Raw genomic sequence first — 56,006 nt, 5'->3', positions numbered from 1 at the left:
GAGTTGCGCTGCTTGTGTTAAGCGAGTACAGGATGCATTAAGTTCTCTGGAAGGTGTTGTATCTATATCAGTAAATCTTGCAACCGAAAGAGCAACAGTAGAATATGTTCCCTCTCAGATTGGTCTTAGAGAACTCAGGCAGGCTGTAAAAGATGCAGGCTACGACGTTTTGACAGTTGACAAGGGCGAGGATATTGTTGAAAAAGAAAAACATGAGAGAGAAGCCCATTATCAGAATCTGAAGATGAAGGTTCTAATAGGTGCAGTTCTTGCAATTCCTGTAATCATACTTGCATATTGGGACATGCTTGGCATTAAAATTTTTTCATTGCCTAAAAAGATTAATTTTATTATCCAGCTTATCCTTGAAACACCTGTTCAATTCTGGATTGGGTGGCAGTTTTATAAAGGCGCAATAAGCGCTGCAAAACATAGAACTACTAATATGAACACGCTTATTGCAGTGGGTACATCAGCTGCATATATATATAGTGTTTTTGCAGCTTTTTATCCTTCCTTATTCGAGATAAAAGGCTATTCCGCAGAAGTATATTTTGATACAGCCGCCGCGATAATCGTACTCATTCTTTTAGGCAGGATGTTCGAGGCAAGGGCAAAGGGAAGAACTTCAGAAGCTATTAAGAAATTAATGGGGCTTCAGGCAAAAACTGCAAGAGTACTAAAAAATGGTGTTGAGAAAGACATTCCTATAGAAGAAGTTGAAATAGGAGATATAATTATAGTCCGTCCGGGCGAGAGAATTCCTGTAGATGGAATAATAAAAGACGGATATTCGTCAGTCGATGAATCAATGTTAACAGGAGAATCTATTCCTGTTGAGAAAAAGACTGGAGATTCCGCTATAGGCGCAACGATAAACAAGACAGGCTCCTTTAGATTTGAGGCAACAAGAGTCGGGAGAGATACGGTGTTGAGTCGGATAATTAATATGGTTCAGGAAGCTCAAGGTTCAAAACCTCCTATTGCAAGAATGGCAGACAAAATTGCATCCGTATTTGTTCCTGTTGTAATGATAATTGCACTCATAACATTTCTTGTATGGTTTTTATTCGGTCCAGAACCTTCATTAACATATGCGCTTCTCAATCTAATTGCTGTTCTGATAATTGCGTGTCCTTGTGCGCTTGGTCTCGCAACTCCAACATCAATAATGGTCGGGACAGGGAAGGGCGCTGAAAATGGGATACTTATACGAGGAGGTGAATCTCTGGAGACTGCTCATAAAATCAATATGGTTGTATTCGATAAAACCGGAACACTTACAAAAGGCGAACCATCAGTAACCGATATAATCACGTCTGGTTCAGTTACAAAAAAAGATATTCTTTTTTATGCTGCGTCTGCTGAGAAAAATTCCGAGCATCCACTCGGCGAGGCAATAATCAAAAAAGCCCGTGAAATTGATGGTATTTCTCCAGAGACACCTTCCCAATTTCAGGCAGTGCCTGGTCAAGGCATAAAAGCAGATGTAAAAAGCAAAAGTGTTATTCTGGGGAATGCTGCAATGTTGGAAAATGAGAGAATTAAATTCAATGGCTTGAAGCAAAAAGCTGAAACTCTTGCCTCTGATGGCAAGACCATGGTGTTTGTTGTTGTAGACAAAATTGTTCATGGGATAATTGGAGTTGCAGATACAATTAAACCCGAATCCAAAGAAATTGTAAAATCATTGCACAAACTCGGAATAGAAGTTGCAATGCTTACAGGAGATAATAGGATAACAGCAGATGCTATTGCTCGTATTGCAGGAATCGACAGAGTGCTTGCGCAAGTGCTTCCTGAAGATAAGGCAGAGGAAATTAAGAAACTTCAAAATGAAGGGAAGGTTGTTGCAATGGTTGGAGACGGCATTAATGATGCGCCTGCTCTTGCACAAGCAGATGTAGGAATTGCGATTGGCACTGGGACTGACATTGCTATGGAAGCATCAGACATTACACTGATAAAAGGTAGTCTTAAGGGAGTTGTGACCGCAATTGCGCTTTCCAAGGCAACAATAAGAAATATAAAGCAAAATCTTTTCTGGGCTTTTGCTTATAACATAATTCTTATTCCTGTTGCAGCTGGCGTGCTTTTCCCATTCTTTGGAATTTTATTAAATCCAATGCTTGCAGCATTAGCAATGAGTTTCAGTTCAGTATCAGTAGTGACAAATGCCCTGAGATTGCGAAGAATAAGGCTTTAATGATATTTTATTAGTGTGAGGTAAAGGTGAAGAAGATTCTTATATTTATAGTCGTGTCATGTTTTTTTATGGTTTTTCTGCCGCATGTGTGTTGTGCTCAGAAAAATACCGGTACACAAAAGAATGAATCCCTTAGAAAAGGGGAAAAAAGAGCAACCCTTGATCCTAGTCAGTTCGCAAATCCCAGAGTAAAAGAAGCATACCGTGTGGCTAAAGAAATACCATGGGTTCTGGACAGTATATACTGCTATTGTTTTTGCGAGGAGTCAGCATCAAAACATATAAGTCTCTTGAGCTGTTATGTTGATCTTCATGCTTCTGTCTGAGACATCTGCCTTGGGGAAGCCCTGCGGGCTTTCGAATTGTATAAAAAAGGTTATTCTGTCAAAGAAATAAAAAAAATTGTTGAGAAGGAATACAAAAGATAATACTGGCTTATAAATATATTTTGTTCTGGTAATTAAAAATTAAATTTTTTTGTTTTTGCATTGACTTTTTTAAATAGTTCTTCATTTGTAATAATGCCTTTCTCGAGCAGAAGTGATACGATTGCGTTAAGAAGACCGCTTTCATCAGTCTCTTCTTTTTTTGTTATTCCTTCAGTCTGAGCTTCAGAATTTTTACTTCTTATTATATCCATAGTTTCAGGAAGCTTTTCAGCGCTTGATCTGAAACTTAGAGGTGAATTTATGGTTATTCCTTCGTAATGTTTAGAGATGGCATTTTTTATGTCAGATTCTATAGCAAGTATCGGTTTTATCCTGCAATTTAGTTTAAAAGAAAGTTCATCCTGCATCTTAATGTCCGTTGGATCTCCTGTTGCAATAACAAGTGTATTGTTTTCAAAGGAAACCGGCATTATGCAGTGCTTTTTAGCAATCTCAAATTTTACTGTCTTTAATGCCTGCGGAGAGATATCAACTTCATCAAGATAAATACATCTTTCACCAAGCTGCTGTTCAAGAAAAGATGCAAGTTTTTTTTCTTCAACAAATCCCATTTCTATAAGTGAGGATCCTAGTTTGCCGCCCCACTGTTTTTGATGGCCTAAAGCAGCGCTGAGCTGAAACTGATCTATTACGTTATTTTCAATAAGCAATTCTCCTAAAAGTTTGCCTTTTATTTTCACGCTGTCCTCCTAAAAATAACGGATTGTAAAAACATCAAATTCATTTTTAAAGTCTTCCCAGCGGATATCTATCGCATTAACCTTAGATGAAGGAGGTCCTTTATAGCAAGAACTTATTGCTTTTTCGATGTCTTCTTTCCCTCCTTCAAATAACACTTCCACATTTCCATCGCTGCAGTTTCTAACCCAGCCCTTCAGACTTAGAGAGTAAGCAGTCTCCTCTGTGAAGGATCTGTAAAACACTCCCTGTACCCTTCCTGAAATTATTAAATGTGCTCGCGCTTTTGGCATTTTATTGGATTAAATTTCATATTTTTCAAGCAGAAATGTCAAGAGATTTAAAGTGTAAAACTTGCTATAATTATAAAAGCTAAGACACGAATATATTCAGGAGGTTTTATATGAAAAAAATATTTTTGCTGCTGGTTGTTTTTTCTGTATTTATTGTAACGGGCTGCGTATCGACTTCAGAGTACAAAGCAAGGGTTAGCGACATCGATAAACTCAAAAAAGACAATTCCATGCTTGAAGAGAGACTTAAATCCAAGGAAGCGGAACTTGTAAAAAGCAAGGATGAAAGTGCTGATTTTAAAAAACTTCTTGATGCAAAAAAGGATGAATTGGTAAAAAATGTGACTCAATTAAAGGCAGAGATTGCAGCCCTTAAGGAAGAAAAAGAAAAAACAGTATCCAAGATGCAGGGAACTTATGACAGTATGATTGCAGAGTTGAATGAAGAAATTAAAAAAGGCGAGATTGCTGTTACACAGCTTAAGGATAAGCTCACTCTAAGCATGGTTGACAGGATACTCTTTGATTCTGGAAGCGAAGATGTTAAGGGAAATGGCAAAAAAGTGCTTGACAGGGTTGCAGAGATATTGAAAACAATTTCTGACAAACAGATAATGATCGAAGGACATACGGACAATGTGCCTATAGGATCAAAGATCGCAAAAAAATTTCTAACCAACTGGGAGCTGTCAGGTGCAAGGGCAACAAATGTGGTAAAGTATTTGCAGGAAAAGGGTGTTGATCCCAAACTTCTACATTCTTCAGCATATGCAGAATATAAACCGATAGAACCAAATGACACGGAGGAAGGAAGGGCAAAGAACAGAAGGATAGAGATTGTCCTTATACCTCTTGATATTGATAAAAAATAATCAGAAGGAACAGAAAAGTTGCTAAGTATAATAAGATCTTTTGTTAAAAGATTTTTGGGTTTTGGTATAGGGAAAAAACTTCTTTTGGGATATCTTATGCTCATTATCCTGATCCTGATAATCTCGGTTTATACCCTCTCAAATCTAGAAAGACTGAATTCTATAAATAATGAAGTTGTTAAGGTAGATGTTCCTTTGGTTGAGGCAACGGATGCTATGGTAGATAATCTTCTGAGTCAGGAGCTTTATGCCAAGCGTCATGTTATATTGAAAAGTCCGGAAATACTTGCTTTGTTCTGGGAAAAAAGCAGGGAGTTTGACGACCTTATAGACAAAATTGGCGCTTTGCAAAAATTAAAGGACGTATCTGTAGACCGGTTAACACAGCTTCATACCGAATATAAAAATCTATTTATAAAAGGAATTAAATATCAGAGCAAGCCTCCATATGCTTTTTCTGTGCAATACGACGAAGAAATAAAAGTGAAGCAGGAGCAGCTCATAAGTCTTATAACAAGCATTGGATTTAAGGCGAGGCAGGATCAGACCGAGAAAACAATGATCAGCACTGCAATTGGAGTTAAGACATTCAAGATGACGGCCATGATGTTTATTCTCAGCGTAGTTCTCGGAGTAACTTCCGCAATAGTAATCACAAAAAGCATAGCGAAGCCATTGTCTGCTTTAAAAGATGCAACAAGGCATATATCAGAAGGCAAATTCCAGACAATAACGGAAATAAAAAGCACGGATGAGCTTGGAGACCTTGCCAATGCCTTTAATAGAATGACAACGCGATTAAAAAAACTTGAAGAGATGTATCTTGATGCAAATCCTCTTACAAGACTTCCCGGAAATATTGCAATCGAGAATATTTTGAAGAAAAAAATAGAATCACATGCTATTTTGGCATTTTGCTTAATTGATCTCGATGATTTTAAGGCATTTAATGATAGATATGGCTATGCAAAAGGCAGTGAAATTATTAAGGCAACTGCAAAGATTATTGATGAGGCTGTATCTGAATTTGGATTAGCAGAAGATTTTACGGGACATATAGGCGGAGATGATTTTGTGCTTATATCAGAACCGCACAGATTCAGACCGATAGCCGAGAGCATAATCGAGAAATTTGATAAGATTGCGCCGACTTTTTACGACCCTGCAGATCTTGAACGCGGATACATAATAAGCAAGACACGACAAGGACAGCAGGCAAAATTTCCAATAATGTCTGTGTCAATTGCTGTTGTGACTAATCTGCAGAAAAATCTCATAAGCCCGATCCAAATAGGCGAGTTGGCAGCTGAATTAAAGGAATACGCCAAGAGCATCCCGGGAAGCGTATATGTGGTTGATAGGAGAAGAAAAGAGTCTGACAGGGAATCTGAGCAGGAACTTTCTGCTAATGTGGAAAACCTTGCAAAAAAACAATCTGAAAATGAAAAAACATGATTTTTTATTTTATAAAGGAAACAGGGCATGCTTTATTTTTTGTAATAATTATTTTTTTATTTTCCTGCACTGAATTTAACAAAAAGGATGATAGAGTTTTAACCACCACTGCGAAAACAGAAAATATACCTTCTGAAATTAAAAAGCTTGATGAAAACAAAAACGATTCTGATATGGATGTTCGTGCAAAGGTTCATCTCCGTCTGGCAGTGCTTTATTCGTCTTATAAAAATCCAAACCCGAATTATTATATGGCATTAAAAGAACTTGAGGCCTATATATTACTTGATCCTGATGGCGCAAAAAATGAAGAGATTCAAAACCTGCTTGGTCTTTTAAGGGAAATCGATAAAGCAAAACATAAGGCAGCGCAGATCATGAGAGAGAATAAAGAATTAAAAGACACTATGGAAAAATTAAAGGCTTTGGATATAAAAATGGAACAAAAAAGAAAAAAAGTGAAATAAATCTTTCAGCAGTAATTTATTCTGTTATCACATCGTTGGAGAGTTCGTTGGTATCACTTGAGACAGTTGGAAAATGTTTTTCAAACATATTTCCTACTTTTTTTATTGCATCACATAAGGCATCAGAAGCATGATTTTCAATAATCCCAACAGAAATGATATTTGCAAGACTGTTCAGCTTTTCCTGTTTAATCTTTTCATTTATACCTCTGTCGGCAAGCACCCAGACTTTTCTTTCGAACAAAGAAAGAAAAAACAATACGCCGGTATTCATTTTTGTTTTATACAGACCCTTTTCATAAAAAGCCCTGAGCGCTCGTTCTCTTACAGCATGATTTTTTCTTTTGCTTCCGATGAATGGAGCTTTCAGAAAAGGAAATTTTCTGCAGATAAACTTTAACGGGAAAAAGAAAATAAGATTTAAGGGGATATAAAACCATATGGATGATTCTAGTAAAACAGCCGTGACAATTAATGAACTTACACTGCTCAGGGCAGCAGCGGCAATTACTTCTGCATCTAAATAATTATCACTGCTGTCAACGACCATCACCGCAATTTCTCCGATTGTTCGCATTTCAGCTTTAGCAACAGCATCCTCTATTTTTTTGAGTTCTTCTTTAGAAAAAAATTTGACTGTTGTTGTTTTACGTTTCATTACCAATCGCCTGATGCTCCTCCTCCTCCAAAATCGCCTCCTCCTCCGTCAAATCCTCCGCCTCCTCCAATATCCACCCCGCCAAATCCTCCGCTTGACCATGGACCGCGGCTGCCATAATGTCTACTGCTGTTTGAAAACAGGATTGGAAGCAAACCTCCGATTACAACTCCGGCTAAGCCGAGTATAATCAGAGTGAAAACCCCTGACGAGCCTGCAATTGTAAGTTTTGCAAGCAAGGGAAGACTAATAGCTCCTGCTGCACTGCCTAAGATGCGGGAGATGCTTCCCATGATCAGCATAAAAATACCACTGAAGATAAGGAAAGTAAGAAAACGGGAAAGGTTCTCCTGTTTTTTAGGAGAAAATTTTTTTTCTGATTTGAATTCACCCTTAGCTGCAGCAATTAATGCCGCAACACCCGCAGTGAACCCTCCATCAAAATCACCTTTTTTAAAACTTGGACCTATAACACGGTCAATTATGCGCCCTGTTGCCAGATCCGTTAATGTTGACTCAAGTCCGCGTCCAACTTCAATGCGCATTTTCCTGTTGTTTTTCGCGGCAATGATTATGACTCCATTGTCTTTTCCCTTCTGCCCAATCTTCCATTTATCCGCAACTTTAATGCTGAAACTATCAATGACATCACCTTCAAGCGATGGAATTGTCAGGATAACTATCTGTGTTGAATCTGTTTGTTCGAATGTTTTTAGTTCTGCTTCAAGTTTTGTCTTTACAGAGGGTGATATCATTCCAGCGTAGTCATTAACATATCCCTGAAGTTTAGGGACGTCAAGGGCATGAGCAGAAAGAGTAAGCAAAAGGATAAAAGATAAAATAAAGGCAGGATATAGTATTTTAAGCGGTTTTTTTGCCTGCAACACGTATAGCAAAAATTTAAATATAAAAGCAGGCAAACCCTCGGAGGTCGTCTGCGACCGAGAATGTCGGTACGACTCTTCGAGAGCGAAAATACTATGTCCTGCCACACTCTTCAAATTAAAATTTAACCTGAGGAGCTTTTTCGGATCCTGTTTCAGCCTTAAACGGTTCTTTAAGTTTTAGCTGCAAGAGTACGGAGTTTGTGATGTTATTTGGGAATATCCTGATTGAAGTATTGAAAATCTCTACAGCCTTGTTATAGCGGGAACGTGCAACATTTATTCTGTTTTCTGTTCCTTCAAGCTGATGTTGTAGGTCTTTGAAATTCTGATTTGCTTTTAAATCGGGATATTTTTCTACAACAACCATAAGTCTTGAAAGTGCACTGCTCATTGCGCTCTGCGCTTCCTGAAACTGAGCGAATGCCTTTGGATCATTAACCATTTCTTTCGATATCTGGATGTTTCCGACCTTTGCCCTTGCTTCAGTTACAGCAATGAGTGTGTCCTTCTCATGTTTTGCGTATCCCTTTACAACCTCGACAAGATTTGGGATGAGATCGTTTCTCCTCTGGTAAGATGCTTCAACATCTCCCCATGCAGCTTTCACAGCTTCCTCATTTGCCTGCATTTTATTGTACCCGCAGCCTGAAATACTGAAAATCGACAGCAGTAATACAAATAAATATATTATTTTTTTCATTAAACCCTCCTGTTTTATTTTTTAGTTGAATTATTTTGACAAAAAACCCGGACAACCTTCAAATCCCTCACATCCCAATTTTCTCAAACGGCAGGATGGATTAATGCAAATAATGATCTTCTTCTTGTCTTTGTACGCTTCTGCGGATTTGACGGCCTTAACTTTATATTTTTTGTCAGATATTTTTTTTATTTGAATACCTTCTTGGCAGATGATATCTTTTCCAGTTTAGCTGTCTCTGCTTCAAGTTTCTTTATGCTTGAAATAACTGATTTGACCTTTGCATCATTGAGAGGATTTTTTATTTTGTTAATAGTGAGATCGTATATTTTCCCTCCGAGCTCCGTGAAATTTGAATGTATTTTCTGCTTGAGTTCGAATATTTTGTATCTTCTTTTCCCCTCCTCAGCCAATTCCCCTGCTTTTTCGACTGCCACTGCTGCGCCCTGCTTTACAGTAGAAACGCCTTCGTCAATTCCTTTTTTGATATCTTTCTTAATCTTGTCCCACAGAGTCATGATATCCTCCTTAAGGTAGTTTGTAATAGCTAAATTATAACAGAATTAAATAAAAATCCTTCTATTGAAAAGAGGATGAGGATATGTTAATCTTCATCGAAAATATACGGGAACTTATCAATGGTAAAAAATGACAGATGGATACGAGAGATGGCAGGGAAGGGCATGATAACTCCTTTTGATGCCGATCAGGTGAGAAAAGGAGTTATATCATACGGCGTGAGTTCTTACGGCTATGATATGAGGATAGCTGATGAATTCAAGATTTTTGAAATGAAAGAAAATGCTATCATTGATCCCAAAAATTTTGCCGAAACTCATTTTGTTGATTTCAAGGGAGATATCTGCGTAATTCCCGCAAATTCTTATATTCTTGCCCGTTCTTTTGAATATTTCAAAATTCCAAGGGATGTGCTTGTGATATGTCTTGGCAAATCAACATATGCACGCTCAGGGATTATTGTGAATGTAACTCCCCTTGAGCCTGAATGGGAAGGATATATAACTATCTCCATATCAAATACTGCGCCTGTTCCTGCAAAGCTTTATTCAAATGAAGGGCTCGCGCAGCTTATATTTCTTGGAGCGTCAGAGATGTGCGAAACTTCCTATGCTGATAAGGCAGGAAAATATCAGGCGCAAAAAGGGATAACAACTTCAAAAATATAAGGAGCAAATAATGCCCTGGAAAGAAAAGTTAATAGTTGCCCTTGATGTGTCAGATCCTGATTATGCAACCGAATTGGTTGATCAGTTCGGCACTCAGATAGAATTTTATAAAATAGGATTAGAGCTTTATACTGTTGCTGGGCCTAAAATAGTTGAAAAAATACAGAGGAAAAATAAAAAAATTTTTCTAGACCTCAAATTTCACGATATCCCCAATACAGTGATAAAGGCAGCTCTTGCAGCAACCAGACTCGGAGTTTATATGTTCAATATGCATACTTCAGGCGGGTTAGAGATGATGAAAAAATGCAGAGATGCTGTTGTTGAATTATGTCTTAAGGAAAATATGCCCAAGCCAAAGATGCTCGGCGTTACTGTGCTCACAAGCATATCCAATGAAGTTTTAAAAAGCGAACTTGGACTTCAGTACAGTCTGAGAACTCATGTCAGGCATCTTTCGGCTCTTGCGATGAAAGCAGGGCTTGATGGAGTTGTTGCATCTGGTCACGAAGTTGCTATGATACGAAATCACTGCCATAAGGATTTTGTGATCGTGACTCCTGGAATAAGGCCTTCTTGGGTTCCACCTGATGATCAGCAAAGAACAATGACACCGAGGCAGGCATTAAGAGAGGGAGCTGATTATCTTGTTATGGGGAGATCAATACTGAATTATCCTAATCCGCTCAAGGCGCTTGAATTAATATCTGTTGAAATGCTCACAGCATAAATTCGAGAGTCAAACATGATGAATATTGATGAGCTTTGCATAAACACTATCAGAACGCTTTCAATCGACATGGTGCAAAAAGCAAACTCAGGGCATCCTGGCATGCCTATGGGCGCAGCGCCGATGGCATATGCGCTATGGACAAGATTCCTGAAATTTAATCCGCAAAATCCTTCATGGTTTGACCGTGATCGTTTTATCCTCTCAGCAGGCCACGGTTCAGCGCTTCTTTATTCTCTGCTCTATCTTTCAGGCTATGATCTGTCACTTGATGAAATTAAGAACTTCAGACAATGGGGAAGCAAAACACCAGGACATCCTGAGTACGGGTTAACACCAGGAGTTGAAGCTACAACAGGGCCTCTGGGGCAGGGTTTTGGCAATGGGGTTGGAATGGCGATTGCAGAAAGATTTACTGGTTCAAAATTTAATCAATCTGACTGCGAACTTGTAAATCACTATACATATGCAATTGTCAGTGACGGAGATTTAATGGAAGGGATTTCATCTGAGGCAGCATCATTGGCAGGACATCTAAAACTCGACAAATTAATATATCTTTATGACAATAACAATATCTCTCTTGCAGGAGAAACTAGACTTACATTTACAGAGGATGTATGCAAAAGATTTGAATCATACGGCTGGCATGTCCAGAAAGTAGAAAACGGCAATGATATTGAAGCAATTTCTAATGCAATAGAAAATGCACGGAAAAATACAGATAAGCCTTCTTTTATATCAGTAAGAACTCATATTGGATTTGGCAGCCCTCATAAGCAGGATACGTTCGAAGCACACGGCTCTCCTCTTGGGAAAGAAGAAGTTTCTGCAACTAAAAAAAATCTCGGATGGGATTTTGAACAGGATTTTTATATCCCTGAAGAGACGCTGAAAATATTCAGAAAAGCAAAAGAACAAGGTTCAGGGTTAGAAAAAGAATGGAATATCAAACTGGAATATTACAGAAAAAAATATCCAGAGCTTGCTATGGAATTTGACGACACAATGAAATTAAAACTTCCTGATAATTGGGATAAAAACCTGCCTGAATTTTCTCCTGATCCAAAAGGCATTGCAACCCGCTCTGCCGGCAGTCAGACAATTAATGCTTTAGCGCTGAATATCCCATATCTTATTGGAGGCTCTGCTGATCTCAATCCTTCAACGAACACTGCTCTCAAAGGCAAAGGTAATTTTCAGCATCCATCTGATGAAAAAGAAAATATTCAGGGCGCAGTGTCTGGAGAGTGGGGTTATTCTGGATCGAATATTGCCTTTGGTGTCAGAGAACATGCAATGGCCAGCATATCCAGCGGCATAGCGCTTCATGGAGGCACAATACCCTTTGCAAGCACATTCCTTATCTTTTCCGATTATATGAGGCCTGCAATCAGACTTGCAGCTCTGATGAAACTTCATGTGATATATATTTTTACGCATGACTCGGTTGCTATTGGGGAAGACGGACCGACTCACCAGCCGATAGAACAGCTTTCGAGTTTGAGAGCAATCCCCGGGCTTATAGTAATGCGACCTGCTGATGCAAATGAGGTTTCTGAAGCATGGAAATTTGCGATTTCATACAAAAATGGACCTGTTGCAATCATACTCACAAGACAGAAGATACCTGTAATAGACAGAACAAAATATTATTCTGCTGAGGAATTTAAAAAAGGAGCTTATATACTGGCTGATTCTAAAAACATCAAGCCTGAACTTATTATTATTGCGACTGGTTCAGAAATCCATATTGCACTTAAAGCTTATGAAAAACTCACTGCTGAGGGAATAAATGTGCGCATTGTGAATATGGCTTCTGCCGAAATATTTGATGAACAACCTGAGGATTATAAAAACAAAGTTCTTCCTCAGAATATAAGCAGAAGAATTTCTATTGAGGCAGGTTCAACGCATGGCTGGCACAAATATGTTGGCTTAAATGGCGTTGTTATCGGAATAGATCATTTCGGAGCTTCTGCTCCCGGAGAAATACTTTTGGAAAAATTCGGATTCACTGTAGATAACATCATTCAAAAAGCAAAAGAACTTTTAAAGAGATAATAAATTTTAGGGAGGCAAAACAGTCCTTTCGCTCATTCTCGGTCGTATCGACCTCCGAGGTATTTTGCCTATCCGCAAAAGCGGATTATACGGCAAAATAAATCCGCTTAAGGACTGTTTCACCTCCCAAGTCAAATAATATGGAGGATTAATTGTCTCAGGAATTTAAAAACGCATTTTCATGCTGGAAAGAGATACTTTCTGATGTTGAAAAAAACAGAGAATTGCTTTCTGTAATAGAAAAGTTCGCAAGAGAAAACAAATCTCCGGCAAAAATTATTTTTGGAACCTCAGGATGGAGAGGCGAGACTGGCACAGACTTTACATTCAATAATCTTCGAATTGTAACATCGGCAATAATAGAGATGCTTAAAACTGATGATAAATCATTAAAGGATGCAATGGGCATCAAAAATTTTCAAGATGTGCAAAAGCGTGGGATTATTGTCGGGCATGACAACAGATTTCTGGGGCCTGAGTTTGCTTATGAAGTGATAGGCCTTCTGCAGAAACAGGGAATCAAAACCTGGTATGCAGGCGAAGCAGCAACACCTGAGTTTTCAGCAGGAATAGAAATGCTTAATGCCGCGTGCTCGATAAATCTTACACCCTCCCATAATCCTGCAAATTATTCAGGTTTTAAATTCAATCCATCTGACGGAGGGCCCGCAGGAACAGAGATTACATCAAAGATAGAAGAGATAAGCAATAGGATGATGAGAGATGCGAAAATAGTTCAGCCAGTCAACCCAAATAGTGTAGATAAGGTTGATCTCACCTCACTTTATATCAAATATATCGAACAAAGAAAAACTCTTGATTTAGAAAAAATCCGCAATTTTATAGATAAACAAGACTGCATAATCTGCATCGATAACGTGCACGGCGCTACAAGGGGGAAACTACAAAGAATACTTGGTAAAAGCAATAAGGTCATTTATCTAAGAACAGAGGATGATTTTTTATTCGGCGGAGTTGCTCCTGAGCCCTCATCAACTAATATGCTGGGAGTTGAAAAAGTTTTAAGAGAGAGCAAAGCAAAATTCAGGCTCGGAGTTGTTATGGATCCTGACGGTGACAGAATAAGACATACAGATCACAACATGCAGATACCAATGAATTATTTCGGTGCGATGGCATTTCATTTTTTGCATGTCCATAAAAAAATATCGGGAATCGGAGTAAAGTCAGCAGGCACAAGCAATCTCTTAAATGCAATAGCAGAAAAATGCGGAACTTATGTAGTAGAGACAAAGGTCGGCTTTAAGAATTTCCGGCCGTATCTTTTGCCAATATCAAATGAAAGGGCTGTTTGCGCATTTGAGGAATCAGACGGCATAACAGCCTACAATCACACACTTGAAAAAGATGCGATGTTCGGTTTGTTGCTTGCGATAGAGATGATGGCTGTAAGAGGAAAAAATCTGAACGAATATCTTCAAGACATAATGGATGAATTCGGCTATTATTATCCTGACCGTTCAGGGATTGCAGTTGCCCGTTCTCTTGCAGGAGAATCATTAATTAAAAAACTTTCTGTTATAAAAGAACATTACAAAATAGGCACAGAGATAAATATCGGAGAAACAAAAAAAATTATCAAAGATGTGATAACTATAGACGGAACAAAACTTGTCTTTGATGACGGCTCATGGCTGATGATAAGGCCCTCAGGCACAGAACCTAAGGTTCGTTTTTATATAGAGGCGCGCACAGAAGAGGGGAAGAATGCTGTATTTGAAGCAGCAGAGAGAATTACAAAAAAAGCATTGGAGATTATGTAATTTTTCCCCAATTAATTAAGAATGTCTATTAAGAATAAATTTTTGTGTGCTTGTAAAAAAACGGCTTTAGGATGTTTAGTCCTGCAACAGCAATTATCGGTTTAAAAAGCCACGAAGTAAATGTCCTGCTTCCCATGCAGCGTTTGCAGTAAGGATGAACGAATCTGAATTTTTTAAAGCCTTTCATGATCTCACCTAATCTAACAGATGAAAGGATTTCTTTTAAACTGGATTTGTGAAGATTGCCAATTGCTGTGCGGCCGTCAAAATCCATACAGCATAAAGTCACATCGCCATTATGAAGAATGGCAAAATGATCGCGCATACCAAAACAATAACCGCCCCATGCATCATGAATTTTTGTATCGCTGAATGCATGTCCCCAATCATCCAGAACATATGTTTCGAAAAACACATTTGGATAAATTTCAACAACATTCCATTTATAGGAGACAAGATTTTCAATGCGTTCAAGAAATTTTTCTTTTTTGTCACGCGCAATACCAAGCGAATCATAAATCTTGCCAGCCCAATAATTGAATGTATCCCTTAGCTCTCTTGTCGATGACATTACCTTTAATGAACCTGTTTTTTTCTCCATGTGTTTATTACGAAATCTTGTGTTAAGAAAACGGAATTTAAATATTGTCCCGGAATTTTTTTTGTGATATTCATTGAAAAAACTAAAAATACCGTTTAAATAATTCTCAAAAGTAATATTGCCGGCTTTTCTCAAGGCAAAAGACTGTTCATCTGGGGTCTGGAGAGAAATGTCTATCTGGTATAGGTTGTATTCCTGAAGTTTTTCTCCTGTTACTTTGCTAAGGCTACTTCCATTTGTTGTTAATCCCACTTTCATTTTTTGATTTTGAGCATGACTCAGAATTTTTAAAAAATCTCTGTGTAAAGTCGGTTCTCCCATTACATGAAAAGTTATTTTTTCGCAGATATTGTTTGAAGCTAATTCAGAGATTATATTTTTAGCAAATTCGGTTTCCATGTAACCATATGGCCTCTTCATCTCTGATTTAGGACAGAAGACACAGTTGAAATCACATACGTTTGTTAATTCTATGTGTACCCTCTTAAGAGGAATCTTTATATGCCCTAAGTTCTGTTTGTTCGAATTATTTTTCATTTTTTTAAAAACGACTTTGATTTTTTATTAAGTTTAACATAAAATTAAGTTATGTCTGAGGTTAAGATCAAGATAGAGGGAATGAGCTGTATGCACTGCGTAGGCAAGGTTAGACAGACGCTTCTGGGGCTTTCCGGTGTGCTTGATGCCCTTGTTGAGGTCGGCAGTGCATCTGTTACTTATGACGAGAAGAAAGTAAGCAGACATGATATTGAGTCGGCAATAATGAAAGCAGGCTACAAAATAGCGGCTTAAAAATATTGACTTGTTATTCTTCTGCAAACTTCCTGAGTATGTCTATTACTTTCACTTCATCAAAGGGTTTTAGAATATAGTGATTGGCTCCGGCATTCAGGCATTCTTTTACTCTGTCAATAGAATCAAGAGCACTGACCATTATTACCTTTACATCTTTGCTGAATGAACGGATCATCCTGAGAGTTTCTATCCCGCCAAGCTGAGGCATAATTATATCAAGCATAATTATGTCAGGCGATAGGCTTTTAAAAAGTTTTATGGCTTCAATCCCGCTGGCGGCTTCGCCGATGACGTTGTAGTTATTTTTCACTAGAAGTTCTTTAAGGGTGCGCCTTATGTTTTCTGAATCGTCTACGATCAGTATTTTCTTTTCTGACATAAGGATTATTTTAGCATATTTTATTTAATATCTCTTGTAGCCCTAAGCACTTCTTCAACTGTTGTGTCTCCTGCTATGATTTTTTTGATGCCGTCAAATCGCATATCTTTAAACCCTTTTTTAGTTGCTTCTTCTCTAAGGATATTCACAGATGCCTTGTTTGTTATCAACTCCCTGATTTTTTCATCAACAACCAGTATTTCATGTATTCCTGATCTGCCTTTGTATCCAGTGTGTTTGCAGTTATCGCAGCCCATACCTTTATAAAATTTTATATTTTCTGTATGACTGTCAAAACCAATGGCGTTGAGTTCTATCTCTGTGGGTGTGTAATCTTGTTTGCATTTAGGGCAAATTTTTCTTACAAGTCTCTGGGCAAGAATGCCTAATAAAGACGGCGCAAGAAGAAATGGTTCAACACCCATGTCTGTCAGCCTGGTTATTGAGCTTGGCGCATCATTTGTATGGAGTGTGCTGAATACCAGATGGCCTGTAAGAGCTGATTCGGCAGCTATTGCTGCGGTCTCAGGATCTCTTATTTCACCGATCATTATTATGTCAGGGTCCTGTCTGAGGATTGTTCGTAAGGCATTTGCAAATGTCAGGTCTTTTTTAGGATTCACTTGAACCTGATTAATTATTGGCAGCTGGTATTCGATGGGGTCTTCTACAGTGATAATATTTTTGGTTATCGAATTGACCTCATTCAGCGCAGCATACAGGGTTGTAGTTTTGCCGCTTCCCGTAGGCCCTGTTACAAGGATAATCCCATAAGGCTCTCTGATCATATCCAGAAATGCCGCAAGGTTTTTTTCCGAGAAACCGAGATCGTCTATTTTTACTCTCACTGCATCCCTATGAAGGAGCCTCATAACCACTTTTTCACCATAGAATGTCGGTAGAATAGAAACCCTGATATCCATCTCGTCTTTATCCATTTTTATCTGTATGCGTCCATCCTGTGGTTTTTGTCTCTCGGCAATGTTAAGTGATGAAAGGATTTTTATCCTTGATACTATTCCAGGCTGAGTCCTCACAGGGTGTTGTGTGTATTCATGAAGAATCCCGTCAACTCTGAACCTTACGCTTACTTTTGTGGCGCTTGGCTCAATATGAATGTCACTAGCGCCTTCTTCTACAGCCTCAATAAGAATGCGGTCAACGATTTTTACAATCGGCATTTCACCGCCGGCTAATCTCAGCGCATCAATTTCAGATCGTGTGATTGCTGTAATCTTGGTTTCTGACTGAGGTTCTGCGATGAGGGATTCAATTTTTCTAGAATAATTTTTATTTATTGCTTTTGTAATCTCTGAATATACTGCCATGACAGGTACTACCTTATGTCCTGTCTCTGAGCTGATTATGTCGAGCAGGGTTATGTCTGTAGGGTCCGAGATGGCTACTGTAAGTTCATCCTCAATCTTGAAGAGCGGCATGATATTAAATTTTTTTGCCATGTTTTCTGTGACAAGATCTATTACTTCTGATTTTATCCTCATGCCTTCGATAGTCATTACAGGCAAGTTAAACTGTATGCCAAGCGCTTTTGTTATATCTTCTTCTGTTAAGTATCCCAAGTCTATGAGATAGCTCCCGATTCTCTTCTGGTCTGAAGGATGAGCCTTCTGTTCGGCAAGCGCAGTTTTAAGTTGTTCTTTGGTTATAATTCCCTGTTGAATAAGTATGTCACCGAGTTTTAAATTGAGTTCTTTAGAAAGCATTATTTTTCCTTGTTGTTTTTCCCCTCATTCCCAGCTTCAAAAATATTATCAATTACATTCTGGGAAATCTCGTCATCGCCTCTGATATCTTTAGCCCTGGGTTTTACTGCTCCTTTTTGAGAAGTTGTGGAGATCAATTCATTCATTTCATCAGAAGAATACTTTCCTCGCGATATGTTTTCTTGTTGTGATAAAGCGCTGTTAGTTCCAGATCTTTTAGCCTCTGATATATTGGTTCCGCACCCGCCGCAGTACCTGTCGTTCAGGTCATTATGAAACCCGCAATTAGAGCAGAAATTTACAATAAGCACTCCGCATTTTTTACAGAAACTTCTTCTCTCTGAATTGTCTGTTGAGCATTTATAGCAAATCATTTTTCACTCCTTGTTTCCAGACTTGGTTAATATTTTACAGTAATTTTTATTAAATTGTTAACATAACAGGCAGTTTTTTGAAAAATAATATTAGCTCGATTTTTGAACTGCAGAAAGATTATACTGAGATATTGCTATGATAAGAAATACATTCAGCCTTTTAAACGGAATCGGCGAAAAAATTGAGAGAAGACTCTGGGACAGCGGGATTCTCACATGGGATGATTTTATCAAAACACCTCAGCCCTTGTGCATTAATCCAGAAAGAAAGCCTGTATTTGACCACCTGCTTTCGACTGCTTCAAAAGAACTCGACAAATCAAATGCCGAATATTTTGCATCAGCGGTAAAGAGAAAAGAACATTGGAGACTCTACGATGTTTTCAAGAATGACGCAGTATGTCTTGATATAGAGACGAATGGATTTATGCCTGACAAGGGCGGTTATGCAACAATGGTAGGTCTTTATAATGGATATGATTACAAATGTTTTATAAAAGGCATTGATCTTACCGCTGAAAACCTGATGAATGAGCTCTCAGCGTATAAATATCTTATAACTTTTTATGGCGTGGCATTCGATATCCCGTTTCTTCTTAGGACAATGCCTGATTTAAAGTTCGATATCCCGCATTTTGATCTCTGTTTCAGCGCAAAAAAAATCGGATTCACAGGAGGTTTCAAAAAACTGGAGGAAGAACTTGGCGTTAAGAGAGACGAATCTGTAAAAGGGATGAATGGTTATGATGCTGTCAGGATCTGGGAATATTATATCAGGACTGCTAACAAAGAACATCTTGATCTGCTAAAGATTTACAATAAAGAAGATACAGTTAATCTTCATAATATTGCAGACACAATTTATCGGCAGTTGCGAGCACAGACAGGGATAGACAAGTATCTGCAGTAATCTGATAAAATTTTTCATAGTCATTCCTTCAAAAAATATAATGTCAATATCTTATTTAATATTAAGAGTTAGGACAATTGTATTTTTGCAATTCTAAACGTATATATTGTAAAATTTGAAAAATAGATGAATGAAGATAAGATTAAATTAACATCTAAGTTTGTAAAGGAACTTACATCTAAGGTTTCTATTGAAGGTAAGGAATATCTGGTTCAGACAGAAAACTCTGGCGCCAAAAGACCTCTTGTTGTAACAAGAATATATCTTCAAGGTAAGGTTCTTTCCACTTCTCAAATATCTTCGGATATCGATAATGAAGAACAGCTTCACGAGTTCATGAATGAAAAGCACCATCTCACGATTGAGGCGCTTAAGAAAGAGAAAACAAAAAAATTAGATTTGAGAATGTCTTCAGAAGAATATGTGACCAGTGTGAAGACCCTGTTGGCGAAAAAAAATCATAAAAGCGCACTGGAATTGCTTAATGAAGGATTGCTTGTTTATCCCGATGACCCTTTCCTTCTCTCATATTACGGATGCTTTGTTGCTGTTGTTAATAAGAACTTCAAGTTGGGGATTGAGATATGCAAAAGAGCGATACAAGAACTGGACATTCGGATGCCTTTCGGCCAAGAATTCTTTTACCCCTTTTTTTACTTAAATCTTGGGAGGGTATACATCGCGGCAGGCAGAAAACAGAATGCAGCAGACATTTTTCGTAAAGGTCTTAAAATAGACGCCAGTAATTACGATATTATCGCTGAACTTAAAAAACTAGGCATAAGAGGAAAGCTGCCTGTGCCTTTTTTGAAAAGATCAAATCCTTTGAACAAATATTTAGGGATGTTTATACATAAAACAACAAAACTATACGTTGCTAGGTTATTTTAAGTATTCTTCTTAATATTTTACCTGTCACTGTTCCTTTTGCGGTTAATGCTCCATAAGGACATACTTCGATACAGCAATAACATCTAATGCATTTTTTATAATCGAAATGAAGTCTATTGCTTTTAGCGGTTATTGCCTTGGCAGGACAGAACTTCCAGCATTTTCCGCAGAATCTGCATAATGATTCATTCTGCACAGGGCGCTGAACAATATGTTTTCTCATGAATCTGTGAATTTTTTTCGGTCCAAAGATTAGCGGTGTTATCTCAGGCAGTTCATATTTTTTTATATTGGGGATATCACCATCTATTATTGAACTTTTTGTTAACCCTAATTCTCTTGCAGCCAGATTAGTTGGTAGTTCATCAGGGATTAACCCCAACATTTTGGCAATAGAAGCATCAAGCGATACGGCATCGGCGCTTGCAAGTAAAATGCCTAATTCTCTGGGGATCCCGCTTTTCCCAGGTCCCTGTCCCTCCATTGCCAGTATCCCGTCGATTATGGTTACAGTGGGATTTACGGCTTTGTGTATCTGGACAATGAGCTTTGCAAACAAATCTCTGTCGATCCCAACCCTGAAATGCCACTCTGGTTTTTTCATCCCAACAATGCATCCAAATGTATTTTTAACACCTAAAGTAAGAAGCATCTGCGCATGTGTTTTTAATTTTGGAAGATTGATGAATACATCTGCATTCATGGCATCTTCAGCAATATCAATTTTACCGAAAGGCTCTCCGATATCAACTTTTACGGATTTTCTAAATTCCCTGAATTCAACATCCATTCTGTTAAATTCATCTTTTATCCCAGTTTCAATAATTATTTTTTCAAATGAGGCCATAGGCGGACTGTCTGATATTAAGACTCGTCCGCCTTTATCGAGTGTATACTCTGCAACGCTTTTTATTACTAGAGGATGTGTGATGATTGCCGTTTCAGGAGGTTCGGGAGATAGAAGATTAGGCTTGATAAGAACTTTTGAATTTTTATTTATCAAATGACCACAGGTTAAATCCATTAATTCATAAATAACAGGTTTCAGCAGCGCATAGTCATAACTTGCTTTTCTGATAAAAACTTTTGACATGAGGAGGGTTTTGTCAGCCCTTTATGGAAATCTTTTTTATAGAAGTTATTGATGCCAGATTTGTCAGAATTGTTTTTATCTGACCGCTGTATTTTAATGATGTGTTTATTTCATATGTAATTTCTTTTTTAATAGTGTCTTTTTCGTAGTCGATATTCTTTATATGAAGATATGGGACGGTAATCTGGGTTATGACTGTATCGATATCAAGACTGTCTTCAGCAGTTATAGTTATGTTTCTGTATATGAGTTTGGGCATCTTTTTTTCGATCATTCTGAGGAATAAAAGGGCGAAGAGAGTAATTCCGCATGATAATATTCCAGCAAGATAGAATCCTGCACCGACAGACAGTCCAATCGCAGAGACCATCCACAAGCATGCAGCAGTAGTAAGTCCCTGCACAGTTGCTCCTGTTTTCAGGATAACACCAGCGCCTAGAAATCCCACACCCGTTATTGCACCTGCTGCAATTCTGCCCGGATCAACTCGGACATAGGATGGATTCATGAAGCTTAGATGCTGATAATATTCAGACACGATCATAAGCAGAACTGACGCTATACATACGAGCATCTGAGTTCTAAACCCCGCCTGTCTTCCATGAGTCTGTCTTTCAAACCCAATTATCCCGCCCAAAACAGCGCCGAGCAACAGACGAATTGTTATCTCTATTTCTGATATCATGGAATAATTATATCAACTTTTTGTAAATTTTCACTGAAAATCATTCTTTATCAAAGCTCTTCATGTCAATAAATGGGATAGCACCTCCTGTAATTTTCGGAAGTTTGCCGTCCCATTTTTCTATTGCCTTTATGTTTGCCTCTATTTGTCTCAGTTTTATAAGCTGTGGTGTGACATTTTCCTTTTGGAGCCTTAATGCCTCTGCCTCTGCCTTTGCACTGGCTATTTTCTGCTCTGCTTCAATTTTTATTCTTTCAAGGTCTCTCTGTGCTTTTAATGCTAATTGTTCTGCTGTTTGTTTTGATTCGATTGCCTGTGCAAATTGCTGGGAGAACTTGAAGTTAACTATCGAAAAATCATCGACTATGATGTTATAACCCACCAGACGCTGTTTTAATAAATCTTTGATTTCATATCTTACTTTTTCCCTTTGTGTTATCAGTTCAACAGCAGTGTATTTTGCAGTAATTGCTTTTACAACTTCCTGAACAGCCGGGTCAATTATGCGTTCTTTATATCCGATTCCGATGTTCTGATATATCCAGTTTGCTTTCTCAGGAAGTATGTGATAATTAACGGCAATGATCGAATGTGTGTCCTGAAGGTCTTTTGATACAGACTCTGCCTCTGTCTGTGACTTGTGAACCTTCACATCTATTTTTATGACCTTTTGCATTATCGGTATCCTGATATGAAGTCCTTCATTCATTACATTTGGCTGTACAGCGCCAAAATTCAATACTACTCCTCTTTCTCCGGCTCCTACTATTACAAAAGGGTTGATAATAAGGAATACGATTAATCCAATAACTAGAAAAAAGATTATTTTGATTAAATTAAATCCTTTTGTAGTCTTGTTTTTGATTATGTCGATGATATTGTTGCTGTCCATAATTCCTCCTTGTTTGAAACAATCGAAATCCATTTAATTATATGACAGATAACATCTTATTTAAAGATAATTTTATCCAGCATATTGCACTTATTATGACGTGTGATATAATTTATCTAAGATTTACTGCTGCTGTATCTTGGAGGTGTAATGAGCCAGACAGAGATAATGATTTTTATAGGAATTGGTTTTCTTATAGTATTTGGTTTGCTCTTGTACGTTCTCTATGAATTACGAAGAGTAGCAAAAATGGTTACAGGCTTTATAAAAGTTACTGAGGATACAATAAAACCAGCCTTGGAAGAATTCCAGCAGACCATGAAAAGTCTGCGAAAAATTACCGATGACATAAATGCGCTTACCGGAGATGCAAGGAGCATCACTGGAGGTTTGAGAAATATTGGACACAGCATCAGAAGTATTGTTGAGGTTGTTAATGAAGCTACTGCTGGCGCATCCTTAAAGGTTCTCGGACTGAGAGCCGGCATTAAGTCAACAATAGTGTACTTGTTTAAAAATATTTTTTTAAGAAAAGGAGATTAGATTATGAAAGATGAAAGCGGCTATGGCGCAGGTTCAGTTTTTCTGTCTTTTTTACTTGGAGGAATTGTTGGAGCAGGGGCAGCTCTTTTGCTTGCTCCTCAATCCGGTCGTGAGACAAGGCAGAAGATTAGGGAATTTGCAGATGAGATCAAAGACAAAGTCGGAGATTCAGTAGAAAAGGGGAAGGACTTTTTCGAGGAAAGAAAAACAGTTCTCAGCGCAGCTATTGAAGCAGGGCAAAAGGCATATGAGAACGAAAAAAAGAAATTTAAAGGATAATGTATAACAGTAGAGACCCATACTATTTAAGATGATAAATAATAATATGCTGCGATACGCAAGGTTTTTAGCTGTTTTATCTTTATTTTCTTTTTTGTATGCATGTACTACTGCTAAAGATGAGATAAAGCCGCCGCCAAAACCTGCAAAGATTGCGGTCGTGCTTGGCGCAGGAGCATCAAAAGGATTTGCCCATATAGGTGTACTAAAGGTTCTTGAAGCAAACAAGGTTCCTATCCATATGATAATTGGAACAAGCGCCGGTAGTTTTGTAGGAGCACTATATTCATATGGGTACAATGCATTTGAGCTTCAGAAGATTTCATTTGCTATAGAAAAGGGCGATATTGTTGATCTGTTCTTGCCTGACAATGGATTTATAAAAGGCGAGAAGCTTCAGGATTATGTGAACAAAACAATCAGAAATACCCCTCTCGAAAAACTAAAGATTCCTTTTTATGCAGTTGCGACAGATATACAAGCCGGCAAAGAGATGATATTTGGAACAGGCAACACAGGAATTGCCGTAAGGGCAAGCTGTTCTATCCCTGGGATATTCAAACCGGTAAATATTTTAGGGAAGATGTATGTTGACGGCGGCGTTGTCAGTCCTGTTGCTGTTGATGCTGCAAAGATGCTTGGTGCGGATATTGTGATTGTAGTGGATATATCAGGAGATGTTGATACAACTTTGCCTCAAAGCACTATTGAAACGATACTACAGTCAATTAACATCATGTACTCCAAGCTCTCTGCGATACAGCTTGCGAAAGCTGATATTGTGATAAAGCCCAAGGTCGGCTACATAGCAAGTTCTGATTTTTCGAAAAGACACGAAGCAGTTCTTGAAGGCGAAAAAGCTGCATTTGAAGCTATGTCTAAGATTCAGGAAATAATAAACCGCCTGAAACAAGAAGGAAGACTGAATTAGAATTTCTTTGGTATTTTTAAACTGAAAATCTTTCCTGAAATCTAAGCTTCATTAACCTGTCAGAGAAGTGTGTATAATATTCACTATATGAATATTGTAGAAGTAAAAAATCTTGTCAAAGACTATGGGCATTTTAGAGCAGTTAACCATCTGAATTTCGAGATAAAGAAAGGCGAATGTTTTGGTTTTCTCGGGCCTAACGGAGCCGGCAAGACAACAGTTATGGGCATCATCTACTGTTTTATGCTCCCTACATCAGGAGATGTTAGTGTTTTTGGCATTAACGTTACTGAAAATCCAAGCAAAATAAAATCCATGATAGGTGTGATGCCTCAGGATGATAATCTTGATCCTGACCTGACTGTTATCGAAAACCTGATAGTGTATGCAAGATATTTTGATATTCTTAAAAATAAATCTACTGGTCTTGCGAGAGAATTGCTGGATTTTGTAGAACTCAGCGAAAAAGCCGACTCAAAAGTTATAAGTCTTTCTGGCGGAATGAAACGCAGACTGATTCTGGCGCGAGCCCTTATAAACAATCCTGAACTTATGATCCTTGATGAGCCTACAACAGGACTTGATCCTCACAGCAGAAGAGCAGTATGGGAAAAACTCGAACAGCTAAAAAGGAAAAATACTACTCTTATTCTTACAACGCATTATATGGAAGAAGCAGAAAATCTTTGCGATAGGGTTGCTATAATGGACAAGGGGAAAATAGTAACTATAGACTCTCCTGAAAATCTTATGAGTATGCATAATGCTACACTTGAAGGTGTTTACCTGAAGCTGACAGGGAGGACGCTTGAAGGTTAAAAGGGCATTCAGGGTCTGGCAGCGGCATCTCAAGGTTTATACAAAACTTTACAAATCAAGCATCGCTCTTAATTTTGTAGAGCCCATACTCTATCTCACAGCGCTTGGTCTTGGACTTGGAGTATATGTTCAGCAGATAAACGGAGTGCCGTACATTAAATATATCGCTCCTGGAATAATCGCTTCTTCAGCAATGTTCGCTGCTATATATGAATGTACTTACGGAACATATGTAAGAATGACTTTTCAGAAAACATTTGATGCAATACTTGCAACACCGGTTAATATTGACGATCTTGTAGCTGCGGAGATGATGTGGGGAGCGTCAAAAAGTCTGCTTTATGGATCTACAATAATCATTGTTATATCGCTCTTCGGGCTTGTTGATTCGCCTATGATACTTCTTGCGCTGCCTTTTATTTTTTTGAACGGATTAATATTTGCGGAAATATCAATGGTATTTGTTTCAGTCGTCCCGGGTATAGACTCTTTTAATTATTTTTACACACTTTTCATGACCCCGATGTTTCTGTTCTCAGGAATTTTTTTCCCTGTTGAGACCCTGCCAAAGATTGTTGCAGATATTGCATTCTTTATGCCCTTATATCATTTTGTGAATGTCTGCAGGTCATTGTCATCAGGAAGCATATCTAGCGCATTGCCAGACATGATATGGATAATTGCTGTATTTTTGATGCTTATTCCTTTGCCGTTTAAATTGATGAAAAAAAGAATTCTAAAGTAGAAACTTAGTTTGGTCGGGGCGACCCGATTTGAACGGGCGACCACACGGTCCCGAACCGTGTGCGCTACCAGACTGCGCTACGCCCCGATAAAGAATAATAAAATCATGCTGTATGAAAGTCAAGAATTGAGATTTCGTTATTATTTCCTCAAAAATCTTTGATAATCAACAAGCTCTTCTGTCGGTCTTGCATGAATATATTTAAATTCAGAAGTTTTTACCATTTTATGATCACGATGTTTGCCTGAACTGCCAAGACAATAACGGCAGGCTCTCAATGGTTCCTGTGAGCTGAGATATTCTGATAAATCACGCAAAATATTTGGAGAATCAGTAATTCTTACTCCATCTCTTTTATAATCGTATCCAGCTTTACTATCTAGAATTCTTGGTATATATATGCATTGAGGGCATTTGAAAAAATATCCTTCATGAATAGACTGACATCCCCAAAGATTTGCAAGTCTGCAGTTTTTATATATCAGCCTTATTAGTTCAGCATTAGTTGTTCCGATTGTTGAAAAGGTGATCCGAAATTTTTTGTATGGACTTATAACAAGCTTGACCTTGTGTTTTACTGCTGATTGTTTAATGTCAGGCAGATATTTTTTCAGAATTGATTTTGTCTCAGGATATATGGAGAGTTCAACTTCATCCAGCTCTCTCCATATATCATCTGACATCCTATTCAAAAATATTCCGTTTGTAACTAACGCCAGGTGTTTGCAGATATTGCTTTTCCTAACTGCCCGGATCAGTAAAAGTAAATCGGGATGCAGCAAAGGTTCGCCACCAACAATTTTTAGAGCATGAGACCTGTAATATTTTGAGAGGATAGAAAGAGCATCAAATATAGAGTCCGGATCTGCCTTAGAGCTGCCGGCTGCTGATGCTGCATGATTGCAGTCCATGCAGGAAATATTACAATAATCCACTGCGTTGATTTCGCAGCTGTAAGGCGGTGAAATTTTTCCATCGGATATACTAAAACAATGCCAACTTTCTTTTTGTTTATTATTGTATAAATTCGTAATTAATCGGGATGCAGTAGAGAATTTATTATGGAATTTTAACAAGATGCTTCGATATATTTTTTCCCAAATATTCGTTTTATCAAGCAAATTGATTAAATCCTAATGAACTTTTTTTCTTGTTTTTTATCTTCGTTATTAGTCTTAGAACTAAAAAAACCGCAAGGCTTTTATCATCTGAAACTTTCCAAAATCTTCTTAAAAAAAATGGAAATTTTAGCATGAGTTTTAGATTTCCTTTGCTTCTGGATGTCCTAACATGCCTGAACCAAAGATAGCAGATATCTCTTATAAGACTTCTCGGCCTGCCGTTCATCCAAAATTCCATACGCTCGGTCAGAGAAGGATTAAGCTTTCTAAGGTTTGATGTTATATCTGACGGAAGCGGTGTATTGAATACTTCATGGAGATAACCAAGTGTTTTTTTTAAGGACATGACAAGGCATCTGCTGCGGGCTTCATGAAATAATCGTTGCCAATTTATATTTGAACCTGTTTCTTGCATGAGCATAATTGAATCAGGAATCCATCGTAAAGGCGCAACAATATTCCATCGTGCACCATGAACAAGTATATGAAAAAGTTGGTCAGTATGAGAGAGGACTGAAACGTTGCCTCCGTCTAAATCTATTGTTTTTATGCTGTTTATAAAATTATAATCATTTTCAGCATATCCTGATTCAGCCATAATGTGCCAATGAAGATCAAGTTCTACGCCAGAATCATCTATCAATGTGCATGCATGTCTGACCAGCAGATCTGATTCGTCAGGTATAGAAGCAACAGGTGTCCAGCCGTTTTTCTGTAAGATATTGATGGTTTTTATTGCGTTTTTTTGTTGAACCATCAGATCAAAATCATTCATAGGACGCAATGCCCAATCTTTATAGTATAAAGGAACTAGAGCTGCACCCTTTAACAATATTGCCGGTAAATTATTGGTTTTTAGGAGACCTAATACTTTGTTTATACGGTTACGAATGAGGCGATTCTTGTACCATGTCATTCTGTAAAATCCTTTATATATGTTTATAGCAGGATGCTGCACATTATGTTTAACAAGATTTTTGTAAAGCATAGGCAGTAAACGCTGTGAACCAGCATCAAGAGTATCAAAGTCTACAGAAGCTGCCCATTCATGCCATGCTTTAATGGCATTTTCACCTTTAAGAAGTGATGCCTTAAGGAGCAACTCCTGTTCTGGCGTCGGCCAGAAATATCCATCTTTAATATCGTTAATTCGCGTAGTCACTTTAATTTCTTTCTTTAATTTCAGCAGACCGTCGCCTGTCGAGTGATGTTTTAAGAATTCGAAGATAATCTTTTCTTGAATCTCTTTCTGTTATGCCGGTATTTGAATCATGAATGCGTCTTTTTAATAACACTTCAGATGCCAGGCAGCTTTTGAGTCCATAATCTACAGCCCTAGAATACCAATCGATGAATTCACCAATCTTGAACTTAGAATTAAAGAGTCCTACCCTAAAAAAAGACCTTTTCTTTACGAGCATTGTGCCCGGAAGGTATCCGGGCATAGAGTCAGCTATCATATATATTCTTTCTCTTTGTGATGCTTTTAGCTCGGGACTATAGAATTGTTTTACATGTCCGAAAACCATATCCAAGTCTGGCAAGGTTTTGAATATTGAAGTCTGGATTTCAAGCTTATCTTTTGTCCATAAATCATCAGCGTCAAGGAATGCAATGAGTTCTCCGGTCGAGAATTTTATCCCTGTGTTTCTGGCAGATGGAGCTCCTTGCTTGGATTGATATAAATGTTTAACATTTTTATAAGAATTTAAAATCTCTTCAGTTCTGTCTGTGGATCCGTCATTGATTACAATTATTTCAATATTTTTGTATTTTTGCGTGATTACGCTTTCAATAGCTTCTACTATGTAACGTTCACCGTTGTACACAGGTATAATTACACTGATCAATGGACTTTCAATCATGTCTTCTTTCGCTTTCATATTATGAATTATAATTTTTATCCCTGCGGGGATTTATAATATCGATTTCAGATGGGCTATTTGAAAGTCCACAAAGAAATGGCCAACACACATATCCATGGTATTCAGAACTTCTCTTAGGACTGGTCAGTTTGTTTAATATACCGTCAACAGCGTAGCGTATCGGAAAAGCTTTTTGGAGAAGAAAGCCTGCGCCGCGGAAACTTATTGCGTAGCAGACTGCACCTCCACCTTCATTACAGCCTCTCCATACATGTTCGCTGATTTTTCTTCTGTGGATATCATTATGCTGCCCGGAGCCGACACTTATATTGCTGTGAAAGTGTATAATGTCCCAGTCAGAAGTCTCATTTGCGTCTGTCCGCCATATAATATCGTCTTCGCAGATCAAGACTTTTTTCAAATTCTGCTGAACAATGAGCTCCCATATCTTTTGATGACTAAGATAACAGCCGACTTCTCCTTGTGTGAGTTCTCTTTGTTCCCAATCGTTCCACTTAAGACTTCCTTCAGCTTTCATTTTCCTGATATCAATGGACATTCCATCAACAGCTTCTATCAGATGGGCATTTTTAATATTCATCTTGCCTATTTGAAAAAGAGACGAAGCCCTTCGTTTGAACGAACGCAGCATATTTATTATAAATATTTTTTCAAAATGATCGCTTATCATAATAAATATTTATAAAAAGGCAGATACATTATATTTAAGTTCCAGAATTTGTCAGATCTAAAATTCTATCTTCAACCGATTTAAATATATTTTGCCAGTCGTATTTACTTTCAACTAGGTTTCGTCCATTTTTACGAAGGAGCTCTGAAAGATTGTGATCGTTAACAACTGTTGTTACTGCAGCTGCAAACTCTTCTGGATTGTCTCGTATCATGAGATGCAGATTGTCTTCAGCATCTAGTCCTTCACAGCCTTTTGAAGTGGAGACCACCGGCAGTCCCAAAGCAAATGCCTCGAGTATTTTAATTCGCGTGCCTCCTCCAATTCTTAGAGGTACAACTGAAACAGAACAATTCTTTGCTACTGTGCTGATATCAGAAGGGTCTCTTATTATATCTATCCTTGGGTCTGAGCTGAGATCAAGTATCTGTTTAGGCATGTTGTTCCCAGCAATACATAACCTTATAGAAGGGTCAGTGCGCCAGATATAAGGCATGATTGATTCTGCCATATATAAAGCACCATCTATATTGGGAAAGTAATTCATTGTTCCAACAAACAATATTTTTTTCGACTTGCTTGGAGGAAGCATTTTTATGCTAACAGTGTTTACACCGTTTTCAGCTACTATCGTTTTCCCGTCTGGACAGCGTGAATCCATTTCTTTCTGATCTAGTTTGCTGACTGTAATGCGAAGATCGAATTTAGGCCATGTATTGTTCTCGTAATCACGCATGTGCATCCAGCTTGCCTTCCAAAAAACTGGATTTTTACGGATTCCAAAAATATCTTTATTATGCACATCAGGAAGTTCTGAGTATTGTTTGAATACTGATGATTCTATATTGTGTTCGTGAAGTACTGCTGGAGCATCGAAAAAATCGCGGTAATGCGCCATGTATATGAATTCAGTTATAAGAAGGTCAAAGTTATTGGAAGAGAGATTTTTTAGTAATCTGCGCATAGGCTCAACATCATAAATACGCATTGGCCAAGGCAGAGATCGATGAGTAGGTTTCAATATATTATCTCCTGCATTGGTAATCATAGATATTTTAGAGCGCACCTTATTATAAATACGCATTGGCCAAGGCAAAGGTTGATGAGTGATAGTTGATACTCTAGAACATATATTTTTAAACGCACCGTCTAGTATTTTTTTCTCACCTTTGTTTATAAAAAATACGAGGGTCAGATCATGTCTGCTGCCAAGATATTTTATCAATTCCCACTGACGAATACGACCACCTGAATTTGGTGGATAAGGTGCGAATGGGCTTATCATTATTATCTTCATTGCTGTATGTTTTTTGTTTTTTCAAGAAGGTTATATATAAGATTAGGAACTTGTGTTAAATCTGTTCCAAAATGCAGCCAGTAACAAGGAAGGGTTTCAACAAGCCGAAGCATTATATTCACTACTTTTTTACCCGCTCCAGGGAACTGACACATGGTGCTTAATGTGAGAGCTTTGAGACAATCTTTTTTCGAAGCCGGTAATAATTCCGAGTCATGTTTACCGGTAATGCTTGGCAGCAGTATCGCGCGGAGAGGAAATCCTGTGGTTATTTGTTCGGCAAATTGAGGATAAAGAAAAAATACAGCCTTTTCATCTTCAATATTTTTGATATTGCTTCTCATGTTTGCTATGTGTGCTACTCTGAAGATATTATTGGGATCGACTTTTGCGGAACTGAACACACTATGTGCAGCAGGAAAGGGATCTGCAGTGACAAGACAATAGTCATCACTTACATAAAGCAGTCCTGAATTAAGAGATGCCAATGCTGCCGTTGATTTGCCCGAACCTCCTTTCCCTGCAAGAAGCACTCCTCCATGAGAAGTACCGACAGCAGCGCCATGAGCAAAATGACAATTGTGCTCTTCAGCCCACCAATTAAGTATTGTCCTTAAGGGAGCGCTTGTCTCATAAGCAGGCAACATTCTTATATCTCTGGTCCAGTAAAGAGCAACTCTATTCTTAGGGTTATACATGCTTATGGCGTTTGCGGACCAGTTGTAGGCGGTTTTAATCTCGCTACCGTTAAAACCCTTAATATCTCCGCGATTCGTATAGACGCCTTCTATATCGCCGGTTTTTTTATGCACTGCATATCCAAACCATGGAGGCTGAGACATAACTGTATTTGTTGTAAAATCGTCCCATATGAATATTTTAAGCGAAGTATTTTTTGTGCTCAGACTAGAAAGATGTTTTAATGCAGGCATTATGTAAGGCATGAGTTGTTCATTAGCAAAGACTAATTCTATTGAGCTGCCGCAAAGGGTGAAATGTTCTCTTGAATTTTTGTCATTATCTTTCTGTATGCTGTTGAATAATTTTACGGCTGAATTAAAATATATATCTAGAAGTTCATTCTTATTATTTGTGTCTATTGGTATTAGTGGTTCCTGACTGACAACTCTCTTATCCATTATCTGTGTTGTTTGATCTGGGATTTGGCCAACCAGCTTCGCTCACATCGTGTATGGGATCGAGTATAAGCAACTCCTGCATGTCAGAATATTTGTTTAAAACCGGAGGTTCAAATGAAGTATCAAGGTATGGAACGCTTTTGAACTTGTCTTTATGAATTGTATTTAGTGATTTGTCAGCAGGAAAAAGTAATCCTTCTTTTATAATTTCTTCGATGAAAAGATGAATTTGTTCCTTAGCTATTTCTTCTTTGAGGTTGAAAGTTTTTGAATATTCGCTGACTATTTGATCGAGAGATGCGCCTTGCTCAATAAGCGCCCAGATCAAACCCCCGGTACTATTGAAGCTATAGTAGTTCCCAGTATCGAGTCTTACAACCATAGTTTCACCGGCAATCGCTTCGTGTATAACTTGTTGAGGTATTTCAAACATAAAAAATCTTTCCTTAATAATTAAAATATTTTTTTCAGTCCAAGTGTGAAATTATGCTGGATTTTAATAGGCGCAGTCAATACTAATTTTAAATCTGATGTTTATTAATAAAAGAGGCTGTTATATTTTTATATAACAGCCTCTTAGCTGTTTTGGTAGCGGGGAGAGGATTTGAACCTCTGACCTTCGGGTTATGAGCCCGACGAGCTACCGGACTGCTCCACCCCGCGATAGATGTGTATCGTAACTTATGTAATAAGTTGTTGTCAAATTCAGTGAAATGTATCTGAATTTTATTTAAAAAAGAATAGCTATTTCAAATAACATTTGTAGTGTATAGTCTTCTTGACAAAGTGCAGTCACACTTATTAAATTAGCCAAAATATGTGAGGTGCGTAATATGACTGAGGCAAAGGTTACATATATTGATGGTCTCCGGTTTGTTGCTTCTGCGAATTCAGGACATGCAGTAGTAATGGATACTGATCCTGAATTTGGAGGAAGCAATACAGGCTCCACGCCGATGGAGATTCTTTTGATGGGGCTTGGAGGATGTTCTGGAATGGATGTTATTTCAGTGCTCAAAAAGAAAAAACAGGATGTAAGTTCTTTCCATATAAATATTAAAGGTGATAAGGCAGAGAATTATCCGAAAAAGTTTACTGAAATTGATGTTGAGTTTGTATTAAAAGGCAGAAATCTTTCTCATGAGGCTGTAAAAAAAGCCATTGAGCTTTCTATGACTAAATACTGTTCTGTTAAGGCTGCACTCGAAGGCTCTGCAAAGATAACATGGAGCTGGAAGATAATTGAAGAATGAGTATAATATTAACTTCAAAGTTTAGGATCTAACCCAAACTCTAGGTCTTAACTTATAACTTCAGATAATAAATTGGGAGGAGTAAATGCGTGAAACAAAGATAGTTCTGCCTGACAGGGAGATCCCGAAACAATGGTACAACATTATGGCTGATATGCCGAATCTGCCGAAACCACCTTTGCATCCGGCAACTCATAAGCCGATTGGTCCTGATGATCTGTCTTCAATATTTCCGATGGCGTTGATAGAACAGGAAGTTTCAACTCAAAAATGGATAGACATACCTGAAGAGGTTTTGGATATATACAGTTTGTGGAGGCCGTCGCCTTTATACAGGGCATATAATTTAGAGAAAGCTCTTGGAACTCCTGCAAAGATTTATTACAAAAATGAGGGAGTTAGTCCTGCTGGCAGTCACAAGCCAAATACATCAATCCCACAGGCTTATTACAATAAAAAAGCTGGCATCAAAAGAATAGCTACAGAAACAGGCGCAGGACAATGGGGCGCTGCTATGGCTCTTTCAGGGTGTTTGTTTGGTCTTGAAGTGACAGTATATATGGTCAGGGTCAGCTATGATCAAAAACCCTACAGAAGAATTGCTATGGAGACATGGGGAGCGAATGTGCACCCAAGTCCCTCAAAAGTCACAAATTCAGGGAGGAAAATTCTGGAGATTGATCCTGACTGTCCCGGAAGCCTTGGCATCGCAATATCAGAAGCAGTTGAAGACGCAGCTAACCGCAAAGATACAAATTACGCTCTTGGTTCTGTCTTGAATCATGTTCTGCTTCACCAGACAATTATTGGACTGGAGGCCAAGAAGCAGTTCGAGATTGCCGATGATTATCCTGATGTGATTATCGGCTGCTGCGGAGGAGGAAGCAATGTTGGAGGAGCTGCTTTTCCATTTGTGCATGACAAGATAAAAGGGAGAAACATCAGGATTATTGCTGTTGAACCAACATCCTGTCCTACACTCACAAAGGGAGAATTCAGATATGATTTCGGAGATACAGCAGGACTTACACCGCTTTTAATGATGCATACACTTGGACATGATTTTGTGCCTCCTGGAATTCATGCGGGCGGTCTAAGATATCATGCTGCTGCTCCGCTTTTATGTCAGCTTGTCCACGATGAGTTGATAGAGGCAAAGGCATATGGACAAACAAAAGTATTTGAATCAGCGCTTAAATTTGCCAGATCAGAAGGAATAATACCAGCTCCTGAGAGTTCACATGCAATTGCTGCTGCGATTGACGAAGCGATGAAATGCAAAGAAGAAGGGAAACAAAAAACCATATTCTTTAACCTCAGCGGTAACGGCTATCTTGATCTTGCCGCGTATGCTGATTATCTGTCAGGAAAGCTTGTCGATAATGTTTATCCTGATGAAAAGATAAAAGAGTCTCTGGCAAAGCTGCCGGTTATTAAATGAATTTGTCAGCGCTTTCAAAGGCTGCAGCCACAGGATTCTTTATAGGATATATTCCTTATGTTCCAGGAACATTCGGCACTGCTGCAGGACTGATCCTGATGGTTTTTATCAGCCCGGTTCTGCAGCTTCATATTTTTCTGGCTGTTTTTTTAATAATCATCGGTATTTTTGCCTCTGGACATGCAGAAAAATCATTCAATGAAAAAGATCCTCAGTGTATTGTCATTGATGAATTGGCAGGATACGTATGTTCGCTTATTTTTCTTCCTTTGAACTGGAAGTATATCATCTCTGCTTTTTTGTTGTTCAGGTTTTTTGATATAATCAAACCATTCCCTATACGACAGATTGAGCTTAAACTTAGAGGCGGGTTAGGCATAATGGCCGACGATATCATGGCAGCAGCTTATACTAATATAGTTTTGCAGATATGGAAAATTCTGACTTAGATGTAATTAAGAAGATTCATAAAATCTTTAAAGAAAAGAAGATAAAACTTTCTATTGCCGAATCTTGCACTTCTGGATACATCAGCCATTTAATAACATATCTTCCCGGCGCATCAGATTTTTTTGATTCTTCAATAGTCTGCTACTCTGTTGATTCAAAGATAAAATTGCTGGGAATTAAAAAAACACTAATAGAAAAATACGGGGTTATAAGCAAAGAAACGGCTGAGGCAATGGCTGATTCTGTCAGAAGAACAACAAAAACTGATTGCGGACTTGCTATTACAGGAAATTTAGGTCCAGCTGTTCTTGAAGGCAAAGAAGCAGGGCTTGTTTACATTTCTGTCTCTTTTGAAAAACGCACTGAATCAAAGTGTGTGATGTTTAACGGCTCGAGAAATGAGATAAAACATTTTTCATCAATCTCTGCATTGGAATTTTTACGCGAGGCTGTTTCACTTTGGACTTAAGATGTTTTATCGCAATAGAGCTTCCTGATAGTATAAAGGAAAACATTAGCATTTATATTCAAAAATTAAAAGAGATAAAAACAGATGTTAAGTGGGTTTCTGAGAAAAATCTTCATGTTACATTAAAATTTCTTGGCAATGTTCCTGAACGGATGATACAAGACATAAACAACAAACTTCTTGCAATTGGAAGGCTTCATGATAAATTTCATTTATATATCCAAGGCGCAGGTATATTCCCGAATACAAAACAGCCGAGGGTAATATGGCTTGGGCTGAAAGATTCTGGAAATGTTGTTAACCTCCAACAAGATATAGAAGATGGGATGAGTGAATTGGGATTTAAAAAAGATGGCAGAGAGTTTAAGCCGCACCTCACAATAGGAAGAGTAAAATCTTTCAAAAATATAGGAAGTCTTATTAAAGAACTTACTACACTAAAAGAAGTGGATTTTGGTAAGATAGAGGTGAAAAATATTTCGTTAATGAAGAGCGAACTAAAACAAGCAGGAGCAGAACATTCCAAATTAAGCCAGATATTTTTTGGCAATTAGATACTAGGAGGAATAATGAGCAAGGAAGCTGTTAACAAGGACAAGGAAAAAGATAAAGCGCTTGAGATGGCAATATCACAGATAGAAAAATCTTTCGGGAAGGGCGCTATAATGCGTCTTGGCGCTGGTGAGGCTGCAGAAGGAATCCAGACAATTCCAACTGGTTCTGTTGCGCTTGATATTGCAACAGGAATAGGAGGGTATCCCAGAGGAAGAGTTGTTGAGATATTCGGTCCTGAGTCATCAGGAAAGACCACTCTTGCTTTAAATGCAATAGCGCAAGCACAAAAAAATGGCGGAACAGCCGCTTTTATCGATGCAGAGCATGCGCTTGATACAATCTATGCGGCAAAATTAGGCGTTAAAGTGGAAGATCTTCTTATCTCCCAGCCTGACACAGGCGAGCAAGCGCTTGAAGTTACCGAAGCGCTTGTAAGAAGCGGCGCTGTTGATATAGTTGTGATTGACTCTGTTGCTGCTCTTGTTCCAAAGGCAGAGATTGAAGGCGAGATGGGAGATTCCCTCCCAGGACTTCAGGCAAGGCTCATGAGCCAGGCCTTAAGAAAACTGACTGCTGCTATCTCAAAATCCCTTACAACTGTTGTATTCATAAACCAGATTCGAATGAAGATTGGCGTAATGTTCGGAAGCCCTGAAACTACTACCGGAGGCAATGCTCTGAAATTCTATTCATCAATGAGGCTTGATATAAGAAGAATAGATAATCTTAAGGATAATCAAGTATCAATCGGCGGAAGGGTCAGGGTAAAGGTTGTAAAGAACAAACTGGCGCCTCCATTCAGGCAGGCTGAATTCGATATATATTTCAACGAGGGGATTTCAAGAACTGGCGAACTTGTTGATATTGGATCTGAAAAGGGCATAATAGAAAAAGCAGGCGCATGGTACAGCTATAACGGCAACAGGATAGGTCAGGGCAGAGATAATGCAAAAGAATATCTGAAAAATAATCCTGAGATTGCCGATGAAATCACGAAGAAGATAGAAGATGCTGTAGTTGAATCAATGACCCGTAAGTAAAGGAGCAAATATGGATATAAATGAATTACTTAAATATGCGCTTGAGAAGGGAGCTTCTGACTTACATGTAAAAGTAGGTTCCAGTCCGATATTAAGGATCAATGGTGAACTTGTTCCTCTGACCGGAGAACAAAAAGTGACTCAGGAAGATGCGATGAAAATTGCATTTGCTGTTATGAGTCCTGGGCAGAGAGAGGTTTTTAAAAAGAAAAATGATCTGGATCTAGCCTATAGCGTGCCTGGATTAGGCAGATTCAGATGCAATGTTTTTGTCCAGAGAGGCGCTGTAGGCCTTGTTTTCAGAGCAATCCCTGTTAAAATTCCTACAATTGAAGCAATGAACCTTCCTGAAGTTCTTAAAAAGATCGCGCTTGAGCCAAGGGGACTTGTATTAGTTACAGGTACAACTGGCAGCGGTAAATCAACAACCCTTGCATCAATGATCGATTATATAAACAATAACAGAACGTCAAATATCATTACTATTGAAGATCCTATTGAGTTTTTGCACAGAGACAAACGAAGTATAATAAATCAGAGAGAAGTAGGCGCTGACACAGAATCATTCAGTAAGGCCTTAAGGGCAGCTCTTAGGCAGGACCCAGATGTGGTTCTTGTGGGTGAAATGCGCGATTTCGAAACAATACAAATAGCTCTCACAGCTGCTGAGACAGGACATCTTGTCCTTAGTACGCTGCATACAACAGATGCATCAGAGACTATAAATAGAATCATCTCAGTATTTCCTCCTTACCAGCACAAACAGGTTAGATTGCAGTTGGCCTCTATTTTAAAGGGAATAATATCAATGAGGCTTATGCCAAGGGCGGACGGTCGGGGAAGGGTTCCTGCAGTCGAAGTGCTTGTGGCAACTCTTACTATAAAGGAATGCATTGTTGATCCTGATAAAACAAAGATGATAACTGATGTAATTGCACAAGGAGCTGTTCATTATCACATGCAGACCTTTGATCAATCGCTTCTTACCCTATACAAAACAGGACATATAACTTATGATGAGGCGCTTAGAGGCGCAACAAATCCTGATGATTTTGCTTTGAAGGTAAAAGGTATTCAGTCGACGAGCGATCTTACATATGAGATACCACAAACCCCGAAAGACCAGATGAAAATTGAAAGGTTCAAAGAGTAGAGACAAGACGTATTCAAAGACAGATGCTGTTCGTTATGCCTACAGGCTTCTCAGCTACCGCGGCAGGAGCGAGAAAGAGCTTGAAGACAGATTCAGAGAAAAAGATTTCCCAGAGGAAATTATCCAGTCTGCCATAACACATTTAAAAGAAAAAGGTTTTATTAACGACAAAATTCTCGCATTTTCATTGAAGAGGACTGCAGAAGATATAAAGCTGCTTGGCAGGCAGGGAATAAGGCTGTTTTTAAAGAGCAGAGGGCTGGGTGCAGAGATAATAAAAGATGTGACCTCTGATAATGACCCTGATGAACTCAAACGCGCAAAAAAACTTGTAGACAGAAAAACACGAACTATGAGAAATTATTCCGATGAAGAAATAAAAAAGAAAATATGGCGGTTTCTTGCAAGAAAAGGTTATTCTTTTGATACAATTAAGAAAGTTTTGAATGAATACAAATACAAAACAGAGGAGGAATAAGATGAAAAAAATTAATTTAGTTTTTTGTGTGTCGTTGCTGGTTTTTTCTTTAGGCTGTATTGAGGCAATAAGATATTCTCCGGATGAAATAAAAACATTTCCGCCTGATATCCAGGAAAGTATCAAACATGGCGTGATTAAACCTGGCATGACTATTCAGCAGGTAAGATATGCATGGGGCGCGCCAACAATGATAAATATTTTGAAGCCTGCTGATGACGGTAAATCCAGGGAAGAATGGACATATAGAAGAGGTTTGCTCGGAAAGACACGCTTGCTCTTTATTGATAATAAACTTACTCATATTATCTCTGATGAAGCAGGAGTATCGACTAATTGAAAAGCAGTGAGGTAAGAAAGACATTTCTTGATTATTTTGAGTCAAAAAAGCACAAGAAATTAAAAAGCGCTTCTTTAATCCCCAAGAACGACCCTACACTTTTTTTCACAAATGCAGGGATGGTTCAATTCAAATCTGTTTTTCTTGGCGAAGAAAAAAGAGATTATGTCAGAGCAGTATCATCCCAGAAATGTCTAAGAGCTGGAGGCAAGCACAATGATCTTGAAAATGTAGGGCATACTGCAAGACATCATACATTTTTCGAGATGCTGGGAAACTTTTCTTTCGGAGATTACTTTAAGAAAGATGCCATAATTTTTGCATGGGAACTGCTGACAGAATGGTATAAACTTCCCAAAGACAAACTCTGGGTTTCTGTTTACGAAGAAGATGATGAAGCTGCAAATTTATGGGCGGATCTGACTGAAATCCCTAAACAAAAGATTGTGAAACTTGGCGCAAAAGATAATTTTTGGCAGATGGGAGACACAGGCCCATGCGGCCCATGCTCAGAGATTATAATCGACCAGGGAGAGAAACTTGGCTGTGGAAAATCGGAATGTAGTGTTGGATGTGACTGTGACAGATATCTTGAGCTTTGGAATCTTGTGTTTATGCAGTTTAACAGGGATGAATCAGGCAGGCTGACACCTTTACCAAAACCAAGCATTGATACGGGAATGGGGCTTGAGAGAATTTCTGCAGTTCTGCAGTCAAAGACAAATAATTTTGATACAGATTTATTCATGCCTATAATATCAGAGATAGCTGCAAGGGCAAATATTAACTACGGTAAGAGTGTTGATACAGATGCTTCAATGAGGGTGATTGCTGATCATATAAGGGCAATAACATTCCTTATCTCTGAAGGTCTGATGCCTTCAAATGAAGGAAGAGGATATGTTTTAAGGAGGATTATCAGAAGGGCATCAAGACATGCGAAACTTCTTGGTATGCACGAACCTGTGCTTTCCAGATTCATCGACCCGCTTGTTGAATCAATGCGCGATTTCTACCCTGAGATTGTTGATGAAAATAAAAGGACGTCAAAGATTCTTACTCTCGAGGAAGAAAGATTTTCAAGAACACTCGAACAGGGCATGAAAATTATGGATGATGTTATTGCTAATGCAAAAAAATCAGGGCTCAAATCAATCCCCGGTGAAGAGATATTCAAACTTTATGATACATACGGTTTCCCTGTTGACCTTGCACGTGATATAGCACATGACAATGATTTTTTGTTTGATGAAGAAGGTTTTCATAAAGAAATGGAGATGCAGAGGGAAAGAGCCAGGGCTTCATGGGTTGGCGAAGAAGAAGCTGTTGCATCAATTTATAAAGAACTTCTTTCTGAGACAGGCAAGACTGAATTTTTGGGATATGACACAATGCAGTCTGAATCTGTGGTCAAGGCGATACTTAAAAAAGGCAAGATTATAAAAGAGGCATTCAAGGGAGAAGAGGTCGAGGTTTTTCTTGATAAGACGCCTTTTTATGGCGAATCAGGCGGTCAGGTTGGAGATACAGGAGAGATAACATCTGAAAAAACTAAGACATCTGTTATTGATACAAAAAAAGTTGTAGAAGGTCTTCATTCTCATGTAATAAAAATAAAGGACGGCAGCTTGAAAGTCTGGGATAAGGTGAATTGCATTGTTGACAGCGAAAGAAGAAAAGCAATAATGCGCAATCACACTGCAACCCACCTATTGCATGCTGCAATGAAAAACATAGTAGGCGAACATGTAAAACAGGCAGGTTCGCTGGTTGATCCTTACAGGCTGAGATTTGATTTTACGCATTTCTCATCCATTGACGACAATGAGATAAGAGATATAGAAGATATGGTGAATCATAAGATATTGGAGAATATAGATTTAAACCTTACGATCACAGACATAAAAAAAGCTATTGCCTCTGGAGCTACTGCTCTTTTTGGCGAAAAATACGGCGATACAGTAAGAGTTGTCAGTGTGCCTGGATTCAGCTCCGAACTCTGCGGAGGCACTCATTGCAAGGCTACCGGTGACATAGGAACATTTGTAATAGCATCAGAAGGAAGCGTTGCTTCTGGAATAAGAAGAATAGAAGCGCTTACAGGTACGAATGCAAACGAATATTTCAGAGATAAAGCTAATGAACTTCAGAAAATTAATCAGATGCTAAAGACAGAAAAACCCTCTGAAAAAATAGAAAAATTATTATCGCAGATAAAAGAACTTGAGAAAGAGATAGATAGATATAAGGGCAAGGAAGTACATGAAAGTTCTTCAGACCTTTTGAAAAATGTAAAGAATATCAATGGGGTTAAGGTTATTTCGTGCAGAATAGACGGACTTGAAAAAAAAGATATCAGACTTCTTGCAGATAATCTTAAAGAGAAACTAGATTCAGGCGTAATTGTGCTTGCCTCTGTAAAAGACGGCGAGGCAGCTCTTATCTCGATGGTAACAAAAGATCTTGCAGACAAATTTAACGCTGGGCTGATACTCAAAGAGGTTTCTAAGCTTGCAGACGGAAGAGGGGGCGGGAAACCTGAAATGGCAGAGGGTGGAACAAAAGTCATAGATAAACTGGACAGCGCGCTTGAATCAGTATATGATTTTATTAAGAAAGGAGGAATTAAATGACATTTTTTGAATCGGTAAGAGATGCGATGCTTGCAGGTTTTGGTATGCAGTTGAAGCTTCAGGAGTTTGTAGAAGAACTAATTAAAAAAGGTGAGTTAAGTGAATCACAAGGTGCAAAAATAGTGAAGGAATGGACTGACAAAGCAGGGAAGGGGGCTGAAGACCTTTCAAAGACATTTTCTGACTTGATGGCAAAGGGGCTTGAAAAAATGAATATCCCGACAAAAGATGACATTGAAGCTGTTAACAAAAAAATTCATCAGCTTTCGAATAGAATAAAAAAACTTGAGGATGCAGAGAAATAGAAAGGATTATAAATGCCTTTAAGTTTTTTGAAATTTGGAAGAAGATACAGAACCTTCAAAAGATTAAAACAAATAGTAAATGTCTTCCTCAAATATGAATTTGGTTATTTAATCGATCAGATTCGTCTGCATAAGTTCATCCCTATTATAAAAAGACTCAAGACTTTTGGCAGATGGCCTGAACCTAAGGTTCTCACTGTTCCTGAACGGCTCAGGATGGCTTTTGCAGAACTTGGACCTAGTTTTATAAAACTAGGTCAATTGCTGTCATCAAGACCGGATCTGATTACTACCAGATACGCGAATGAATTCAAAAAACTTCAGGATAGAGTTCCTCCATTTTCGTGTGAACAGGTAAAAAGAATCATAGAAGAAGAAACAGGGCTGCCTCTGAATAAAATTTTCTCTGAATTTAATGAAAATCCTATTGCTGCGGCATCTATTGCACAGGTTCATCATGGAAAACTTTTTGACGGAAGCGATGTTGTAATAAAAGTTCAGAGACCTGACATAAGAGAACAGATAGAAACCGATATAAATATACTAAATGCCATTGCACAACTATTAGACAGACATTTTCCTGAAAGCAGATTTTTCAATCCTGTAGGGATTGTAGGAGAATTCGCAAAAACAATCAGAAAAGAAATTGATTTCTGCGAAGAGGCAAAAAATTGTTTGAAGTTTACAAAGAATTTCCAAGGCAATAAGGATGTTTATTTCCCTAAGTTATATAGCAAGTATATTACAGAAAAAATTCTGGTAATGGAAAAAATAAACGGCGCAAAGATAGATGATATAGAGTCGATCGATAGGATGGGATTGGATAAAAAAAATCTTACAAAAATTGGCGTTGATGCATATTTCAAGATGGTTTTTGAAGACGGTTTCTTTCATGCAGATCCTCATCCCGGCAATATTTTTGCAATGCCTTCTGGACAGATAGGTTTTATGGATTTTGGTATTGTCGGCAGCATTAGCACTGAGCTCAGAGAACATATGGCAGATACAGTCATATTTTTAATTAATAAAAATTTTGACAAGCTTGTTGATCAGTATATTGAAATGGGACTTGTGCCCGATGATGTGGATGTTTTTGCTTTTAAAAAAGATTTCAAAACGGATATCGTTGAATTTGCCGAGCCTCTTTATGAGACTACAGTAGGCCAGTTGAATTTTTCTCAGTATATGGATGCTATTTTGCATATTGCAATAAAGCACAAAATTAAAATGCCTTCAGATTTCTTGCTTGTTAATAAGACAATGCTTGTTCTGGAATATCTCGGCAGAGAATTAGACCCTGATTTTAATCTTGCCGTGGCAGCAGAGCCCTATGCAATAAAATTTGTAAAGACAAAAATAAGCGCTTCAAGGATATTTGAAAAAACAAAAAACAATATCGAAGAATTCGCAGATTTTATTGCTCTTTTCCCTCGTCAGTTAAAACATCTGATGAGAAAAATTCTGAAAGATGATATTCATGTAAAGCTTACACATACAGACTTTGATAAATTTATAAAAGACATGGATAAGTCAACAAATAGAATATCATTCAGTCTTGTTGTCAGTGCAATAATCCTGAGTTCATCAATTATGCATGCATTCCATGTTGGCCCAGAAATTTCAGGTTTTTCTATTCCAGGCACTCTAGCTTTTATTTTTGCATTTCTTTTTGGAATCTGGCTTGTTATTTCTATCTTGAAATCAGGCAGGTTGTGATCCAATATAAAGAGCGCATCTGTACGGATCTTTTCCCAAAGCATTTCCAAAGAGTTCTGCTCTGTATCTGCACCCACCTCTGCAAGTCTCTATAAATTCACAATTGCATTGAAGAGATCCCAGTATTATTGGTTTAATTCTTTTCCAGCATTTTTCCAGTCCGTCATCAATTTTACCAACTGGATCAGCAGAATAAAAAGTGCATTTTGAAATGCTGCCTGCGGCTGTTATTGACATCAGGTGCAGACCACATCCATATCCTGATTCGCTTGAATGAAGACCCGCTCCATAACCATAACTAAGATATTTTCCGCCTTTTTCAGGAGAAATATAAAACTCGCTGGATTTCTGCAGTCTGCCTGTTATGCATGGCACATCAACTGTCCATTCTTTTATTCCTATCTTTGTAAATAATCTATGCATTTCATCAAAATCACCAAGATTTTTAGAGTGCGCCATTGTTGAAACTGAAGCATCTAATCCATGATTAAGCACAAGTTCTAAAGCGTTAAAGGCTTTTTTAAATGTTCCCTTTCCTCTAAGGGCATCATGTCCGCTTTCAAGCCCATCAATGCTTATCTGGATTTCTTCGACATTAAGTTTTGAGAGAATTTTTTTACTGATTAAGAGTCCATTAGAAAAAAGTACTTTTCTTATTCTGAAATCAGGGAGAAGATCATTAATCGTGTCAAAATTACTATGGATCAGCGGCTCGCCTCCGGTTATAAGAACTCTTAGCCCCTGCATTTTCTGAAACTCATGTAATATTTTTTTAATTTGATGAGTTGAAAGTTCCATGGAATCTGGTTTTTCAATATAGCAGTGTTTGCACCGCAGATTGCAGCTGTCAGTAATCTGTAACTCTAGATATCTAAGTGATGGTATTGGAGACTGTTTAATTTCAGGATGATTCTTCCATGTCTTAGTTTTAGTTAAAATATTTTCATTTATGCAGTAGTTTATGAATTCTTCATTCTCAAAATCACATCCATGTTCAGATGAACATTTTCTTAAAAATTCAAACGACTCATGATCCAATTCATAAAGGTCATCATTTTTTATGTTGTAGACTGAGGGTTTTTCGAGTTGCTTCAAAACAGAATGTCCGGTTAGGTGCAAGCCCATATTTTAATTATACAACACAACTTATTTTTGCTATGATTAGATTATGAACAAGATTGATATTTTTTGCAATAAGTTCTGTTCCTATTACAAACCATCAGAAGATAAAAAAGTTTATTGTACTGGCTACTGTATCGCCAAGCATTTTATGAATTTATCTAATGATGTTCCTGTCTTGAGCCAGATTGATATAAAAAAAATAAAATCAATCAAAAAACTTGCAGAAAATATATGTCCTCAATGCTTATTTTATAAAGAAGATTGTGATTTTGCCCAAGGGAGCGAAAATGCATTGCCATGCGGCGGACTTATTTTTCTCGCCCACCTAGTTGAGAATGGAAAAATCACCACTAAAGATGTAAACGATTTGAAAGTTTAATAAAGGAGATTCTTATGATGATGTTTTCTGTACGCGAGGTTATTGAGCAGGCTGTCCAGACAGAGAAACTAGGATATGAGTTTTATACTGCATTAGCAGACAGATTTAAGGATAACGAAGAAACAAGAAAGTTTTTTATAACGCTTGCTTCTAAAGAGCTTAGACATGAAAAAATGTTCGAGGATTTAATGAATTTTGTTAAAGATGAATCTCCTGAAAACTGGGAAGAAGTTTCACATTATCTCAGGGCTGTTGTTGAATCGGCTTTTTTCCTTGGCGAGGAAAAGGCAACTGCTTTTCTTAAAAAAACTAATTCTGTCAATGATGCTGTTAATTTTGCAATAGGATTTGAAAAAGAAACCCTGCTATATTATATTGGAGTAAGAGACGGGATCAGAGAAAAAGAAGTGGTGGATGAGATTATAAACGAAGAGAGAACCCATATTACATGGCTTAATAAATTCAAGGAAGGTCTTGAGGACTGAGAGTTTCATTTATGGACTACTCTATTAAAATTGGCGGAGAAGCTGGTCAGGGGATACAGACAATTGGCGATACTCTCGCCAAGGTATTCTCAAGATATGGCTTCCATGTTTTTACACATCAGGATTACGAATCCCGCATAAGGGGCGGACATAATTTTTACCAGATAAGATTTTCAGATGCTCCGGTTATGTCTTCAAGAGACAAAACTGATATTTTGATTGTATTTGATGCGGACAGCCTAAAATTTCATGAGCCTGAAGTTTCTGAAGACGGTCATATCATTTATGATTCAGCAATATTAAAACAAAAATATTCAAAGCAAAAATTTCTTGATATACCGTTTGTTGATCTGGCTGTTCAAAACAGCAAAAACAAGATAATGGCTAATACTGTTGCAATTGGTGCAGTTCTCGGAATGTTTAGACTTGATCTCGGCATTCTTTTTGAACTTTTAAAAGAAACATTCAGCAAAAAAGGCGAAGATATTGTAAAGGGTAACGTAGCCTCTGCAAAGGCAGGATATGATTTTGCAAAGAATAATTGCAGCAGGTGTAATTTTTTTATTAAAAAAACTAACAACAAACCTTTTATTCTTGTAAACGGGATCGAGGCAATTGCACTTGGAGCAATAAGCTCTGGCTGCAAGTTCTATTCAGCATATCCAATGACGCCTTCAACCGGAATAATGAATTATATTGCTGACAAGGAAGCTGAATACAATATTATAGTTGAACAGGCAGAAGACGAGATATCAGCAATAAACATGGCTCTCGGGGCTTCATTTGCAGGTGTTCGCTCAATGACAGGCACATCAGGCGGTGGTTTTGCTTTGATGATTGAAGGCCTGGCGCTTGCAGGAATGACTGAAACACCTGTTGTTATCGCACTCGGACAGAGACCAGGACCTGCAACAGGATTTCCAACAAGAACAGAGCAGGCTGAACTTCAGTTTGTTCTTAATGCTGCACATGGTGAATTCCCAAGAATAATTTTTGCTCCGGGTACACCTGAGCAGGCGTTTTATCTTACAAACAAGGCATTCGATATTTCAGATAAATACCAGATTCCAGCATTTATACTCTTTGATCAGTATATTGCAGATTGCGAGTGGACATTTAAAGAATTTGATCTCAAAAGAATCAAATATAATGATTACAGGCTCAGGGCTGATGCATTTAAAAGCTTGAAAGAATATAAGAGACATGCATTTACAGATAGTGGAATATCGCCATTTGGTGTTCCGGGTGATGCTAAACACCTTGTTGTTACAGACAGTGATGAGCATGATGAAGAAGGACATATTGTTGAAGATGCTGAGACAAGGATAAAGATGATACACAAAAGACTTTTTAAAAAAGTACCTCTAATTAAAAATGAGATTGAACCGCCTTTATTTTATGGTAATCCTGAGCCTGAAATTGTTCTTGTCGGATGGGGCTCTACATATGGAATTATAATGGAATCAGTTGACAGGATTTCAAAAAACAAAAAGATTGCGATGCTGCATTTCAGTGAGATTTATCCTTTCCCCTCAATAGAAAAATTCGATTATCTAAAAATTCTTAATAATGCAAAAATTAGTATTTGTATAGAAAATAATGCAACTGGTCAGTTTGCAAAACTTGTGAGAACAGAGACAGGATTTGATTTCAAAAATAGGATTAACAAGTTTGACGGAAGGCCGTTCACCCTAGATGGTTTAGTTTCAGATATAAATAAAAAAGTGGTAAATACAAATGGTTAACTTAGGAGACTATAAAGGACAGACACCAACGTGGTGTATGGGCTGCGGCAATTTCGGCATACTCAGTGCATTTAAAAATGCAATGGTTGACCTTGGTATCGAGCCGCATCAGTTTACTATTGTCTCTGGAATAGGACAGGCAGGCAAATTCCCGCATTATCTTAAATGCAATACATTCAATGGACTTCATGGAAGGACACTTCCTGTGGCAACAGGGATAAGACTTGCAAATCATGAGATGCTTGTAATCGCTGTTGCAGGCGACGGAGACTGCTATGGAGAAGGCGGAAATCATCTCATCCATGCAATCAGAAGAAACATCAATGTCAAACTTTTTGTACATAACAATCAGATATACGGTCTTACAAAAGGACAGGCATCGCCGACAAGCATGGAAGGCATGAGAACAAAGAACCAGCCATTCGGTGTCTTTTCAGAACAGCTCAATCCTATTGCTTTAGCTATTGCTCTTGACTGCAGTTTTGTTGCACGTAGTTTTGCAGGCGATATGGAACATCTTAAGGGAATAATTAAAGAAGCAATAAATCACAAAGGATTTTCATTGGTTGATATTTTGCAGCCATGCGTCACATTTAACAAAATAAACACATATGAGTGGTATAGAAAAAGAGTTTATCACATAGAACCTGAATACAATTCATCTGATAAATCAGAGGCTTTTAAAAAAGCAGCAGAATGGAGTGATAAAATCCCAATTGGAATTATTTATAAAAATAACAGGCAAATTTTAGAAGAGCGTATCTCTGCTATTAAAGATACTACGCTAGTTAGGCAGGTTCCTGAGTTGTCAAAATTGCAGTCTACAATAAAAGGATTTTACTAATCCTATATTTCATCTGCTGGGGTCACAACTGCCATTACAACAAGTTTATCGCCTTTATCTGCTGCAAAACCGTGCGGCACCATAGGGTCGCAAAGGATACAGGTTTTTTCATCAGCCTCTATCTTTTTATCTCCAACTGTGAAAGTGCCTTTGCCTTCGACAACATACATTAACAATCTTAAAGGCGCTTTGTGCGGATCAAGCTTTTGATCTTTATCAAGACACATTAATGCAATTCTCATCTCAGGCTTGTCATCAAGCATTTCCCTGAATATTTTGTCAGGATAAAATTTAATAAGTTTTTTCAGATCCAGTGTTTCCATGTAATCCTCCTTTGTTATTAAGTATATCAGGAAGAATTAAAACTTAAATAAAAATATTTTTGATTGAAAACTTAAGTTTTAATCCTGCCTTAATCTTTTGTTTGTTAAAGTGATCCCAAGAAGTTAGAAAAGTAAATAAAAAACTAAAGAGAGGAAATACAACATGAAAAGTTTGTTAATTATTTTAGGAGCAATAACCATAATCTTAGGAACAGTAAATGCTGGTTCCTCTGCTTCGCAGTTTAATCCTGAAGTGAATACGTACATGCAGACACTCGAAAAGCAGGCAAAGCAAGAAGACTCATCGTTTAAAGGTTTTAGCGCTGAAAGAGGCAGAAAACTTTTTTTTGAAGAAGTTTCGCATAAAGAGCTCGGCAAAATTTCCTGTGCAACATGTCACACAAATGATTTGAAAAAACAGGGCAAAAACGCCAAAACCGGCAAGATTATTGAGCCGCTTGCGCCTTCTGTCAACAAGCAGTCTTTAACAACGGTTAAGAATATCGAAAAATGGCTTAAAAGAAATTTCAAAGATGTTTTTAACAGAGAAGGCACTGCAAGAGAAAAAGGCGATGCACTTCTTTTTATAAATGAGAATTAAAGGATTAGGAGGATATATGAAATTTAAAATTACTATTTTAAGCTTAACTCTGAATTTGATATGTTTGATTAGTGTAATTTCTTATGCTGGTGCTGACAACGATAAGAAAAACAGTAATGTATATTATGCAAAATATCAAAGTTCCCTTGAAATTGTAACAAACGAGACATATCTTACTGAATGCGGTTCATGTCATTTTGCATATCAACCCGAACTTTTTCCTGCACGTTCATGGAATAAGTTAATGAATACGCTTAAGGATCATTTTGGGGATGACGCTTCGATTAGTGAGCCTGAATGGTCTAAAATTTACCAGTATTTAATGCTTGGCAGTGCTGAAAAAAGTAATTCAAAAAGGGCAATGAAGTTTCTTAAATCCATAAGAAATAACGAAACGCCAATCAAGATAACAGAAACGATTTATTTTAAGACAAAGCATGATGAGATCAGGCCTGATGTGTATAAAAGGAAGTCCATCGGTTTTGCAGGGAATTGCATTGCATGCCACACAACAGCAGACATTGGAAATTACAAAGAGCGCTTTGTCAGAATACCAGGGCAATAAAAAAGGATATAAGAGATGAAAGAGATAAAAGTCTGGGATATTCAAACCCGCATATTTCACTGGAGCCTTGCAATATTAATTGCATTCTCCTTTCTCACATCTGACATAACAAAATATTTTTGCATTAAACTTGTTCACTCTGATATGTGGCTTGCATCCCATGTAGCTGTTGGAACAGCAGTTCTTGTTTTGTTAATATTCAGAATGCTTTGGGGATTTATTGGTCCTGCATATTCAAGATTCAACTCATTTCATCTTCATATGGATAAGCTTGGAAGCTATATAAAAGACTTTTTCAAAAAACAGAAGCCCTTATATATAGGACATAACCCAGGAGCATCATGGGCTGTAATAGTAATGATTACACTGAGTTTACTGGAGGTTTTGACAGGTGTAGTTCTTTATGGAATAGAAGAGGGGAGAGGTTTCTTAAGGTTTTTGCATGACGGCTATTATCACTATTCAGCATTAACAAAATATATTCATTATGCAACTGGAGTTTTTTTAGTTACAGTGATTGCGATACATATCTCAGGTGTATTATTTGAGACATTAAGACACAAAACAGGAATAATAAAGTCAATGTTTACAGGTAAAAAAAGGGGTTATGACTATTCTGGCAGGATACAGACTGGAATGATCAGGGCTTTAGCTTCTTTTTTTCTGATTGCATTGACTTTGCCTGCTGGCTTCTATGTGTATAACAAAATAAATTCATACAAGCCAAGCATGACATCAGTGCCTGTTGTTTATAAGAATGAATGCGGTTCCTGTCATATGGGTTTCACCCCTAATATGCTGCCTGCAAAAGGCTGGAAGTTGGTAATGGCAGATTTAAGCGATCACTTTGGAGATGATGCTTCAATTGATGAGCCTTTAAGAAAAGAAATAGAAAATTATCTGTTAGAAAACTCAGCTGAAACATCTAAAGAAGAGGCATCAATAAAACTTACAGCATCAATAAAAGGTGACCAGATGCCAGCAGCTATAACCAAGATTTCATACTGGAAAGATAAACATGACAATATCAACAACAATGTTTTTAAACATGATTCTGTAAAGAGCAAGTCAAATTGTGTTGCGTGCCACAAGTGGGCTGAGTACGGTTCATTTGAAGACAATGACATAAAAATACCTACGAAAGCAGAATATGCAAAAGCTCCTGATAAAAAAGAAAATATTTTTAGCAAACTCGTTTTTTTTGTAGATAAAAATTTCAATAACAAGAGGTTTTAATCTTGCTTTAATATCATATTTGATAATCTGTATTTAAGAATTTATGGATGTACCTTTAAAAAAACTTGAGTGGGAGGATGTTATGAAAGATTTTGTAAGAATATTAGCTGTATTTTTGATTTTAACTTTCCCGGTGGTTGTATTTGCAGATAAAGATCATGATGATCACCATGATAAACACAAAGACCAGCACGACTATAACAAGAAGTCCAAGACAAAACATTCTGGTGATTACCAGCAAAATAATTACGATAACTACCAGGGAGATTTCCAAAACAAGCCATATCAGCAAGAAATCAATCAGAACGAAGAAAATCTCAAGAACATAAGCTCTAATGACAGGAAACCTGCGAAAAGAAAATTTTACGGTATTGTTAAAAAAATGACCAAAGGTGATCCTTCAATATGGACAATTGACGGCCAGACGGTTGTTGTGACAAGAAACACTTTAATTAGTGAAAAATATGGTAAAGTGATAATCGGTAGAGGAGTAATAGGAGAAGGTAGTTACTTAGGGAAAAATCTTGTTGCACTTACGATCGAAACACAGGATTATGTGCTAAGTCCTGTTAATCCTGATACTGTAAATCCTCAAGGCAGAATTGATAAAATCCCTGTTGGCGGACTTGGTACTTGGATAGTTGATGGAAAAGAGGTCTATGTTTCTGAGAGCACAATAATCAAGCAGTTGAATGGTAAGGCAGATGTAGGCGTTTTTGTTGATATTAAAGGAAGCTATATAAAAGATGTATTTAAGGCGAAAGAGATAGAGGTTAGAAAATAACAGAATGAAAACAATAGCGATACTGTTTTCGATATGTTTCATCTCAGGTTTGTGCGGACTGGTTTATGCTTCTGATGCAGAACGCTATTTTGACAACCAGAATGCATATAGAGCGAAATTTTATGGTACTGTTGAGCGGATCCCTCAAGGCATCTATGGCACTTGGATTGTGAATGGAAAAGAAATTTTTGTAAATAAGGATACCCTTTTAAAGGAGGAACACGGAAAGGCAGATATTGGTGCATACGTTGAGGTTAAGGGGATTTATTCAGGAAAGACATTTACTGCGTATAAGATTGAAGTGAAGAGAGACAAAAATCGTGCTAGGCTTTACGGAATAATCGAAAGTCTGCCGTCTGGTATTGTTGGTGTTTGGGTTGTGAATGGAAAAGAAATACTTATTACAAAAGACACTTATATTGATGAAGAACATGGCAAAGTTGCTATTGGAGCCTATATCGAGATAAAAGGCAGTTATTCAGGAAAGGTTTTTACAGCCGGGAAAATATATGTAAAAAGAGCGACAAAATTTGATTCAGAATATCGGAAGTGAAAATTGAAGCAAATTGCGCTTGGATTGAATAAGTCTCTATTAAAGAAATAACTCAAGAGGAGAAACATAATGTCAAAACAAAACATTGCCGAACAAAACAATTCTATCAGTACTTTTGTAAGAATCATTCATCTTGGGTTTATTTTTTTAGGAATTACCGCTTGGCTTACGGGAGAAATAGCTGATGACTATAAGAAAATTGAGCATTTAGGATTTACAATCCATGGCTGGATAGGCATTGCATTAGCTGTTTTAGTGGCAATGCGGCTCGTTGCAGGATTCGCTGGGGCAAGAGGCGATCGTTTTAGTGAATGGATGCCGTTTGGCAAAGAACGTTTAAATCTTATCTTTCAGGATATAAAAAATTTATTTAAAATGAAGCTGCCTGTAAGGGAGACGCATCAAGGCATTGCAGGGCTTGTAATGATATACGGTCTTGCAGGGTTAGTATATATGGCTGTAACTGGGGCAATAATGTTTTTCTACCTTGAACCAGGCAATAAAATCGACAACGGGCCTATGCATTTCGTAAAAGAAATGCACGAATTCGGTGAATTTCTTATGCCGACCTTTCTTTTTGCACATGTCAGCGCTGTTGTTCTTCACGCACTACAGGGAAGACATTACTGGAAAAGAATAATTTTCATGAAATATGAGGATTAACTTGCTGTTTCAGGAATTTTTTTTATAAAGTAAAAATGCGCTTACTTATAATAGAAGATGAACAAAATCTTGCAAATATCCTTAAGCGGGGATTTGCGGAGAACGGATTTACCGTAGAGCTTTCTTTTGACGGCGAAGAAGGTCTTTACATGGCTGAAAATTATACGTATGACGCAGTGCTTCTCGATATAATGCTTCCTTCAATTGACGGCATAACCATTTTGAAAACCCTGAGAAGCAAAGGCTATAATACGCCAATTCTTATGCTTACAGCAAAAGGGGAGGTCGATGACCGCATACATGGATTAAACACTGGCGCAGACGATTACATTCCTAAACCTTTTGATTTTTCTGAGCTGCTTGCTCGGGTAAGATCTGCTATTAGGAGGGATAAAGGAACGGTTTCACCATATATTGAAGCAGGAGATCTTATTATTAATACAAATTCAAGAACAGTTAAAAGGGCTGGCAAAGAAATAAAGCTTTCAGCAAAAGAATATAATCTGCTTGAATATCTTGTATCTCAAAAAAACAGAGTCATTTCAAGAACTGAAATAATAGATCATATCTATGATTCTGAATTTGATCTTGACAGCAACATTGTAGATGTTTTTGTTAATTATTTGCGTAATAAAATAGATAAAGGATTTGATAAAAAGCTCATTAAGACTGTGAGAGGAGCAGGATACGTTTTGAGCGCAGAATAAATGAAAATTAAACTTAGATCAATTTCTATAAAACTGTTTCTTTGGATTTTCATTGTAGCATCTATTTTATTAATCAGCTCGGGTTTTGTTTTTTTTAAAGAGGTCAAAACAATAATATTTGCCACTGTAGATGACAATCTTCATTCAGACATTCAAATTTTCACAGGACTTCTCAATGCAGAAAACGGCAAAGTCAGATTTGATCTGAGTGAAGTTGTAAGCGGCGATTATGCAATACCATTGTCAGGGCACTATTATAAAATACTGATTAACAATAAATTGTTCGCTGCTTCACCTTCACTTGTTGAAGATGATTTTAATTTTGCATCTGGAACTCTTCTGCTTAATGATATAAAAAAACATTTGAAAACTTATAATTCGTTTGGACCTGATGAAGAACCTGTCAGGGTAATGCAGCAGGAAATAAACATAACAGGGATACCTTCAACTATCATAGTGGCTAGAAGTTTGAATGAAAGTCTTGTTTTTCTGGAAAGGTTGAAATTATTTTTATTCGCAATAACATTTGTAAGTATTTGTTTAATAGCAACTGCTGGTTTATTGATAACTAAATTGGCTCTATCACCGCTGAGGACATTTTCTGCAAAGATCAACACAATAACACACAAAAGTTTAGGCGAGAGAATAAACCCAGAAGATCAAAATAAAGAATTAAACGATCTCTCGTATTCATTTAACACCATGCTTGACAGACTTCAAAAAGCATTTGACGCGGAACAAAGGATAGTGTCTGACGCATCTCACGAACTTAAAACGCCAGTTTCAGTAATTAAAAGTCATTGCGATGTGCTCCTCCAAAAGGAGCGGACTGTTCAAGAATATACGGAAGGACTTCATATAATAAATGAAACTACAGCTCATATGAGCGAGATTATAAAAAATATGCTTTCTCTTGCTCAGCTTGATTCCGGACTTATGGGAAAAGATTCTTTTAAGATTGTAAATATAAGCGAAGTTATATCAAAAGCTGTTGAATTGACTAAAATTTTTATAGAGAAGAAAAAGATAGATATTAAGATAACAATTGGCAGTGAGATTAATATACTGGCTGATAAGAATAGATTAATAGAGGCTTTTATTAACATAATAGAAAATGCTGTTAAATATAATACGGATGGAGGTTCTATTGAGATATCAACGCAAAAAGATAATAACAGCATAAATGTGATTGTAAAAGATGCAGGTCCTGGCATAAAGGCATCTGATATTCCATATGTATTTGAACGTTTTTACAGGTCTGACCAATCACGCGGATATTCTTCTGGTTCAGGTCTGGGATTGAGCATTTCCAAGGCAATAATAGAGTCGCATAATGGGGGCATTAGAGTTGAAAGCGAATACGGGAAGGGTACTGTGATTATTGTTAATCTGCCTACGCAAAGATCATCTTAAAAGAAAATAAAATCTACTTTAAAATAAAAAAGGATGAGCGTTGATCTCATCCTTTAATTGTTAAAAATATAATTCAGAATTATCTATGCATTGAAAAAAGGAACGCTTCCTTCACTTGCTTCCTCATCACCGCCTTCAAGGCTGTAATAGGCAAGATAAACGCTTCTTATGCCGTCCACATCTCTTAATTCATCAAGTGTTTTTTTTACGTCTCCGATTGTCTCTCTTTCAACTAAAAAAATTATTTTTTCTTCTTTAGTCTCATCGACTATAATGCTTCTGCTTTTCAATTCTTCTTTTAACTTATCAATTTCATTGATATCATTTATTTCTACAAAACCGCTTGCAAATACCATTTTTCATCCTCCCAGTTTCATATTTAAAAGTTTTTTCTTGATGTTGCATGAGTCCAAGCATCTGCCGCAATAGATGCAGTTTATATCTCTTAAAGTCTTCTGATCAACATGTTCAGATATCTTAACATCCATATAACATACCCTCTCACATATCTTGCACTTGGCACAATTTGCAGAGGCATATCCAAGCCTT

Annotated in this window: 65 protein-coding genes and 2 tRNA genes (1 of these 67 running past the window's edge); 41 read left to right on the top strand and 26 right to left on the bottom strand. The window is 37.6% G+C overall.

Annotated elements, in window-relative coordinates; translation table 11 throughout:
* Together LLF28_08500 and LLF28_08495 are read left to right on the top strand one after the other, a co-directional pair.
* Positions 1-2,206 carry the 3' portion of a heavy metal translocating P-type ATPase gene (locus LLF28_08500; protein ID MCE5195468.1) on the top strand. Its footprint begins 257 nt before the window's first position, so only the last 2,206 of its 2,463 coding nucleotides appear in the window; its start codon lies off the left edge, out of view; its stop codon occupies positions 2,204-2,206.
* A gap of 26 nt (positions 2,207-2,232) precedes the next feature.
* The gene (locus LLF28_08495) at positions 2,233-2,532 is read left to right on the top strand and encodes a PCYCGC domain-containing protein (protein ID MCE5195467.1); all 300 of its coding nucleotides are present in this window, start codon (positions 2,233-2,235) and stop codon (positions 2,530-2,532) included.
* Positions 2,533-2,666: 134 nt separating this feature from the next.
* Here the strand turns inward: LLF28_08495 and LLF28_08490 are convergent, their stop codons facing one another.
* Entirely contained in the window at positions 2,667-3,335 is a 669-nt protein-coding gene (locus LLF28_08490; GenBank protein MCE5195466.1) for a hypothetical protein, read from the bottom strand.
* A 9-nt stretch (positions 3,336-3,344) separates the two neighbouring features.
* On the bottom strand, positions 3,345-3,626 hold the full coding sequence (locus LLF28_08485; GenBank protein ID MCE5195465.1) for an acylphosphatase: 282 nt from the start codon (positions 3,624-3,626) through the stop codon (positions 3,345-3,347).
* A 110-nt stretch (positions 3,627-3,736) separates the two neighbouring features.
* On the opposite strand from LLF28_08485, the gene LLF28_08480 reads away from it, so the two are divergent.
* From LLF28_08480 to LLF28_08470, 3 genes are read left to right on the top strand one after another with little or no spacing between them, the layout of a single operon-like run.
* Positions 3,737-4,498, top strand: coding sequence for an OmpA family protein (locus LLF28_08480; GenBank protein ID MCE5195464.1), 762 nt, complete (start codon positions 3,737-3,739; stop codon positions 4,496-4,498).
* Between the two features lie 18 nt (positions 4,499-4,516).
* Positions 4,517-5,953: a diguanylate cyclase gene (locus LLF28_08475; GenBank protein MCE5195463.1), complete on the top strand. Its 1,437-nt coding sequence runs from the start codon at positions 4,517-4,519 to the stop codon at positions 5,951-5,953.
* Positions 5,950-6,420, top strand: a complete 471-nt coding sequence (locus LLF28_08470; GenBank protein MCE5195462.1) for a hypothetical protein — start codon at positions 5,950-5,952, stop codon at positions 6,418-6,420. Before LLF28_08475 ends, LLF28_08470 begins: the two co-directional genes overlap by 4 nt.
* A 16-nt stretch (positions 6,421-6,436) precedes the next feature.
* Here the strand turns inward: LLF28_08470 and LLF28_08465 are convergent, their stop codons facing one another.
* From LLF28_08465 to LLF28_08450, 4 genes are all read right to left on the bottom strand, one after another.
* Positions 6,437-7,078 (bottom strand): hypothetical protein, encoded by a 642-nt coding sequence (locus LLF28_08465; GenBank protein ID MCE5195461.1) that lies wholly within the window; start codon positions 7,076-7,078, stop codon positions 6,437-6,439.
* Positions 7,078-7,962 (bottom strand): TPM domain-containing protein, encoded by an 885-nt coding sequence (locus tag LLF28_08460; GenBank protein ID MCE5195460.1) that lies wholly within the window; start codon positions 7,960-7,962, stop codon positions 7,078-7,080. Before LLF28_08460 ends, LLF28_08465 begins: the two co-directional genes overlap by 1 nt.
* 118 nt (positions 7,963-8,080) lie before the next feature.
* Positions 8,081-8,665 (bottom strand): LemA family protein, encoded by a 585-nt coding sequence (locus LLF28_08455; protein ID MCE5195459.1) that lies wholly within the window; start codon positions 8,663-8,665, stop codon positions 8,081-8,083.
* 188 nt (positions 8,666-8,853) lie between these two features.
* On the bottom strand, positions 8,854-9,183 hold the full coding sequence (locus LLF28_08450) for a hypothetical protein (protein ID MCE5195458.1): 330 nt from the start codon (positions 9,181-9,183) through the stop codon (positions 8,854-8,856).
* A 120-nt stretch (positions 9,184-9,303) separates the two neighbouring features.
* Here LLF28_08450 and dcd point away from each other — a divergent pair, with 120 nt between their 5' ends.
* The 4 genes from dcd (at position 9,304) to LLF28_08430 (ending at position 14,430) form a co-directional block, all read left to right on the top strand.
* A complete protein-coding gene (gene dcd, locus LLF28_08445) occupies positions 9,304-9,852 on the top strand; it encodes a dCTP deaminase (protein ID MCE5195457.1) in 549 nt (182 codons plus the stop codon).
* A 10-nt stretch (positions 9,853-9,862) separates the two neighbouring features.
* Entirely contained in the window at positions 9,863-10,582 is a 720-nt protein-coding gene (gene pyrF, locus LLF28_08440; protein MCE5195456.1) for an orotidine-5'-phosphate decarboxylase, read from the top strand.
* A gap of 15 nt (positions 10,583-10,597) precedes the next feature.
* Complete coding sequence (gene tkt / locus LLF28_08435; protein MCE5195455.1) at positions 10,598-12,646, top strand: transketolase; 2,049 nt, start codon at positions 10,598-10,600, stop codon at positions 12,644-12,646.
* Positions 12,647-12,798: 152 nt separating this feature from the next.
* Entirely contained in the window at positions 12,799-14,430 is a 1,632-nt protein-coding gene (locus LLF28_08430) for a hypothetical protein (protein ID MCE5195454.1), read from the top strand.
* 28 nt (positions 14,431-14,458) lie between these two features.
* Here the strand turns inward: LLF28_08430 and LLF28_08425 are convergent, their stop codons facing one another.
* On the bottom strand, positions 14,459-15,568 hold the full coding sequence (locus LLF28_08425; GenBank protein ID MCE5195453.1) for a radical SAM protein: 1,110 nt from the start codon (positions 15,566-15,568) through the stop codon (positions 14,459-14,461).
* Between the two features lie 51 nt (positions 15,569-15,619).
* Here LLF28_08425 and LLF28_08420 point away from each other — a divergent pair, with 51 nt between their 5' ends.
* Entirely contained in the window at positions 15,620-15,823 is a 204-nt protein-coding gene (locus LLF28_08420) for a cation transporter (protein ID MCE5195452.1), read from the top strand.
* A 13-nt stretch (positions 15,824-15,836) separates the two neighbouring features.
* On the opposite strand, the gene LLF28_08415 is transcribed toward LLF28_08420, so the two are convergent.
* The 3 genes from LLF28_08415 to LLF28_08405 are packed head-to-tail and all read right to left on the bottom strand — an operon-like array spanning position 15,837 to position 18,303.
* Positions 15,837-16,205 (bottom strand): response regulator, encoded by a 369-nt coding sequence (locus LLF28_08415; protein ID MCE5195451.1) that lies wholly within the window; start codon positions 16,203-16,205, stop codon positions 15,837-15,839.
* A 20-nt stretch (positions 16,206-16,225) separates the two neighbouring features.
* Positions 16,226-17,929 (bottom strand): Flp pilus assembly complex ATPase component TadA, encoded by a 1,704-nt coding sequence (tadA, locus tag LLF28_08410; GenBank protein ID MCE5195450.1) that lies wholly within the window; start codon positions 17,927-17,929, stop codon positions 16,226-16,228.
* Positions 17,929-18,303, bottom strand: coding sequence for a zinc ribbon domain-containing protein (locus tag LLF28_08405; protein ID MCE5195449.1), 375 nt, complete (start codon positions 18,301-18,303; stop codon positions 17,929-17,931). Before LLF28_08405 ends, tadA begins: the two co-directional genes overlap by 1 nt.
* 136 nt (positions 18,304-18,439) lie before the next feature.
* Here LLF28_08405 and LLF28_08400 point away from each other — a divergent pair, with 136 nt between their 5' ends.
* Positions 18,440-19,213: a ribonuclease H-like domain-containing protein gene (locus LLF28_08400; GenBank protein MCE5195448.1), complete on the top strand. Its 774-nt coding sequence runs from the start codon at positions 18,440-18,442 to the stop codon at positions 19,211-19,213.
* Between the two features lie 126 nt (positions 19,214-19,339).
* Positions 19,340-20,104, top strand: a complete 765-nt coding sequence (locus LLF28_08395; protein ID MCE5195447.1) for a hypothetical protein — start codon at positions 19,340-19,342, stop codon at positions 20,102-20,104.
* On the opposite strand, the gene LLF28_08390 is transcribed toward LLF28_08395, so the two are convergent.
* Genes LLF28_08390 through LLF28_08380 form a run of 3 tightly spaced genes read right to left on the bottom strand, consistent with a single transcriptional unit; the run spans position 20,091 to position 22,774 of the window.
* Positions 20,091-21,197 (bottom strand): DUF362 domain-containing protein, encoded by a 1,107-nt coding sequence (locus tag LLF28_08390; GenBank protein MCE5195446.1) that lies wholly within the window; start codon positions 21,195-21,197, stop codon positions 20,091-20,093. The two genes, LLF28_08395 and LLF28_08390, sit on opposite strands and share 14 nt — an antisense overlap.
* 13 nt (positions 21,198-21,210) lie before the next feature.
* Positions 21,211-21,882 (bottom strand): MgtC/SapB family protein, encoded by a 672-nt coding sequence (locus LLF28_08385; GenBank protein ID MCE5195445.1) that lies wholly within the window; start codon positions 21,880-21,882, stop codon positions 21,211-21,213.
* Between the two features lie 40 nt (positions 21,883-21,922).
* Positions 21,923-22,774, bottom strand: coding sequence for a prohibitin family protein (locus tag LLF28_08380; protein ID MCE5195444.1), 852 nt, complete (start codon positions 22,772-22,774; stop codon positions 21,923-21,925).
* Positions 22,775-22,924: 150 nt separating this feature from the next.
* Between LLF28_08380 and LLF28_08375 the strand changes: the two genes are divergently transcribed.
* From LLF28_08375 to LLF28_08355, 5 genes are all read left to right on the top strand, one after another.
* Entirely contained in the window at positions 22,925-23,317 is a 393-nt protein-coding gene (locus LLF28_08375; GenBank protein ID MCE5195443.1) for a DUF948 domain-containing protein, read from the top strand.
* A 3-nt stretch (positions 23,318-23,320) separates the two neighbouring features.
* Positions 23,321-23,596 carry a YtxH domain-containing protein gene (locus LLF28_08370; GenBank protein ID MCE5195442.1) on the top strand — a complete coding sequence of 92 codons (276 nt, stop codon included), beginning with the start codon at positions 23,321-23,323 and terminating at the stop codon, positions 23,594-23,596.
* Positions 23,597-23,642: 46 nt separating this feature from the next.
* Positions 23,643-24,527, top strand: coding sequence for a patatin-like phospholipase family protein (locus LLF28_08365; protein MCE5195441.1), 885 nt, complete (start codon positions 23,643-23,645; stop codon positions 24,525-24,527).
* An 87-nt stretch (positions 24,528-24,614) separates the two neighbouring features.
* On the top strand, positions 24,615-25,346 hold the full coding sequence (locus LLF28_08360; GenBank protein ID MCE5195440.1) for an ABC transporter ATP-binding protein: 732 nt from the start codon (positions 24,615-24,617) through the stop codon (positions 25,344-25,346).
* On the top strand, positions 25,336-26,091 hold the full coding sequence (locus LLF28_08355; GenBank protein MCE5195439.1) for an ABC transporter permease: 756 nt from the start codon (positions 25,336-25,338) through the stop codon (positions 26,089-26,091). The genes LLF28_08360 and LLF28_08355 overlap by 11 nt, the downstream gene beginning before the upstream one ends.
* Positions 26,092-26,101: 10 nt before the next feature.
* Here LLF28_08355 and LLF28_08350 read toward each other — a convergent pair.
* The 9 genes from LLF28_08350 to LLF28_08310 form a co-directional block, all read right to left on the bottom strand.
* Positions 26,102-26,178: transfer RNA gene (locus tag LLF28_08350), tRNA-Pro, on the bottom strand.
* Between the two features lie 53 nt (positions 26,179-26,231).
* Entirely contained in the window at positions 26,232-27,026 is a 795-nt protein-coding gene (locus LLF28_08345) for a 4Fe-4S cluster-binding domain-containing protein (protein ID MCE5195438.1), read from the bottom strand.
* A 178-nt stretch (positions 27,027-27,204) separates the two neighbouring features.
* On the bottom strand, positions 27,205-28,374 hold the full coding sequence (locus LLF28_08340) for a nucleotidyltransferase family protein (protein ID MCE5195437.1): 1,170 nt from the start codon (positions 28,372-28,374) through the stop codon (positions 27,205-27,207).
* Position 28,375: 1 nt separating this feature from the next.
* Positions 28,376-29,095 (bottom strand): glycosyltransferase family 2 protein, encoded by a 720-nt coding sequence (locus tag LLF28_08335; GenBank protein ID MCE5195436.1) that lies wholly within the window; start codon positions 29,093-29,095, stop codon positions 28,376-28,378.
* A gap of 1 nt (position 29,096) precedes the next feature.
* Positions 29,097-29,768, bottom strand: a complete 672-nt coding sequence (locus LLF28_08330; protein ID MCE5195435.1) for a glycosyltransferase family 25 protein — start codon at positions 29,766-29,768, stop codon at positions 29,097-29,099.
* A gap of 34 nt (positions 29,769-29,802) precedes the next feature.
* A complete protein-coding gene (locus tag LLF28_08325) occupies positions 29,803-31,065 on the bottom strand; it encodes a glycosyltransferase family 4 protein (GenBank protein ID MCE5195434.1) in 1,263 nt (420 codons plus the stop codon).
* Positions 31,062-32,204, bottom strand: coding sequence for a hypothetical protein (locus LLF28_08320; GenBank protein MCE5195433.1), 1,143 nt, complete (start codon positions 32,202-32,204; stop codon positions 31,062-31,064). Before LLF28_08320 ends, LLF28_08325 begins: the two co-directional genes overlap by 4 nt.
* Positions 32,197-32,637: a PqqD family protein gene (locus LLF28_08315; protein ID MCE5195432.1), complete on the bottom strand. Its 441-nt coding sequence runs from the start codon at positions 32,635-32,637 to the stop codon at positions 32,197-32,199. The genes LLF28_08320 and LLF28_08315 overlap by 8 nt, the downstream gene beginning before the upstream one ends.
* A gap of 153 nt (positions 32,638-32,790) precedes the next feature.
* Positions 32,791-32,867, bottom strand: a tRNA-Met gene (locus LLF28_08310).
* Between the two features lie 170 nt (positions 32,868-33,037).
* Between LLF28_08310 and LLF28_08305 the strand changes: the two genes are divergently transcribed.
* The 12 genes from LLF28_08305 to LLF28_08250 all read left to right on the top strand — a co-directional run bounded on the left by LLF28_08305 (position 33,038) and on the right by LLF28_08250 (position 44,037).
* Complete coding sequence (locus tag LLF28_08305) at positions 33,038-33,457, top strand: OsmC family protein (GenBank protein MCE5195431.1); 420 nt, start codon at positions 33,038-33,040, stop codon at positions 33,455-33,457.
* A gap of 85 nt (positions 33,458-33,542) precedes the next feature.
* Positions 33,543-34,898: a TrpB-like pyridoxal phosphate-dependent enzyme gene (locus tag LLF28_08300; GenBank protein MCE5195430.1), complete on the top strand. Its 1,356-nt coding sequence runs from the start codon at positions 33,543-33,545 to the stop codon at positions 34,896-34,898.
* Complete coding sequence (locus tag LLF28_08295; protein ID MCE5195429.1) at positions 34,895-35,347, top strand: phosphatidylglycerophosphatase A; 453 nt, start codon at positions 34,895-34,897, stop codon at positions 35,345-35,347. Before LLF28_08300 ends, LLF28_08295 begins: the two co-directional genes overlap by 4 nt.
* The gene (locus tag LLF28_08290) at positions 35,329-35,817 is read left to right on the top strand and encodes a CinA family protein (GenBank protein ID MCE5195428.1); all 489 of its coding nucleotides are present in this window, start codon (positions 35,329-35,331) and stop codon (positions 35,815-35,817) included. Before LLF28_08295 ends, LLF28_08290 begins: the two co-directional genes overlap by 19 nt.
* Complete coding sequence (gene thpR, locus LLF28_08285) at positions 35,808-36,371, top strand: RNA 2',3'-cyclic phosphodiesterase (protein ID MCE5195427.1); 564 nt, start codon at positions 35,808-35,810, stop codon at positions 36,369-36,371. Before LLF28_08290 ends, thpR begins: the two co-directional genes overlap by 10 nt.
* A 15-nt stretch (positions 36,372-36,386) precedes the next feature.
* Positions 36,387-37,412 carry a recombinase RecA gene (gene recA / locus LLF28_08280; protein ID MCE5195426.1) on the top strand — a complete coding sequence of 342 codons (1,026 nt, stop codon included), beginning with the start codon at positions 36,387-36,389 and terminating at the stop codon, positions 37,410-37,412.
* Positions 37,413-37,422: 10 nt separating this feature from the next.
* Entirely contained in the window at positions 37,423-38,565 is a 1,143-nt protein-coding gene (locus LLF28_08275) for a PilT/PilU family type 4a pilus ATPase (GenBank protein MCE5195425.1), read from the top strand.
* The gene (locus LLF28_08270) at positions 38,546-39,043 is read left to right on the top strand and encodes a recombination regulator RecX (protein MCE5195424.1); all 498 of its coding nucleotides are present in this window, start codon (positions 38,546-38,548) and stop codon (positions 39,041-39,043) included. The genes LLF28_08275 and LLF28_08270 overlap by 20 nt, the downstream gene beginning before the upstream one ends.
* A gap of 1 nt (position 39,044) precedes the next feature.
* The gene (locus tag LLF28_08265; protein MCE5195423.1) at positions 39,045-39,383 is read left to right on the top strand and encodes an outer membrane protein assembly factor BamE; all 339 of its coding nucleotides are present in this window, start codon (positions 39,045-39,047) and stop codon (positions 39,381-39,383) included.
* On the top strand, positions 39,380-42,016 hold the full coding sequence (gene alaS / locus LLF28_08260) for an alanine--tRNA ligase (GenBank protein MCE5195422.1): 2,637 nt from the start codon (positions 39,380-39,382) through the stop codon (positions 42,014-42,016). The genes LLF28_08265 and alaS overlap by 4 nt, the downstream gene beginning before the upstream one ends.
* Positions 42,013-42,321 carry a phasin family protein gene (locus LLF28_08255; protein ID MCE5195421.1) on the top strand — a complete coding sequence of 103 codons (309 nt, stop codon included), beginning with the start codon at positions 42,013-42,015 and terminating at the stop codon, positions 42,319-42,321. The genes alaS and LLF28_08255 overlap by 4 nt, the downstream gene beginning before the upstream one ends.
* Positions 42,322-42,333: 12 nt before the next feature.
* Positions 42,334-44,037 (top strand): AarF/ABC1/UbiB kinase family protein, encoded by a 1,704-nt coding sequence (locus LLF28_08250; GenBank protein MCE5195420.1) that lies wholly within the window; start codon positions 42,334-42,336, stop codon positions 44,035-44,037.
* On the opposite strand, the gene LLF28_08245 is transcribed toward LLF28_08250, so the two are convergent.
* Positions 44,023-45,162: a radical SAM protein gene (locus LLF28_08245; protein ID MCE5195419.1), complete on the bottom strand. Its 1,140-nt coding sequence runs from the start codon at positions 45,160-45,162 to the stop codon at positions 44,023-44,025. The genes LLF28_08250 and LLF28_08245 overlap by 15 nt on opposite strands.
* 43 nt (positions 45,163-45,205) lie before the next feature.
* Between LLF28_08245 and LLF28_08240 the strand changes: the two genes are divergently transcribed.
* The 4 genes from LLF28_08240 to LLF28_08225 are packed head-to-tail and all read left to right on the top strand — an operon-like array spanning position 45,206 to position 48,612.
* Complete coding sequence (locus LLF28_08240; GenBank protein ID MCE5195418.1) at positions 45,206-45,538, top strand: hypothetical protein; 333 nt, start codon at positions 45,206-45,208, stop codon at positions 45,536-45,538.
* Between the two features lie 14 nt (positions 45,539-45,552).
* On the top strand, positions 45,553-46,023 hold the full coding sequence (locus tag LLF28_08235; GenBank protein ID MCE5195417.1) for a ferritin family protein: 471 nt from the start codon (positions 45,553-45,555) through the stop codon (positions 46,021-46,023).
* A gap of 11 nt (positions 46,024-46,034) precedes the next feature.
* Positions 46,035-47,768: a 2-oxoacid:acceptor oxidoreductase subunit alpha gene (locus LLF28_08230; GenBank protein ID MCE5195416.1), complete on the top strand. Its 1,734-nt coding sequence runs from the start codon at positions 46,035-46,037 to the stop codon at positions 47,766-47,768.
* Positions 47,761-48,612: a 2-oxoacid:ferredoxin oxidoreductase subunit beta gene (locus tag LLF28_08225; GenBank protein ID MCE5195415.1), complete on the top strand. Its 852-nt coding sequence runs from the start codon at positions 47,761-47,763 to the stop codon at positions 48,610-48,612. The genes LLF28_08230 and LLF28_08225 overlap by 8 nt, the downstream gene beginning before the upstream one ends.
* A gap of 2 nt (positions 48,613-48,614) precedes the next feature.
* On the opposite strand, the gene LLF28_08220 is transcribed toward LLF28_08225, so the two are convergent.
* Positions 48,615-48,935: a cupin domain-containing protein gene (locus tag LLF28_08220; GenBank protein MCE5195414.1), complete on the bottom strand. Its 321-nt coding sequence runs from the start codon at positions 48,933-48,935 to the stop codon at positions 48,615-48,617.
* A 163-nt stretch (positions 48,936-49,098) separates the two neighbouring features.
* On the opposite strand from LLF28_08220, the gene LLF28_08215 reads away from it, so the two are divergent.
* The 8 genes from LLF28_08215 to LLF28_08180 all read left to right on the top strand — a co-directional run bounded on the left by LLF28_08215 (position 49,099) and on the right by LLF28_08180 (position 55,457).
* A complete protein-coding gene (locus tag LLF28_08215; protein ID MCE5195413.1) occupies positions 49,099-49,536 on the top strand; it encodes a DUF1924 domain-containing protein in 438 nt (145 codons plus the stop codon).
* 16 nt (positions 49,537-49,552) lie between these two features.
* Complete coding sequence (locus LLF28_08210; protein ID MCE5195412.1) at positions 49,553-50,101, top strand: diheme cytochrome c; 549 nt, start codon at positions 49,553-49,555, stop codon at positions 50,099-50,101.
* Between the two features lie 15 nt (positions 50,102-50,116).
* Positions 50,117-51,337, top strand: coding sequence for a cytochrome b/b6 domain-containing protein (locus LLF28_08205; GenBank protein MCE5195411.1), 1,221 nt, complete (start codon positions 50,117-50,119; stop codon positions 51,335-51,337).
* Positions 51,338-51,419: 82 nt separating this feature from the next.
* Positions 51,420-52,121, top strand: a complete 702-nt coding sequence (locus LLF28_08200; GenBank protein MCE5195410.1) for a DUF5666 domain-containing protein — start codon at positions 51,420-51,422, stop codon at positions 52,119-52,121.
* A 4-nt stretch (positions 52,122-52,125) separates the two neighbouring features.
* Complete coding sequence (locus LLF28_08195; protein MCE5195409.1) at positions 52,126-52,674, top strand: DUF5666 domain-containing protein; 549 nt, start codon at positions 52,126-52,128, stop codon at positions 52,672-52,674.
* A gap of 69 nt (positions 52,675-52,743) precedes the next feature.
* Positions 52,744-53,337, top strand: coding sequence for a cytochrome b/b6 domain-containing protein (locus tag LLF28_08190; protein ID MCE5195408.1), 594 nt, complete (start codon positions 52,744-52,746; stop codon positions 53,335-53,337).
* 35 nt (positions 53,338-53,372) lie between these two features.
* Positions 53,373-54,044, top strand: a complete 672-nt coding sequence (locus tag LLF28_08185; protein ID MCE5195407.1) for a response regulator transcription factor — start codon at positions 53,373-53,375, stop codon at positions 54,042-54,044.
* Positions 54,045-55,457, top strand: coding sequence for a hypothetical protein (locus tag LLF28_08180; GenBank protein ID MCE5195406.1), 1,413 nt, complete (start codon positions 54,045-54,047; stop codon positions 55,455-55,457).
* Between the two features lie 83 nt (positions 55,458-55,540).
* On the opposite strand, the gene LLF28_08175 is transcribed toward LLF28_08180, so the two are convergent.
* Positions 55,541-55,813, bottom strand: coding sequence for a chaperone NapD (locus LLF28_08175; protein MCE5195405.1), 273 nt, complete (start codon positions 55,811-55,813; stop codon positions 55,541-55,543).
* A gap of 3 nt (positions 55,814-55,816) precedes the next feature.
* The coding region (locus LLF28_08170) for a hypothetical protein (protein MCE5195404.1) at positions 55,817-56,006 on the bottom strand (190 nt) is incomplete at its 5' end.

The organism is Nitrospiraceae bacterium, from assembly GCA_021373015.1.
Classification (GTDB): Bacteria; Nitrospirota; Thermodesulfovibrionia; order Thermodesulfovibrionales; family UBA1546; genus JAJFTJ01.
Note: the sequence above shows the minus strand (reverse complement) of the source record. Positions and strands in the feature narration are given on the sequence as shown.

What these genes read in the sequence shown, in the direction of transcription:
- LLF28_08385 (MCE5195445.1), bottom strand. Translation starts at nt 21,882, where the DNA reads ATGATATCAGAAATAGAGATAACAATTCGTCTGTTGCTCGGCGCTGTT.
- LLF28_08395 (MCE5195447.1), top strand. Translation starts at nt 19,340, where the DNA reads ATGAATGAAGATAAGATTAAATTAACATCTAAGTTTGTAAAGGAACTT.
- LLF28_08265 (MCE5195423.1), top strand. Translation starts at nt 39,045, where the DNA reads ATGAAAAAAATTAATTTAGTTTTTTGTGTGTCGTTGCTGGTTTTTTCT.
- LLF28_08325 (MCE5195434.1), bottom strand. Translation starts at nt 31,065, where the DNA reads ATGAAGATAATAATGATAAGCCCATTCGCACCTTATCCACCAAATTCA.
- LLF28_08185 (MCE5195407.1), top strand. Translation starts at nt 53,373, where the DNA reads ATGCGCTTACTTATAATAGAAGATGAACAAAATCTTGCAAATATCCTT.
- LLF28_08320 (MCE5195433.1), bottom strand. Translation starts at nt 32,204, where the DNA reads ATGGATAAGAGAGTTGTCAGTCAGGAACCACTAATACCAATAGACACA.
- LLF28_08225 (MCE5195415.1), top strand. Translation starts at nt 47,761, where the DNA reads ATGGTTAACTTAGGAGACTATAAAGGACAGACACCAACGTGGTGTATG.
- LLF28_08305 (MCE5195431.1), top strand. Translation starts at nt 33,038, where the DNA reads ATGACTGAGGCAAAGGTTACATATATTGATGGTCTCCGGTTTGTTGCT.
- LLF28_08405 (MCE5195449.1), bottom strand. Translation starts at nt 18,303, where the DNA reads ATGATTTGCTATAAATGCTCAACAGACAATTCAGAGAGAAGAAGTTTC.
- LLF28_08205 (MCE5195411.1), top strand. Translation starts at nt 50,117, where the DNA reads ATGAAAGAGATAAAAGTCTGGGATATTCAAACCCGCATATTTCACTGG.
- LLF28_08425 (MCE5195453.1), bottom strand. Translation starts at nt 15,568, where the DNA reads ATGAAAAATAATTCGAACAAACAGAACTTAGGGCATATAAAGATTCCT.
- LLF28_08400 (MCE5195448.1), top strand. Translation starts at nt 18,440, where the DNA reads ATGATAAGAAATACATTCAGCCTTTTAAACGGAATCGGCGAAAAAATT.
- LLF28_08245 (MCE5195419.1), bottom strand. Translation starts at nt 45,162, where the DNA reads ATGGGCTTGCACCTAACCGGACATTCTGTTTTGAAGCAACTCGAAAAA.
- LLF28_08215 (MCE5195413.1), top strand. Translation starts at nt 49,099, where the DNA reads ATGAAAAGTTTGTTAATTATTTTAGGAGCAATAACCATAATCTTAGGA.
- LLF28_08485 (MCE5195465.1), bottom strand. Translation starts at nt 3,626, where the DNA reads ATGCCAAAAGCGCGAGCACATTTAATAATTTCAGGAAGGGTACAGGGA.
- LLF28_08375 (MCE5195443.1), top strand. Translation starts at nt 22,925, where the DNA reads ATGAGCCAGACAGAGATAATGATTTTTATAGGAATTGGTTTTCTTATA.
- LLF28_08175 (MCE5195405.1), bottom strand. Translation starts at nt 55,813, where the DNA reads ATGGTATTTGCAAGCGGTTTTGTAGAAATAAATGATATCAATGAAATT.
- LLF28_08200 (MCE5195410.1), top strand. Translation starts at nt 51,420, where the DNA reads ATGAAAGATTTTGTAAGAATATTAGCTGTATTTTTGATTTTAACTTTC.
- LLF28_08370 (MCE5195442.1), top strand. Translation starts at nt 23,321, where the DNA reads ATGAAAGATGAAAGCGGCTATGGCGCAGGTTCAGTTTTTCTGTCTTTT.
- LLF28_08455 (MCE5195459.1), bottom strand. Translation starts at nt 8,665, where the DNA reads ATGAAAAAAATAATATATTTATTTGTATTACTGCTGTCGATTTTCAGT.
- LLF28_08450 (MCE5195458.1), bottom strand. Translation starts at nt 9,183, where the DNA reads ATGACTCTGTGGGACAAGATTAAGAAAGATATCAAAAAAGGAATTGAC.
- LLF28_08300 (MCE5195430.1), top strand. Translation starts at nt 33,543, where the DNA reads ATGCGTGAAACAAAGATAGTTCTGCCTGACAGGGAGATCCCGAAACAA.
- LLF28_08330 (MCE5195435.1), bottom strand. Translation starts at nt 29,768, where the DNA reads ATGATAAGCGATCATTTTGAAAAAATATTTATAATAAATATGCTGCGT.
- dcd (MCE5195457.1), top strand. Translation starts at nt 9,304, where the DNA reads ATGGTAAAAAATGACAGATGGATACGAGAGATGGCAGGGAAGGGCATG.
- recA (MCE5195426.1), top strand. Translation starts at nt 36,387, where the DNA reads ATGAGCAAGGAAGCTGTTAACAAGGACAAGGAAAAAGATAAAGCGCTT.
- LLF28_08390 (MCE5195446.1), bottom strand. Translation starts at nt 21,197, where the DNA reads ATGTCAAAAGTTTTTATCAGAAAAGCAAGTTATGACTATGCGCTGCTG.
- LLF28_08315 (MCE5195432.1), bottom strand. Translation starts at nt 32,637, where the DNA reads ATGTTTGAAATACCTCAACAAGTTATACACGAAGCGATTGCCGGTGAA.
- LLF28_08470 (MCE5195462.1), top strand. Translation starts at nt 5,950, where the DNA reads ATGATTTTTTATTTTATAAAGGAAACAGGGCATGCTTTATTTTTTGTA.
- LLF28_08415 (MCE5195451.1), bottom strand. Translation starts at nt 16,205, where the DNA reads ATGTCAGAAAAGAAAATACTGATCGTAGACGATTCAGAAAACATAAGG.
- LLF28_08335 (MCE5195436.1), bottom strand. Translation starts at nt 29,095, where the DNA reads ATGAAAGCGAAAGAAGACATGATTGAAAGTCCATTGATCAGTGTAATT.
- LLF28_08195 (MCE5195409.1), top strand. Translation starts at nt 52,126, where the DNA reads ATGAAAACAATAGCGATACTGTTTTCGATATGTTTCATCTCAGGTTTG.
- LLF28_08290 (MCE5195428.1), top strand. Translation starts at nt 35,329, where the DNA reads ATGGAAAATTCTGACTTAGATGTAATTAAGAAGATTCATAAAATCTTT.
- LLF28_08360 (MCE5195440.1), top strand. Translation starts at nt 24,615, where the DNA reads ATGAATATTGTAGAAGTAAAAAATCTTGTCAAAGACTATGGGCATTTT.
- pyrF (MCE5195456.1), top strand. Translation starts at nt 9,863, where the DNA reads ATGCCCTGGAAAGAAAAGTTAATAGTTGCCCTTGATGTGTCAGATCCT.
- tkt (MCE5195455.1), top strand. Translation starts at nt 10,598, where the DNA reads ATGATGAATATTGATGAGCTTTGCATAAACACTATCAGAACGCTTTCA.
- LLF28_08190 (MCE5195408.1), top strand. Translation starts at nt 52,744, where the DNA reads ATGTCAAAACAAAACATTGCCGAACAAAACAATTCTATCAGTACTTTT.
- LLF28_08480 (MCE5195464.1), top strand. Translation starts at nt 3,737, where the DNA reads ATGAAAAAAATATTTTTGCTGCTGGTTGTTTTTTCTGTATTTATTGTA.
- LLF28_08275 (MCE5195425.1), top strand. Translation starts at nt 37,423, where the DNA reads ATGGATATAAATGAATTACTTAAATATGCGCTTGAGAAGGGAGCTTCT.
- LLF28_08255 (MCE5195421.1), top strand. Translation starts at nt 42,013, where the DNA reads ATGACATTTTTTGAATCGGTAAGAGATGCGATGCTTGCAGGTTTTGGT.
- LLF28_08230 (MCE5195416.1), top strand. Translation starts at nt 46,035, where the DNA reads ATGGACTACTCTATTAAAATTGGCGGAGAAGCTGGTCAGGGGATACAG.
- LLF28_08240 (MCE5195418.1), top strand. Translation starts at nt 45,206, where the DNA reads ATGAACAAGATTGATATTTTTTGCAATAAGTTCTGTTCCTATTACAAA.
- LLF28_08180 (MCE5195406.1), top strand. Translation starts at nt 54,045, where the DNA reads ATGAAAATTAAACTTAGATCAATTTCTATAAAACTGTTTCTTTGGATT.
- LLF28_08220 (MCE5195414.1), bottom strand. Translation starts at nt 48,935, where the DNA reads ATGGAAACACTGGATCTGAAAAAACTTATTAAATTTTATCCTGACAAA.
- LLF28_08210 (MCE5195412.1), top strand. Translation starts at nt 49,553, where the DNA reads ATGAAATTTAAAATTACTATTTTAAGCTTAACTCTGAATTTGATATGT.
- LLF28_08380 (MCE5195444.1), bottom strand. Translation starts at nt 22,774, where the DNA reads ATGGACAGCAACAATATCATCGACATAATCAAAAACAAGACTACAAAA.
- LLF28_08420 (MCE5195452.1), top strand. Translation starts at nt 15,620, where the DNA reads ATGTCTGAGGTTAAGATCAAGATAGAGGGAATGAGCTGTATGCACTGC.
- LLF28_08465 (MCE5195461.1), bottom strand. Translation starts at nt 7,078, where the DNA reads ATGAAACGTAAAACAACAACAGTCAAATTTTTTTCTAAAGAAGAACTC.
- LLF28_08365 (MCE5195441.1), top strand. Translation starts at nt 23,643, where the DNA reads ATGCTGCGATACGCAAGGTTTTTAGCTGTTTTATCTTTATTTTCTTTT.
- LLF28_08235 (MCE5195417.1), top strand. Translation starts at nt 45,553, where the DNA reads ATGATGATGTTTTCTGTACGCGAGGTTATTGAGCAGGCTGTCCAGACA.
- tadA (MCE5195450.1), bottom strand. Translation starts at nt 17,929, where the DNA reads ATGCTTTCTAAAGAACTCAATTTAAAACTCGGTGACATACTTATTCAA.
- LLF28_08250 (MCE5195420.1), top strand. Translation starts at nt 42,334, where the DNA reads ATGCCTTTAAGTTTTTTGAAATTTGGAAGAAGATACAGAACCTTCAAA.
- LLF28_08295 (MCE5195429.1), top strand. Translation starts at nt 34,895, where the DNA reads ATGAATTTGTCAGCGCTTTCAAAGGCTGCAGCCACAGGATTCTTTATA.